Genomic DNA, 54,160 nt, shown 5'->3' with positions numbered 1-54,160 from the left:
TTTAGTTATTGTAGATTGTCTTCACAATACTAGGCGATACTTTTCATATCGCAACAGATCACACCATAATTGTAATATTATTTCACTTTAAAGTTAAACATCTATAAATTCAAAAACTTTAATAACACACTTTTTTTAAGATTTTTAACTATACCCTATACTCTATTATCTGAACTTAAAAAAACCCCTCCCTAATAGTATCTTGAATACTATCAGGGACGAGGTTTCCCGCGGTTCCACCCTGCTTAATCCTTAACCACTAAGGATCCACTTTATAATGATTACTCCCAAACGCCTTCATTAACTTACTATACTAGACTCCCACCTACTCTAGCTCGCTTTTATAGCAGTGGCTAATTACTAATTTTGTTCATCATAATCTATAATATTCAAATTTGTCTTAAATATATCAAACTCTCTTCTATTTGTCAATAAGAATTAGTGACTAGTGAATTGATATAAAGTAGCACTTTGCCACTTTATATCAGTGTACAGTTTACTATTTACAGTTAACAATTAAAACCCCAAATTCAAAATCACTCTAATCCTATAGATATAAGTCTATTTAAAGCACTTAAGCTCTTAAGGTTATAACTGTAAACTGTACACTGTCAACTGTAAACTATATTACTTAATCTTCTTTTTTTACTCGCTCCACTTCAATTGTACATTCAGTAGCTAAAGCTGTTACTGAACCTAGTAACAATAATGATGGATAAATAACTGCTCCAATAACCCCTGCAGTAGCAGGAATATCTATTAATATTTTACCATTTTTCTTAACTTTTATACGGGTTATATTTCCTTCTTTGACTAATTCCTTAACTTTATTAATTACTTCTTGCCCACGCACCTGAAATTCCTCTTTATAATGATTGTAATTATAATTTTGATTCTTACTTTCTCCTTCTAGCTGAATTATAGCCTGCAAAACATCACCATTACTATCTCTTAACGCAGTAATCGCCTCTTCATAGCTGACCCCTGTCCTATCTCTAATTACATCTATTTTTTCCAAATCTTCCATAGCTATTCTCCTCCTTAACTTAACTCCTTCAAGCTCCGTAAAAAAGCTACTGTTTCTAACTTGCTATCGGTTAAGGTTTGAATATAATAAGGAATTATTATTAACAACTCTTGGTTGATCTGAGTCGTTATCCGCAATCTAAACAATTTTTTATAATCTAATTTCAGCAACTGTTCCATAAACTTTACTGTTCCTAAGCTTATATTTTTACTACTAAAATTAGAACAACTAGCACAGACTACTCCTCCAGCTGAGGCATCAAATTTAAGATCTTGAGTTAATTTATTACCACACTTAATACAATCTTCTAAATGGAGACGATAGCCTAATATTTTAAGCAATTTCAGTTCAAAGGTTTTGACTATCAAATCTGGATCATCAAACTGATCCAATAACCTCAAAGTCAATAATAACAGACTAAAAACCAACCGATTTTCTTCTCTATCCACTGTTAATTTGATAATTAACTCAACTATATAGGAAGCATAAGCCATTTTAATTAAATCATCACGTAAAACACGAAAATTTTCTTTGATATCACATTGACTCAACTTAGCTAAATCAGACTTTCCTTGATAAGCAATAATCTGATTATAGACAAAAGGCTGCATCCCCGCTGCTAAAGTGCTTTTTGTTTTTCTAACTCCATTAGCAACAACTTTAATCTTACCCTTCGTTTTACTAAATAATAGGACAATTTTATCTGCCTCTCCCAATTCATAATCTCTTAGCACAATAGCATCTGTAGTAAACAGTGACATAATTCTCAATCCTTTTACTCAATAGTTTATGCTAAACCAACTTATAATAAACAATAATTAATTAAAAATATTAGGGCGTATTATAATACGCCCTTCATTCAAAAATTAATATTCATAAATACAAAATTATGATTCAACTATTCCTCTTCTCCTGTCACAATTGCTATTCCATGATTAGTTCCCATGCGATTGGCCCCAGCATCTAACATGTTCAATGCATCATCAAAACTATTAATTTCCCCTACAGCCTTAACTCCTATCGAACGTCCTACCGTCTTTCTAACTAAGCTAACATCTTCCATAGTAGCTCCTTTAGAAGCAAAACCGGTTGAGACCTTAATAAAATCAGCCCCATTCTTTTTGACAATTTCAGAAACTTTTTTAATCTCATCTTGACTCAAATAACAAGGTTCAATAACTACTTTTGTAATAATATCTTTTGTAACCCCTGCAATTTTAGTTGCATCTACAACAGCCTTAGTCTCTCTTTTAACAAATTCCCACTTATGTGTTTTAATAGCCTCAATATTGAGTACTACATCGATTTCTTGAGCACCATTATTGACAGCATCTTTAGTTTCATAAGCTTTGGTCTCAGGAGTACTAGCACCAAATGGAAAACCAATCACTGTACAAACCTTAACAGAAGTATTCTTCAATAATTGAGCAGCCAAAGGTACAAAACAAGGATTAACACAGACTGAAGTAAATTCATATTCCTTAGCCTCATCGCATTTTTCTTTAACATCATAAACAGTTACTGTAGGTTCTAAAATTGTATGATCAATCATCTTAGCCATATCTTTAGGTTTAATCGCCACGATTACAACACCTCTACTTCTTTTAGTTATTTAAAACTAATCAAATATATTATTTAGCTTATACTAACAAGATCCCTTCTTTTACTTCTTATACCCTAACATTTTTAATGCATCATCTTCATCACGCCAATCTTTTTCCACCTTAACCCATAGATCTAAAAACACCTTAGTACTTAATAAATCTTCTATATCCTGTCGTGCTTGAGTACCAATTTTCTTTAACATCTTTCCATTTTTACCAATTATAATCCCCTTTTGTGAGCTTCGCTCAACATAAATGTTGACCCTAATCTCAATTAAGCCCTTATCTTCCCGTTCTACAAAATCAATAACCTCAATTGCCACAGAATGTGGTACCTCCTGATGAGTATGTTTAAGAATCTTCTCTCTAATCAATTCTGCAATAATAAACTGTTCAATCTGATCTGTTATCATATTATCTGGATAATACTGTGGCCCTTCAGAAAGAAAATCAATCATAAGCTCTACCAATTGTTCCAAATTTGTTTCTTGCTTAGCTGAAATACTCAATAAATCATCAGGTTCTAATAACCTTTCATATTCCTTTATCCTACGGGCCAAATCGGATTTTTTAATGGCATCTACTTTATTTAAAACTAATAAAATAGGACTATCAAACTTCTCTAATTCACTAGCTATCCTTTTATCTTCAGCATTTGGTGGATAATTAACATCAACTACAAATAAGACTAAATCAATTCCTTTAAGTACATTATATGCCGTTTTATTTAAATATTTTCCCATCTTATCTTGGGGAGTATGAATTCCTGGTGTATCAATGAAAATTAATTGAGCCCCATCTAATGTTAAAATACACTGAATTTTATTCCGTGTTGTTTGAGCCTTACGAGAAGTTATTGCTATCTTCTCTCCAATTAAACTATTAATCAAAGTTGATTTACCTACATTAGGTTGTCCAACAACTGCAATAAAACCTGATTTAAACCCCTCTTTTACTCCCAATTGCTCCATTATTACTCGTCCCCTTTTCTATTTCTATAAGTTAAATTTAACTTCTTATTGATATAAAGTGGCACTTTGCCACTTTATATCAGTGTACAGTTTACGGTTTACAGTTGACAGTTAAAACCATTAAAATCTTAAAATCAAAACCACTCTAAACCTATAATTTTAAGTCTTTTCATGGGTTTTAAGATCTTAATATTTTGATCTTAACTGTAAACTGTTCACTGTACACTGTCAACTCAATTATGTGTCACAAAGTGACACATAATTGTAATAAAGCTTCACTTCAAACTCCTATAATACCAAAAATCATCTTAAGTTAACGCGGATGTTACACTATTATAAATTTAAATTTAGTGTTCCCTCACTAAATTTAGATATTCAATAATTAAATCCACTAATAAATTACCAATTATATAAACAAGATTATTATAAATCAACCTCCAAAACCAATCTATCTTCCCCCGGCCCATACTCATTTTTGCGAAACTCTTTCTTTCTAAAACCAAATTTATTTTGATAAAAATAAATTGCTTGCTCATGATCAGGAGCTACTGTTAATCCCACTCTTTTAATACCATATTTTTCAACGTCGGTCAGTGAATAATCCAACAATTGACTACCAAAACCCCTATTACGATACTCATCTGCAATTACTAAACTATATAAATAAGCACTATCTGCTTTACTCATCTCTCGCATATAATATACCAAACCAGCAGGATTACTATTAACATAAATAATATAAACCAATCCATAATGAAGCATCTGGACTAGTCCCCAATAATTAAGGGCACCTTCACCAAAGGCATCTCGTTCAATTGCCACTACTTGTTTAAGTAATGCTTGATCAGTATGATCTGTTAACTGTTTAATCTCAACTACCACTATTAAAGCTCCTCCTTTTCAGATTCAGGTACTATTGTTCCTCCAGAAATAACCCACTTTAGTCCTTCTTCAATTGTCATATCTAGATAAGTTAGATCTTCATCAGCTACTAAAATTAACATTCCCGATGTAGGGTTAGGAGTAGTAGGTATAAAGACATTAACTACATTCTTATTTGATTTATTTTGCACTTCTCCTTTACCTTCATAAGTCAAAAAACCCAGCTGATAAACCCCTTCTTTTGGATATTCAACCAGGACAACCTTACGAAAATCAGTCTTCTTCTTTAATAATAAAGCATCTAAGATTTGTTGTGTAGTTAAATAAATATTTCTGACAATAGGTATTTTAGTTAATAATCTTTCCCCTACACTAATCATCTTCTTTCCTAACACATTCGTTGCTACTATACCTACTCCTAAAATAATCACAAAAGTAATTATAAAACCTAACCCATAAATTTCTCGTCCAATTATTAATCTGATTAAAGGACTAAAAATACCATCTACTAAATTTACTATTGTCAAAATAATATAAACAGTTGTCAACAATGGTAATAAAATAATCAATCCTGTAATCAGATAATTACGTATCTCCTTTAACATCTTCATCCTCCTGTATTTCTTCCAATACAACTTGATTAAGCCTTTTTAATCTTACTTCCGAAATTCTGCGTCTCACAATCTTTTGGACAATGATCTTTAAATTTTGATATTCAATCTCTTCTGCTTCATCAGGAACATAACCTAATTTACTTAAAATAAAGCCACTAATTGTTTCATAATCTTCTTCCGGTAAATCAATTTCTAACAGTTCATTAATTTCATCAATATCAACCCGACCATCAACTAAGATCTCATCTTCATCAATCTCTTTAATTAACTTTCTTTCTTTATCATACTCATCTTGAATATCTCCTACAATTTCTTCTAATAAATCCTCAATTGTAACTAAACCATCTGTTCCTCCATATTCATCCAGCACAATTGCCATATGTATCTTCTCTTTTCTCAATTCACTTAATAAACTATCAACTTCTTTAATAGCTGGAATATAATAAGCAGGTCTCATAATTTCTTTAATATCTGCTTTAAATCTTTCTTTTTTCAATAATAGTAATAAATCTTTAGCATACACAACCCCAACTATATTATCAATAGTTTCATTATAGACTGGAATTCTAGAAAAACCGTTATCTATAATTATATCTATTAACTTTTCTGAAGTATCATTGATTTCAATACAGACCATATCTATTCTAGGAACCATAATCTCTTTTACCAAAGTATCATCAAATTCAAAGATACTATTAATCATCTTCTTTTCATCACTTTCAATAGTACCTTCCCTCTCCCCAACAGCTAAAAACTTCCTAATTTTATCTTCGTTCACAAATGAATTCTTGTCTACTGAATCATCCTTATTTCTTCTCATCATAAAATTAGTCAAGATAGTCAATGGTTTAATTAAAGGGGCCAACAGATAATAACAAACCTGAATATATCTAGCCACCTTCATTGAAAATAATGTTGCTTCCTTATTAGCAAAAGATTTAGGAGTAATCTCTCCAAAGATCAAAACAAACAAGGTAACTGCTCCAATTGCAATTCCTACTCCTTTATCTCCAAAAGCCTCTGTCGCCAATGCTGTCGCGATGGAAGAAGCAGCTATATTAACTAAATTATTTCCTATTAAAATTGTAATCAATAATTTATCTGGTCTATTTAATAATTCATCTACAATTTTAGCCTGCGAGTCACCTTCCTGCCTTAAATGCCTAATCTCAACTTTATTAACTGACATTAAAGCAGTTTCGGCTCCAGAGAAAAAAGCAGATAAAATTAATAATATAAATAATAAAACTAGCTCAATTGCTCCCATACACCTACGCCTCCTAATACTTCATACTGTTTGTGGAATGCTACAATAATTGAAAAATCAAAATTGCTACTATTAAACCAATAATTGCTCCACAAACAACTTCCCAGAAACTATGAATTTGACCTTCTATCCTACTTTGAGCTACTAACAAACCTAATAAAAGTGCCAAAGTAGCTACTAAAGCATCATTAGCTAATATAGAAATAATTATCACTAAACAGAAAGCAACTGCACTATGACCACTAGGCATCCCACCTTGTAATGGTGTCCCTTTATTAAATTTTGATTTAACTACTATAGTTATTAATAATACTAATACTAAAGCTATAAAGGTCAAATGAATTGGCGTCTGATGTATTCGATATAATAGATTCAATGTTAATGGTTTAAACCCCTTAAAGAAAATTATATATCCTACTATCAAAGCGTTTATAGCCGTTACCAATACAGCTCCTGCCGCAATATCCTTAATTAATTTTACCTTAGAATTAAATTCTTGGCAAACCAGATCACTTAATTCTTCAATAGCTGTATTTATCATCTCAGCAAAAATTACTAATGTTATCGTTAAAAAGAGGATCAATACTTCTACTTTAGCTAAATTAAATAAGACCCCACAGATTAAGACTAAGATTGCAAACATAAAATGAACTTTCATATTCAATTCATCTTTTAAAACTCTAATTATACCTGTTGCAGCATAATTAAAGCTATTAATCAAACTTTGAATAAATTTCATTACTCCCTAGTTAATCCTAGCTCAGCTAGAATTGCTTCCTCCTTTTTACGCATGCTCTCTTTCTCATCAGGCTGATAATGATCATGACCTAACAGATGCAGCATTCCATGAACTACTAAAAAACCAACTTCTCGTTGCACTGCATGATTATATTCTGTAGCTTGCTGGGCTGCTCTCTCTAAAGATATAATAACATCCCCCAATAATAATTCATCTTCTTGGGGAAACGATAAAACATCAGTAGCTTCATTTTTATCACGATAACGATGATTTAATTCTTTAATATATTTGTTATCCACTAGAGCAATACTAACCTCTTTATCTTGCTCACAATCTTCTAATAACACCTTTTTTACTATCTTTCTGATCAGGCTTTCTAATTTCTGATCTACTTCTAACTTATCCTGTAAATTATTAATCAGTATCTCCATTAGAAATCTCTTCCTCCTTTAAGTGTTGAGCAATATCATCAGGATATTCAACTCGACTATGAAAAACCCCTTGTAATATATTCACAAAAGAATTTGCTACCTTATCTAAATCTTTTAAAGTCAAATCACATTCATCTAATTGCCCACTATTTAATTTGTTTTTGATCAACTCTCTTACTAACCCTTCTAACTTCCCAGGATTATTCTGTACTGAAACATTTGATCTAACAGCTGCCTCTACTACATCTGCTAGCATAATTAATGCTGCTTCTTTAATCTGCGGTTTAGGGCCTTCATATCTAAAATCATCCTTATCCACATTTTTATATTTTTCATCATAAGCTGCTTCTTGGTAAAAGAAAGATACAAGACTGGTTCCATGGTGTTGAGTAATGATATCTATTACTACTTTAGGTAATTTATGTTCTTTAGCTAATTCAATCCCATCTTTAATATGTGAAGTAATAATTAAAGTACTCAAATTAGGTGATAATTTATCGTGAGGATTCTTATCACCAATTTGATTTTCAGTAAAGAAATAAGAACGTTTAATCTTACCAATATCATGATAATAAGCACCTACCCTGGTCAATAATGGATCAGCATTTACTAGATCAGCAGCTGATTCAGCTAAATTACCGACTATAATACTATGATGATAGGTTCCTGGTGCTTCTACTAATAATCTCTTCAATAATTGATGGTTAGGATTGGATAATTCTAACAACTTAACCGGTGAAGTAACCCCAAAAATATTTTCAACATACGGTAACAAACCATTAGTTACAATTGCTACTAATACACCATTTAAAATACCTAAAGGAACTATCTTTAAAAATCTAATCACTTCTAAAGAACTTTTAGTTAACAAAAAAGCAAAAATAGTAAAAGCACTAGTAGCACTAACAATAAAACCAGCTCTTACTAAGTCAGATCGTTGGCTCACTTTAGAAACACTATAAATTCCTGTTAAACCACTGATCATTGCTACCGCTACATCAATAATCCCTTCACCACTAACTATTGCCACTAAAAAAGATAATCCAATCGTAAAGATTACAGCTAACCTAGTATTGATTAAGATAGTAATAATAATCGAAGCAACAGCTACCGGAACAATGAAAGAAGGATATTCAATTGGTAAATAATTGGCTATCTTCGCTAATAACAAAATAATTATTGGTAACAATCCTAATAAAGCCATAACCCCTTCATCTTTTAGAACTTCAGCTTGGTACTGATAAATATAAAAAGTCACAATCAAAAAAAAGATTAATATAATTAACGTATACCCCACCAGACTAAAATAATTTAACCTATGATCTCTCAGCCCTAATGCTTCTAAAAGTTTGATATCTTCTTCGGTTACTACTTTACCATGCCGAATAATAACTTCACCTTTATGAACAATATGTTTAATCGGTTCAACCTTCTGACGGGCCAATTCTCTTCTTTGTTCAGTCTCTTCTTGATTAAAAATAAGATTAGGGCGAATAACTTGGCTACTAATTTGAGCAACTATTTCATTATATATAGTATCTTGCTCTAAATCGACCTCTTCTTGCTTTATTTCTTCTTTAACCTCTGCTAAAGAATCATCTCTAATCCCTCGATTTAGATAACTATTTACTAAGGCTAAAGCATCAACTCTTAGTTGGACCAACTTTTCCTCACTCAACTGTAATAAATATTTCAAATCTGAAAAAGATAAATCTATAGTAGTTTCTTCTGTTACAACTTCAACCTTTGACTCTAATTTTTTTTCTTCTAACCCTCTAATTTCTTCTATTAATTTAAAAAACTCTCTTATTTCAACCTCTATCTCAGTTCCTACTCTTATATCTTCTTCATATACTTTTGATACAGCCTCTGCAGCCTCTTGTCTTCTTTCTTCTGTCTCCTCTTGGTCGATATATTCTACAGTTCTAGGTGCTATAATATCTCTTTTACTAACTTGTCCTAGATCTACTCCCACTCTAGTTGGCAAAAAATTAATAATTACTATTGTTGCTAAGGCAACAAAAATAATTAACCCCCAACTCGATCTCTGAAATGTTTTGTTCTTATAAAAATCAATCTCATCTAATCTACTCAATAACTCCTTAAAAAATGCCATTATATTCACTCCTAAAAGCCTTACTCACTTTCATCATAAGCTTTAACAATCTCTCTAACTAGCTTGTGTCTAACAATATCTTGATTACTTAAATAAACAAAGCTAATGCCATTTATTTGCTGTAATATACTCTCAGCATGGGCCAACCCTGAGCCTTTTCTCGTTGGTAGATCAACTTGAGTAATATCTCCAGTAATTACTGCTTTAGAATTAGAACCCAATCTAGTTAACAGCATCTTCATCTGTTCTTTAGTAGTATTTTGTGCTTCATCAAGAATTACAAATGAACTTTTTAGAGTTCTTCCCCTCATATAAGCTAGTGGTGCAATTTCGATAACTTCCCTCTCCAATAATTTATTTACTTTTTCAACTCCTAAAATATCATATAATGAATCATATAACGGACGTAAATATGGATCAACCTTTTCTTGTAAATCACCTGGTAAAAACCCTAAATTTTCTCCGGCTTCAATTGCAGGACGAGTTAAAATAATTCTTTTCACTTGATTACTCATCAATGCATTAGTAGCCATTGCTACTGCTAAGTAGGTCTTTCCTGTACCTGCAGGACCAATTCCAAATACAATATCATCTTGGCGTAAAGCATCTAAGTACATCTTTTGACCTAAGGTCTTAGGTCTAATCTTCTTTCCAGAATTGGTAACTTGAACCACGTCAGAATAGACCTCATCCAAGGAAAACTTTCCTTCCTTAGCTACTTCAATCGCATATCCAACCTCTTTTTTAGTCAAATTATTTTCCCGTTGAGCTATCTTTTCTAACTCCTTAAATAATTTAGCTACTTTATTTATAACCTTTTCTTTACCCATGATCTTAATCAAAGTTCCTCTAGCAATAATCTCAATAGAAAAACTATCTTCAATTAACTTTAAATTTTGATCTTGTTTGCCAAATATAACTTGTGCTGAATGATTACTATTCAATTCAACTTCTTTAGTCAACTTCAATTAACTCTTCCCTCCTAGTCCCGATATCTTCTTCTACTTCTATTAAAGCTTTAATCCTGATTAAATTTTCTTGCTCTAATTTGATTAATTTCAATTCACTATTTAATATCTTAGCCTCTTGATTTATTTTCTCTAACACGTCATCTATTGCTCTTTCTTTAGCTATCTTCTTAGCAATCTCAACATCCTTAGTTGCTCTAAATTCTTTAAGCTCAATATATCTTCTTCTAATTAATTCGATAGGTAAATCAATATTCCTCCATTTCGGAAGAGATTTTACCTCTTCTTCAACCGCAAATTGACTATAGGGAGGTTCTTTTGGCCCAGTAATAATAACTTCTTTATTTTCAAATTTAATAATATTACTAAACTTACTATTAGCAGTAGCTTGTAAAAATGTATTATCTAACTTGGCTTCAGCATAACCTTCATACCATACATGTGCTTTAACAAGACCCTCTGCCCTAACTTCCTTGGTCTCTATCACAATCTTTTCTTCATTATCTTCAGCTTCTTCTAACTTCTCATCTCCTTCATCTTTTTCACTCTTCACTACTACTTCCTTACTAATTAATAAATCTCCTGCTTTAACTGTCATTCCTTCCTCAACAACAGGAGTTCCTTGCAATACAATCAACTCATTAATAACCCCAGACTTGTCAGCAACTACATCACTTGGAATAATATCCATATCTATCAACTCTTTTTCTGCCAGTTCAACTACTAACTTAGTACCTTGAAAATAAGCATTACTCCAAGCAAATTGTGATTTTTTCTGCAAAATTAAATCTTCTAACTGCTCCAAATCAATACTCGATTTTAACACCCCAGGACGGATTTTAAACTCAGTTAATAATTCTCTAACCTCTTCTTGGTTTTCTGCAGTTACTCCTTCAATCTCAATAAAAAAAACAAAAGAAGATAGAAGATGAATAATTACTACTAAAATAATAACCCCCACTACTAACATCCGTCTATTAATTAATCTATTTATTAAAAAAGGAGTTCCCTTTTTTTGCTGGATTTTAACTCTACAGCTTGAATTTCTAACATATTTTCTAATTTTTTTAAAATCTTTTAGTTTAATATTTACATAAATAATATCCTCTATACGAACAACATTCCACAATTCTATATCATTTCTAACTAAATAGTTAAGAAACTTTTCTAAATCTTTTCCTTGAATCTCCAATCTAACATACCCTTTAATTAAATCATAGAGCCGTCTCAAGATATCTTCCTCCTTAATCTAACTCAAAACTCAAATCATTTATCTCTCCATTAATTATAAGATCATCCTTCTGCAACTCTTCAATTATTAATCCTTTACCTGCAACCAACAATAGACCATGATAAATCCTAATCTTAATCAATTCGGGGGTATAGTAAATAATTCCTCTATGATTTTCAATTAATAACTCCAAATTGCCTACCAATACCAGCCTAGGAAAATTCAAAATAACATCTTTAGGAAGGTTAAACATTTCTGTGAGTTTAGTTTTGGTTTTTTCTTTCCTTCCCATATAAATTCCTCCTCGATTTACTTTATAAATATATGTAAAGAGGTGATTATTAATTACTGAATTCAATGTACAGTTTACAATATCCAATTTACAATTAAAAATCTTTAAAAGATTTAAACAAAAAAAGACCCGTTATGCCAAACAGCATAACAGATCCTTTTCTTCGCTATTCTATCCTAGACGCTCCCGTACTAATTTGTTGATTACATTTCCATCAGCTTTCCCTTTTACTTGAGGCATAATCGCTCCCATTACTTGGCCCATATCACTCATATCTTGAGCACCAACCTCAGCAATCACTTCATCTATCAACTCTTCTAACTCTTCTTCAGTCAACTGTTCAGGAAGATATTCTTGCAAAATATCAATCTCTCGCTTAATCTCTTCTACCCTTTCTTCCTGTTCAGCTTTTTCATACTCAACTAATGATTCTTTATTCTGTTTAACCAATTTAGCTAATACTTCAACTATCTCTTGGTCAGTCAATTCTTTGCGTTGATTAATCTCTTGATCTTTAATTGCTGCTCGGGCCATTCTGATTACAGACAATCTCTGCTTATCTTTATCTTTCATAGCAGATTTCATCTCTTCTACTAACCTTTCATGTAATGACATTTTAATTTCCTCCTAGTCAACTTGATTTTATCCTGGAGGCCATTGCAAATTACGCCCTCCTAATAGATGATAGTGAATATGATAAACTGTCTGTCCACCAGCTTCCTTACAATTAGAAACTATTCGAAATCCATCTTCTGCAATTCCTTCTTGTTGAGCAAGCTGAGCAGCTACTTGATAAATATGACCTACTAATTCTTTGTCCCCTTCTTGCAAATCCAATAAAGTAGGAATATGTTTTTTAGGTATAATTAAAAAATGGACTGGAGCTTGTGGCTCAATATCCTTGAAAGCAATTACTTCTTCATCCTCATAAACAATCTCACTATCCATTTCTCCAGCAATCATCTGACAAAAAATACAATCTTCCATCCTTCTACCTCCTTTCCAGTTTTTAATATTGTTATTCTAAACTACCAATCAATCTTCCTTCTTTTTCCTTCAACTTTACTTCAACTAATTGACCAGCTAAGTCATCTGTTCCATCAACAAAAACCCGTAAGTAATTATCAGTCAACCCTGTCAATAGTCCAGTCTTATAATCAGGACTCTCTTCTAATAAAACTTTTAATCTCTGATCAATAAATTGTTGTTGATAATTAAGGGCCAACTCTGCTGTCAATCCCCTCAACTTCTTGCTCCGTTTCTTCTTGACTTTAGAATGAACCTGCTCTTCAAAGCTGGCAGCAGGAGTACCTTCCCGCTTAGAGTACTTAAAGATATGAGCATCACTAAATTTAAGTTTTTTCATCAATTGATAGGTTTCTTCAAAGTCAGCTTCACTCTCTCCTGGAAATCCTACAATGACATCTGTTGTAATTGCAATCTCTGGTACCTGAGCTCTTATTCTAGCAACCATTTCCTTAAAATCAGTCACCTGATAAGGACGATTCATAGCTGTTAATATCTTATCAGAACCACTTTGTAACGGTAAATGAAGATGACGGCATAATTTATCCGCTTCAGCAATTAACTGAATCAACTCTTGGCTAACCTCAGTTCCTTCAATTGAACTGAGTCGAATCCGTTCCAGACCAGTTATCGGTAGTAGTTCTTTAATTAACTTGACCAAATCTAAATTCTCTTTATCAGCTCCGTATTCTCCTAAATGAATTCCTGTCAAGACAACTTCTTTAAAACCATGCTTAGCTAGCCGCTCAACTTCAGCCATTACATCTTCTAATTCTCTACTCCGTAATGAACCCCTAGCATAAGGAATAATACAATAAGAACAGAACTGATTACAACCTTCTTGAATCTTAATTGTCGCTCTAGTTCGTTCAGTAAAGTTTTGAATTGGAGCCTCTTCAAAATCTTCTCCCTCATTCATCTCTTGGACAAAGTTAAGTTGATCCTTCGAATTAATAGCTTGTTCAACAAACTCTAAAATCTTACTCCGACCTTTAGTACCTACTACTAAATCGACCTCTGCTATCTCCAATACTTGCTCAGGATCTACCTGAGGATAACAACCAACAACTGCAACTAAAGCATCAGGATTTCTACGCTTAGCTCGCCGAGTTATCTTACGTGATTTACTCGCTCCTTGCTTAGTTACAGTACATGTATTAATTATGTAAATAGCGGCCTGTTGCTCAAAATCAACAATCTGATAACCTGCTTCCTCAAACTGAGCAATCATCGCCTCGGTATCATAGCGATTGACCTTACATCCTAATGTATAAAAAGCAACCCGCTTCATAAAATACCTCCAATCAGTTACAATCAATTAACAATTTACAATGTACAGTGTACAATTAAGACCCTAAAATGCAAATTCAACTTCTATAAAAGCTAAATTCAACTTTTTTACCTAACCCTTTCGATTTTTAAATTATTAAAGTAGTTGACCTTATTTTTGATCTTTAATTGTAAATTATAAATTGTAAACTGTAAATTATAACTTATCCCAAATCTCCAGTTTGATATAATAACATTGATAAAGTAGCCAATCCTGCAGTTTCAGTCCTTAAGATACGTGACCCCAAACTGACAGACTTAATCCCTGCTTCTTTGGCCCGTTCTACCTCTTGTTTACTAAAACCACCTTCCGGGCCAATTACAATCATTACTTGCTCCACTTTATTATTGCCTACAATAACCTCTTTTAAACTTGCTTCTTCTTCTTCCCACGGTATTAGAGCAAGATCATATTCAACAGCTAAAGAAAGCATCTCTTCAAAATCAGTCAACTCTTTAACTTCTGGAATCTTAGCTCTACCAGATTGCTTAGCTGCTTCCTTAGCTATCTTCTGCCATCTTTTTTGCCGCCGCTTAGCTTTACTGGGCTTTAATTTAACGATACTTCGCTCTGTCTCGACAGGTATAATCTGCTCAATACCTAGCTCAGTCGTCTTTTGAGCAATCAAATCCATCTTTTTACTCTTGGGTAAACCTTGAACCAAAGTCACTTTAGTAGCAGGCTCTACATCAGCTACAAAATCTTGTTGTACCTTTCCTTTCACAAATTGTTCTGTCAATTCAGTTAACTCTACTATATATTTCTTCCCTGCCCCATCAGCAACACTTATCTTATCTCCGGAATCTAACCTTAAAGAACGAGTAATATGCCTAACATCCTGTCCAGTAATGGTCACTTGTCCATCAGTCATAGCACTAGGTTCTACAAAAAAATGATGCATTTTATCCTCTCCCGCGTATTACAGTGTACAGTTTACAGTTGACGGTTGACAGTTAAAGCCCTTAAAATTATAAGATCAAAACCACTCTAAAACCTTAGATATAAAGCATTTCAGAAGTCTTTGTCTTTAATGTTTTGAATTTTAACTGTAAACTGTACCTACGGGTCTTTATCAAGACCCTTCGTGAAAATCACAAAAACCGTATCCACCGTAAACTGTCAACTCAATATGTGGCACAAAAGTGCCACATTATTATAATAAACTTTTAATTTTTACCAGTTACTAGTTACTAATAACTAGTACTCCCAACAACCGTTACCCATTCATTCTTCTGCACTACTTGCTCAACTTTAAATTGATACTCTGCTAATCTTTCCTTGATTTCATCTAGTTTCTCTTCAACAATTCCAGACAAAATAAACTTTCCGCTGGACTTGAGTACCTGTTTTAAATCAGGAATCAAATCTAAGATTATATGAGGTAAAATATTACAAATTACCAAATCATAACTTCGATCCACGACTTTAACTAAATCACCTTCTAAAAACTCTATCTCATCTGCTACTTGATTCAACTCAGCATTTTCTTGAGCAGCTGTAATAGCTACTGGGGAAATATCAATTCCCACAGTAACATTAGCTTCTAACTTAGCAGCAGCAATAGCTAAAATCCCCGTTCCTGTTCCAACATCTAAACAACTCGCTCCAGTTTTAAGATGTTTTTCAATCATTTCTAAACAGGAAGTAGTCGTCTCATGTTGGCCCGTTCCAAAAGCCTGCCCAGGATCAACCTCAATTATGATCTCATCTGTACTGGCTTGATAGTCCTCCCAAGTTGGTTTAATTACAATCTGATCAGTCACCTTAAATGGCTTAAAGTTTTCTTTCCAGTTATTAGCCCAATCCTCTTCCTGCAATTCACTTACCCTTAGTTTACCACTACCAACATCTAAATCATACTCTTTTAAATTAGCAATCTTGGTTTTTAATTCAGCAAGCTGTTCGGTAGAAAAAGAGTCATCCTTACAATAAGCCTTAACCAAAATTTCATCTTCATCCTCTTGAGATAACACTTCCTTAAAGATGCTTTCAATCCCAAATTCATCTAACAGATTAATAATCGCTGCAAATGCTTGATAAGTCGTGCTGATCTCTAATTCTTTCCATTCCATCTTAATTACCTCACTTTACATGCCAAAAGCATCTTTAATTTTTTGCAAAAACCCCTTCTGTTCAGGATTTATCTCTTCCCCACTCATATCAGCAAATTTTTGCAATAATTCTTTCTGATCTCGATCTAACTGTTCAGGAATTACAACCTTAACTTTAATATGCTGATCTCCACGCCCTCTTCTATTTAAATGAGGGACTCCTTTACCTTTTAACCTAAAAGAAGTTTCAGGTTGGGTTCCTTCAGGAATTTCAAACTTAACCCGACCATCTAAAGTTGGAACTTTAATTTCATCTCCCAAAGTAGCTTGCACAAAGCTAATAGGAACTTCACAGATTATCTCATCACCTTTTCTTTCAAAGATTTTATGAGGTTTGACATTAATTACAATATATAAATCACCATTAGGTCCACCATTCTTACCTGACTCACCTTCTCCTGACATTCTCAGTCGAGAACCATCATTAACACCAGCCGGAATATTAACTGTTACTTTTCTTCGTTTCTTTACTTCACCTTGCCCATTACAATCAGAACATGGATTATTGATAAACTTCCCAGTTCCATTACAACGATCACAAGTACTTGTCTGAACCATCTGACCAAATGGAGTATTCTGCTTAAACTTAATTTCACCTGTCCCATTACACTTAGCACAACTTTCTACATCTTCACTACTTTGAGCTCCAGAACCATTACAACTAGAACACTCTTCTGTCCGAGGAATAGTTATCTCTTTTTCTGCTCCAAAAACAGCTTCTTCAAATTCAACAGTCAGATTATATTTCAAATCTGCTCCTTTGCGAGGAGCATTTTTACGACTACGTCCTCTACCGCCCCCAAAAAACATATCAAAGATATCATCAAAACCACCAAATCCACCTTGACCACTGAAGCCTCCTTGACCAAACCCTCCATCTTGATCTACACCTGCATGACCAAATTGATCATATCGAGCTCTCTTTTCTTTATCACTTAAAACTTCATATGCTTCTGCAACCTCTTTAAACTTTTCTTCAGCATTAGGATGATCACTTACATCTGGATGATATTTTTTAGCTAATTTCCGATATGCCTTCTTAATCTCTTTCTTATCAGCATTGCGATCGACACCCAATAGTTCATAGTAATCTTTCTTAGCCATTTCACTCACCGCCCTTCAAATAGTCAGTACTCTCAGCTAAATCTAAGCTTGCTATTACAATACTTCGCAAATAACTGAGTTTCTTCGCACCCTCGTCTTAGTGTACAATTTACAATTTACAATTTACAATTGAGTTCAAAATCATAAAAACACAAACACTTAAACCATCAATAGTTGCAAAGCATCCTACGACTAAATATTTTGTCTTACAATATTCTCTTTTAGCTGAGAGTATTCATAATTGGTCATAAAAACAGAGTCAAAGCCAAAATTTTTGGCTTTGACTCTACTCTACTACTTCTAAACTAATTTGCATTAGTTTTATTCTTGATCATCAACCTCTTCATAATCAACATCTACTACATCATCGCCATCATCCTGTTGTTGAGTTCCAGTAGTTTCTGCTCCTTGCTGAGCTTGCTCTGCTTGTTGATACATTTGAGTTGTTAACTCATGTAGCTTTTGACTTAATGCTTCTTGCTTTTCTTTAATCTGCTCAACATTAATTTCCTCCGGATCAATATCATGTAGATTAACATCCTCTAATACATCTTCCAATGCCTCCTTAGCCGTTTCAATCTCACCTACTACAGATTGATCGACTTGTTCACCAGCTTCTTCTAACGTCTTTTCAACCTGATGTACTAAGCTATCTGCACTGGTCACTGTTTCAACAGCTTCCTTCTTCTTCTGATCTTCCTCTGCATGCTCTTCTGCTTCTTTAACCATCTCTTCAATTTCTTCATCTGATAATCCTGTCTCAGATTTGATTGTAATATCCTGTTCATTTCCTGTTCCTTTATCTGTAGCAGAAACATGAACAATACCATTGTCATCTATCTTGAAGGCTACCTCAATTTGAGGTACTCCCCGTGGTGCAGGTGGAATATCTGTCAATTGGAATCTGCCAAGCGTTTTATTATCTTTGGCCATCTCTCTTTCTCCCTGTAAGACATGAATATCAACCGTTGTTTGATTATCAGCAGCAGTAGAGAAGATCTTACTCTTTTCAGTTGGGATTGTAGTATTACGAGCAATTAACTTAGTGAATACTCCTCCCATTGTTTCAATTCCTAAAGATAATGGAGTCACATCTAATAAGACTATATCATCAACTTCATCATTTAAAACTCCACCTTGAATAGCAGCACCCATCGCTACACATTCATCTGGATTAATTCCTTTATTAGGAACTTTACCGATCTTATTTTTAACTGCTTCTTGTACTGCTGGAACTCGAGTAGAACCACCAACTAATAAGACTTGGTCAATTTCAGACTTAGACAAGCCTGCATCGTTTAATGAACGCTGAGTTGCTTTTATTGTCTGGTCAATCAACCCCGAGATCATCTTTTCAAACTCCGATCTTGTAATATCTATATCTAAGTGCTTTGGTCCTTCTTCAGTCTGAGTAATATATGGTAAGTTGACATTTGTTGTCGCTACACCAGATAATTCTATCTTAGCTTTTTCTGCTGCATCCTTTAGACGTTGTAAAGACATCTCATCTTTCCTTAGATCAATTCCATGTTTCTTTTCAAACTCTTGAGCAAGATAATTAATAATCTTTTCGTCAAAATCATCTCCACCAAGTTTATTATCACCATGAGTAGCAACTACTTCAAATACGCCACCACCAAGTTCTAAAATAGAAACATCAAAAGTACCTCCACCAAGATCATAAACCAAAACTGTTTGATCTTTATCATCATCTAAACCATAAGCTAAAGAAGCTGCAGTCGGCTCATTAATAATTCGTGCTACTTCTAATCCTGCAATTTTTCCAGCATCCTTAGTAGCTTGTCGCTGAGCATCACTAAAGTAAGCAGGAACCGTAATTACAGCTTTCTCGACCTTTTCCCCTAAGTAATCTTCAGCATAACTTTTTAAATCCTGCAGAATCATAGCAGAAACTTCTTGCGGAGTTCGATCCTTACCATCTAATTCTACTGTATAATCTTCTCCCATATGCCTTTTAATAGATTGTACTGTTTGCTCAGGATTAGTAATTGCCTGCCGTTTAGCAGGTTCTCCAACCAATCTCTCACCTTTTTTAGAATAACCTACAACTGAAGGAGTCGTTCTTGCCCCTTGTTTATTAGGAATAACCTTTGGTTCTCCACCTTCTATAACTGCAACACAAGAGTTAGTTGTTCCTAAATCAATACCAATTATTTTTCCCATTTTCCATCATCCTCCTTATACTAACATCATATTATATATTTTTATCAATCTCTTGACACCTCAATTAACTTACAATTATTTAACCAAGGTTATATCTTGCTATATGTAATTGCTTTATTTTCATTTATTCTACTACTCTAACCCACCTAGGGTAAAAATCCACCCTAGTTGTGTTGGTTGTAATTTGATTACTATTATTAATATTCCTAGACCAAGCAATTGCATTATTTTTACTTTATTCTGCTACTCTAACCATTGCTGGTCTAAGTAACGCTCCTTTAAATAAGTAACCTTTCTGCATTTCATCTACAACTATTCCAGAATCATATTCTTCGCTCTCTACCCTACCCACCGCTTCGTGGTAATTAGGATCAAACTCTTCTCCGATTGCTTCAATCTCTTCAATATCATTAGTAGTTAGCACTTTAAGAAGTTGCTTATAGATCATTTCTACTCCCTGCAATACATCAGAAGAATCATCACTATTCTTAGAGCTTACTAAAGCGCGCTCAAAATTATCAATTACAGGTAACAAGTCTAAGATAAGCTCTTTGTTAGCGTTGCTGACTATCTTCTCTTGTTCCTTAGTCATTCTCTTTTTATAATTAGAAAAATCAGCCTTCAACCTTTTGACTCGTTTTAAATATTTTTCTTTTTCCTCCTTAGCAGAGGTTACCTCTTCTTCCAATTCTTTAATTTCTTCTTCTAAACTCTTAATTACATCTTTAGAGTCTACTTCCTCTTCAGCAGTTTCATCCTCTACTCCATCCTCTACTCCATCCTCCTCAACTTGCTCCTGCTGAAGTTCTTCCTTCTTTTCTTGCTCTCCCATCACTATCACCTACTTCCTCATTATTGATTTGTTAAAATATTACTCAAGATTTCAGCCACATACTTAACAGAACCTACTACTCTAGAATATTCCATCCTAGTTGGCCCTAACACTCCTATCTTTCCAATTGGTCTATTATTTAAATGATAAGTAGCAATTACCATACTACAATCTTTAATTTCCTCAAAATTATTTTCACTTCCTATTAGTATTTTAAGCTCTGAACTTCCTTCATAATTTGCTAAGACATCACGTAATAACTTCTTTTGTTCCAAAATCTCTAATACAGTACGCAACTTTTTAATATCACTAAATTCAGGCTGATCTAATATATAGGCAGTGCCTCCCAAATATATTTTCCCAGATGTAGAAAAATTATTCTCAAATATCTCCTTGTTCAGTAATTTTAATTTTTCAGCTACATCAAACCTACTAACAAGCTGCTTATTAATCTCCTCTAATAATTGATCATCAATCTGATGTAAAGATAAACCATACAACCTTTCATTTAAAAAACGTGATATCTTCTCTAACTCTTCTGGAGCAATGGCTACAGGAATGCCTATAACTTTATTTCTAATCACTCCTGTATCTGTAACTAATACTATTAGAATTTTCTTACTTGCAATCGGAATTAATTGCAAGTGACGAAAGATACTCTTTTTAATTTGAGGACTTAATACTAATGATGTATACTCTGTTAAATCGGACAACATCTGTGATGTATGTTGAATCAATTCTTGAATCCCATCTTTTCTAGATGAATATTTTTCCTCAATTAATTTCATTTTCTGCTTGGAAACCTTCTTTAAATTCATCAAAGCATCAACATAAAATCTGTATCCTTTATCCGATGGTACTCTCCCAGCAGAGCGATGGGGCTGCTCTAAATAACCTGCTTCTTCTAAGTCAGCCATTTCATTTCTGATTGTCGCCGAACTGACTCCAAAATCATACTTACGGGCCAATGTTCGAGAACCTATTGGCTCAGCTGTAGTCACATATTCATTAATGATGACCTTTAAAATCTTCTTTTTCCTCTCCGTCATCTCCAGCACAACCATCACCCCCTTTTGTATTAGCACTCGAAGCTATCGAGTGCTAATAGTATGTTATAATTAAAATATCATTTCCTTGATCATTTGTCAAACAGAATAATTTTTGATTACTTTAAGTTAGCTAGATTTTACTCCTAGAATCAGTACTATACTCCTATAGATAAAACCTATAATTAACTCAAAATAAAATTGGCTAATACCTGATTAGCTAACAAGAGACCTTGCTCAGTCAATGACATTCTATCAGCTTTAAATTTAATCAAACCTTGTACTAATAAATCATCAAGCTCTTTCTGATATAAATCAAAAACAGAAGTTTGATATTTTTCCTTAAATTCAATTAATGATATTCCTTCCTTCAACCTCAAACCTAAGATCATAGTCTCTTCTATCTTTTCTAACCGACTCAACTTCTGATGATCAGCCCATGGCAATTGATCTTCTTCAAGCTGTTGGCAATACTGCTCAATCTCTGCTAGATTATAACCACGCCCCCATCCATCACAAAAATGTGCTCCTGGGCCAAGAGCCAAATAAGGCTCATTCTTCCAGTAGATCTGATTGTGAACAGATTCTGCTCCTTGTCGGGCAAAATTAGAGATCTCATACTGTTGATATCCTTCTTCTGCTAATAATTGTAACGTCTTTTGATACATCGCTAAATCCAATTCTTGTTCACAATAATCTATCTTTCCTTGCTGTAATTGCTGAGCAAAGACTGTTCCCTCTTCAATCTTTAAATTATAAGTAGCTAAATGTTCAGGACCAAGCTGACAAGCTTGAACTAAGGTCTTCTCCCAATCTGTTAGAGATTGGTCAGGCAGAGCAAACATTAAATCAAAGTTAAGATTAGAAAATCCTATCTCTCGTGCTAAATTAAAGGCTGCAATTACTTCTTGAACCGTATGCCTTCTACCCAACTTTTTCAACAACTGATCATCAAAAGACTGCACCCCAAAACTCAACCTATTAACTCCACCTTTTTTCAATAATTTTAGTTTCTGAGCAGTTACTGTTTCAGGGTTAGCCTCAACAGTAATCTCAATTTCAGATTGACAGTCAAATTCTTGCTCACATTGATTTAAGATTCTAACTAACTGCTTCCCAGATAAAATACTGGGCGTCCCACCACCAATAAATATACTCCTGATTACAGGAGTATATTTATTGGCTATTAATTTTATTTCTTGCTGTAAAGCTTGTAAAAATTGTTCCACTAAACTTTCTTTAAATTTAACTGAATTAAAATCACAATAATAACATTTAAAACTACAAAAAGGTATATGAATATACAGAGCAAATTTGTTCATTACATAGACTCCTTAATCTATCTCTAGCACTGACATAAATGCTTCTTGTGGAATGTCAACACTACCGACCTGTTTCATTCTCTTCTTACCCTCTTTTTGCTTTTTAAGCAACTTCTTCTTTCGCGAAACATCTCCCCCATAACATTTTTGAAGTACGTCCTTACGCTTGGCCCTGATTGTCTGACGAGCAATAATATCATTACCAATAGCAGCCTGTACCGGTACCTTAAACATCTGCTCAGGAATATTCTCCTTTAACTTCTTAGTCAACTCACGTCCAATTTCATAAGCAAAGTCACGATGAACTATACAAGATAGAGCATCAACTGATTCCTTATTAACCAAAATATTTAATTTAACCAAATCTGCCTCTTGATAACCCTTAAATTCATAATCAAAAGTAGCATAACCTCTAGTATTAGACTTTAATTTATCAAAGAAATCAAGGACAATTTCACTTAGAGGAAGATCATAAGTTAATTTTACTCTAACCTGATCTAGATACTCCATATTCTTGAATTGTCCCCGTTTATCTTGGGCCAACTCCATTGCTGCTCCAACATACTCTTCTGGCAATAAGAGCTGAGCCTCCACAATCGGTTCCTCAATCTTTTCAATCTGATGCTTGTCAGGCATATTGGCTGGATTTTCAACTTTCAAAACTTCCCCATTCTCGTGATGTACCTTATAAATTACACTTGGAGCAGTAGTCACTAAATCTAGATCATATTCCCGCTCCAATCTCTCTTGGATAATCTCCATATGCAGTAGTCCTAAAAATCCAGTCCGATAACCAAAACCTAAAGCCTCAGAAGTCTCTGCTTCAAAAGTCAAAGAGGCATCATTAAGCTGTAACTTCTCTAAAGCATCCCGTAATAGATCATAGTCTTTCCCATCTACTGGATACAAACCACAAAAGACCATCGGCTTAGCAGGCTGATAACCTGGCAAAGGTTTTGCAGTAGGATTATTAGCATCAGTAATAGTATCTCCAACTTGAGCATTCTTGACATCCTTAATACTTGCTGCTACATACCCTACCTCTCCTGTTGATAATTGCTCTGCCTTCTTCATTTGAGGACTGAAAGTACCTACTTCACCAACCTCAAAAACTGTATCAGTAGCCATCATCTTAATCTCCATGCCTGGTTTAATCACTCCATCAACCACTCTATAATAAGAAATAACTCCTCGATAAGGATCATATAAAGAATCAAAGATCAATGCTTTTAATGGCTCGTCCTCTTCTCCAGAAGGTAGAGGTACTCTATCAACAACTGCTTCTAATACATCTTTAATACCTATTCCTTCAATAGCACTGGTTAGAATTGCTTCATCAGGATCAATTCCAATATCAATCAACTCTTCCTTAACCTTATCTGGATTAGCATTAGGCAGATCGATCTTATTAATGACAGGGATTAATTCCAAATCATTCTCTAACGCCATGTAAATATTGGCTAAAGTTTGAGCTTCAATCCCTTGGGCAGCATCTATAACTAATAAAGCTCCCTCACAAGCAGCTAAACTTCTAGATACTTCATACGAAAAGTCAACATGTCCAGGAGTATCTATTAAATTTAAAATATATTCCTCTCCATCATCAGCTTGATAGCTCATCCTCACTGCTTGTGCCTTAATAGTAATCCCTCGTTCCCTTTCTAAATCCATCGTATCTAATAACTGTTCTTCCATCTCCCGTTCCGATATAGTTCCTGTAAACTCCAATAATCTATCCGCTAAAGTAGATTTTCCATGATCAATATGTGCAATAATCGAAAAATTTCTGACATTCTCTTGGTTAACTGTACCCATCCTGACCCTCCTTATTTTCTAATCTCCAAACCCCTATAATAGCAAAAATCATCTTAAGTTAACGGGAATGAATTCATTATATAATTATAACACTCCACTTATTATTAATCAAGATAGCAAATTTTGTCCTAAATCCCTTATTCAATCATCTTGGCAATTACATCTGCAAATAAATCAATTGATCTTTTCGCTTCCCCAAGGGTATTTTGGGTTCCTCCTACCTCCAATAATAAAGCATGTGGATGGATATGTTGATTGTATCTACGATTATCGATCAACTTAACTTCCCTTAATAAGCCAGGATACTTCTTTTCCATCTGCTGGGCCAACCGTTTAGCAAAGTCAAAGTTTTTTTGCCACTCAGGATGAGAAAGACCATAATTATCATTGGTTACAACAATCATAATCTTAGCTACTTTCTCTCCATCAATTGTAGTTGTTGTTAAATCTTTAGTAGCATTAGGAATGGCATCACGATGAATATCAAATAACATCTTTAATTCAGGATTATCTTCTACCATCTCCTCTCCTGTTTCTAAAGCTCTGATATATGATCTAGCATAGGTTCGATCATGAACCTCAGTTGAATGGGCAACAGGAATATCATAATTATTCTCCAACACTTCAGTTAAACGCTTCCCTACTACTACAACATCCCCTCTTTCACCTGGTTGGGCCCGAAAATCATTGGCCGGTTCTTCATAATTTTCTGCTGTATGAGTATGATAAATTCCTACAACTGAAGTAGTAAATTCTTGTTCTTTATCAAAAGCAATATCTTCTTCTCTTTCATCTTCTAGCTCCTTTAAATATTCTAATAAATTTTGTGCTTTTGGCTCCTTATCTTGTGCTATTGGATCTTGATTGGAAAGTTTTATTTCAACTCGCTCATTCTGATGGCTACTTTCTGCTTCTAGCTTCTCTTGTTCATTATCTATCTCTGCTAAATTAGATGAGCTGACCTCTCTGTTCTCTTCTTGCTCCTCTCCTTTACTAAAAAAAGAAGGAGGCAACCCTACCATAAAATTAAAAGCAAGATCAGTTTTAGATACTGTACCTTCTTCTAAAACTAGATTTGAACTGACTCTAACGATTGGAAAACCTTTCTTTAAAACAAGCTTTGAATGCAAATCATCTAAATATACTAAATCAACCAAATAAGAGACTAAATTACTCTCCTTTAAAAAATCTTCTAATGGTATCCTCTTAACTGAAAAATTATATTTATTAATTATTAGTGTTCCAAAAATTAATAATAAAATAGCATAGAGTATAAGTATACTAATTAAAAAATTAGAACGATTCTTGAACATAAATACCACTTCCTATTTTGAATCATCACTAAAATAAAGTTGCTTTCTAGCAACTTTCAATCATCTAAAACATCTAGTAATAATTTCTTTAACTATAAAAAATTTATGTGCTTTAGAATAAATTTATAACCTTTAAACAAAGCATTTAATATTGAATACTTAATAATGAGTATTTAAAAATCGATTACAAAAAGATAGCTCTAACCTTAGCTAAGGTTAGAGCTATCTTAAATCTATAAGCTTTATTGTAAATATAATGATACATCCTCTGCTTTAACATCGGGATGTAAGGCTACATTGATACCTCCTGCTATCACTCTGCTAATATCACCGATCAGCTTATCAATTCCTTTAGGCGTAACTATCAAATCTCCTAAAAACGGCTGTAAAACCTGTTCGATTAATTGTTCAGAAACATTAGTTTGCTGAATCATCTGTTGCACTTCAGCAGCAACATTTTGATTATTTGCCAATTGATTAATAGTATCATTAACTATATTAACTGAATTAATTACTGTAGGCATCCCCATTGCAATTACTGGAACTCCCATATCTTGTTCAGTAATTCCAATTCTCTGCTTTCCTAATCCAGAACCAGGATAAATCCCTGTATCACTAATTTGAATTGTTGAAGCTAACCTCGAGCTTTCTCTAGCAGCTAACGAATCAATGGCAATTATTAATTGCGGATGAACTCGATCAACTACCCCTCGAATAATTTCAGCTGTTTCAATTCCTGTTAATCCTAAAACACCTGGAGCTAATGAACAGACAGACCTCATTCCTTCTCTCGACTCTTGGGGTGTATCATCATATAAGTGGCGAGTAACTAATAAGTGATGAGAGACCCTTGGCCCTAGAGCATCTGGTGTTGTATTCCAATTTCCTAAACCGATTACTAAAATTGATTCTCCGCCACTTTTTTGACCAAGTGAGGAAAAGTCTATAATATTATTGAGCTCATCAGCCACCACCCCACTAAGATACTCATGAATTTGGCGATCCCCAGATCGAAAATCTCCAGATTCTATTGTAATATAATTACCAGGAGACTTTCCTATCTGTTGACCAGCTTGTTCATTCAAAACTTCAACTCTGGTAATTTTAGCATGATCAATTTCAGTTTCATCAAGCGTAACTCCAGATATCTCTCCCCCTGTCCTCTCTATAGCTATATTCCTAGATTCAACTGCTAAATCTGTTAATGCTGCTAAATTCTCCATTTAATCAACTCCTTTTTAAGCTTCTTATCGTAATTGAGTTGGTACGAAAGCGTCGATAATTCCAATTGCTAGTGCTGCTAAAAGGGCTCCAATTACAGTCACTGACATACCTGCTACTAGATATTGAGTAGCATAAATTACAATAGCAGCTGTAATAAATCCAATTATTCCTCGACCTTGGGGAGATATATCTTCTCCCAACACACTTTCCAGTAAATATCCTATAAGAGCAATTACAACAGCAGCAATTAAGGCATTAGTAAACCCAATTACTTCTACTCCTGGCAGCAAAAATCCTATTCCTAATAATACAAAAGCAGATACAATTAATCTAACAATTGCTCCTACCCAGCCTACCATATTTTATCTCCTCCTTTTTAGTTATAGTTATCATAACCAGTTTTATTTTCTCTATTCATTAACAGTAATTGATGTTTAATACATGATTTGCTAATTATCTTATTTTTTATTGATATATAGATTAACTTCAATTGATAATTGATAGTTAAAAACCTTCAAAACCTTCGAATTTATGGACTTGATCTTCAACTCTCAATTATCAACTATAAACTGAAGATTTATTACCAAAAACTTGCTTAAATTAACGCGTATAACTTAATTATACAAATTAAATTCTTAAATTCTAATCTTAATCTTGCGTTTTAAATAATTGTATGATACAATTTATATGCTTAGCAAAGAGGATGATAATTAAATCAATATACATAGTTTAATAAGGAGGTGACCGAAATGCCAACTTCTAAATCTGCAAAGAAGAGAGTTAGAGTTACTGAAAAAAAGACTAAGCGTAACCGTCAGCGAAAAGAAAAAGTTAAAATTGATATTAAAGAATTTGAAGAAGCAGTAACAGCTGGTAATGTAGAATTGGCTGAAGAGAAACTGAAAGAAGCTAAAAAGACTATTGATAAATTTACTAATAAAGGTCTGTTCCATAAAAATACTGCTGCACGCAAAAAGTCTAAGTTAGATAGAAAATTCAATAAATTAACTGCCTAAGTTAGATTAATTAAGAGGTGTTATCTGATATCAGATGGCACCTCTTTTCTTATTTTAAATACTAAGGCTAAGTCTAAGTTTAAGTAAAAACTAAACCATTATATTATAAAATCAAAAATATTAAACAATCAGATTAAGATTAAAATAAACTTTTTTCTAAAATTTTAAATTAATTAGCTTTAATTTCATTAATCTCAGACTTTAATAATCATTCTAAAAGTTTCTAGTATGAATTAAATCCTAACGCAACAAACTAGAAGTACAAGATAAATAAGGAGGTGAAAGAGATGAGCATTCGCAACAATAATAATAGATTAGTTAATCCTATGGCTAAACAAGCACTTGACAAGTTCAAATTAGAGGCTGCACAAGAGTTAAATGTTTCTGATGAGTATAAATCTGGCTATTGGGGTAATATCACTTCTCGTGAGTGTGGATCTGTTGGTGGGCATATGGTTAAGGAAATGGTTGAGCAATATGAAAATCAATTGGCTAATGGTAATGGAGCTCCACAAGCTACAAATACAACTCAAGCTACTGATGGACAGAATCAAAATAATAATCAATAATTAAACTAATAATTATAAAAGGAGATGAAATAAATGAGTATTCGTAACAATAGCAATCGATTAGTTAATCCAATGGCTAGACAAGCACTTGATAAGTTTAAATTAGAGGCTGCACAAGAGTTGAATGTTTCTGATGAGTATAAATCTGGCTATTGGGGTAATATCACTTCTCGTGAGTGTGGATCTGTTGGGGGACAGATGGTTAAACAGATGGTTGAACAATATGAAAATCAATTGGCTAATGGTAATGGAAGTGCTCCACAAGCACAAGCTACTACTAATCAAAATGGAGCTACTGCAACAAATGGAGCTCAAGCTACTAATGGACAGAATCAAAACAATTATAACCTAAGTCAAAAAGCTGGTAAATTCGAACCACAAGGATAATTTAACAACTAAAAAAAATATAATAAGCGGTGCTTTAAAGCACCGCTTATTATAATTCAGGAGGCTAATAAATGAAAAAAAAGCTTATTGTTTTCAGTCTGATTTTATTTGGCTTACTTTCTTTTAATTTAGAATTTGCGACTGCAAGACAGGAGCATGAAGGGCAAAAGTTATGTATCGTCCAACGAGGAGATAGTTTATGGCAAATTTCAAGAAGACATCGAACTAATTTTAGGAGTTTATTACGAGAAAATGATCATTTTGAAGATCCCGATCTAGTTCATCCTGGCAATAGAGTCTACCTCCCACCAGACGCTGAAGATACTGAAGATGAAGCAGTAACTGAAGAAGAAGTGCTACCACCTGAAGAAGAAGTCGAAGAAGAACCAACCGAAAGAGAACCACCAGTAGAAGATGGTAATATTGCTGCTTATGAAGCAGAAGTGGTGGAATTAGTTAATGTTGAAAGAGAAAGAAAGGGACTAGAGCCTTATCAGCATAACCAACAAGTATCACAGGTAGCCCGTAGAAAATCTGAAGATATGAGGGATAATAATTATTTTAGCCATCAATCTCCAACTTATGGCTCCCCTTTTGATATGTTAGAACAATATAATGTTGAATTTAGAGCAGCAGGAGAAAATATTGCAAAGGGTCAAAGAAGTCCTGCACAAGTCGTTAGAAGTTGGATGGATTCACCAGGTCACAGAAGAAATATTTTAAGTCAGGAATTTACCGATATCGGTGTTGGCTATGCTCAAAATGGAGATGGAGAAACCTATTGGACGCAGATGTTTATTAGACCATAAATTGAGCTTAAGTCTAAGGATAAGTTTAAGTAAAACCTTAAAAGAATTAAACCCTGTCTATAGACAGGGTTTAATTGATTCAATCTAAAAAAGTTTGATAGTTATAGCGTTGACCATCTGTTTTAATAATAATCGCTCCATCTTGATCATTTCTTAGTACTTTAGTTCCTCTTTCTTCAAATCGCTCAATTACTGTTGGATGGGGATGACCATAATTATTATCTCCAACCTGAATAACTGCTAGTTCAGGCTTGACCTGTTCAATAAACTCTTCGATACTAGAGCTGATACTCCCATGATGAGCTACCTTCAATACAAGACTTTCCAAATCAGCACCTTGCTTGACTAACCTTCTTTCAGCTTCCTTTTCTATATCTCCAGTCAATAATAGCTCGAATTGATTATAGATCGCCTTTAAGACCAAAGAATTATTATTTGCTTCACTCTCTTCTAGCAACGGAAAGGTTGGCCCTAAAACCTCAACTTCTAAAGGCAACGCTCTAATCTCATCACCCGCAACTAATTGGGCATGTTTAATCTTATTTCGTTCTAACTTTTCTCTGACTCTAATCTCTAATTCATTCTTTTGAATATTAGGAGGATAAAAGACTTGATCGATAGCAAAATTTTTAATTAATGGTTTTACTCCACCAGCATGATCCCAATGAAAATGAGAGATCAAGATCAAATCTAAGCTCCTAATTCCTCTACTTCTCAAATAGTTTTTTATTTCTATTCCTTCCTCTCCTGCATCGACCAATATCCTCTTACCAGTCGGTAAGCTTAAATAAATGGCATCCCCTTGCCCAACATCAAAAAAAATAATCTTAAGCTGTTGATGATTATTAAAACCAAATTGAAAGAGCAAAATCAAGATCAAACTCAGACTGACAATTAACTTTCTTTTATTTCCAAATCGTTCAATAGAGAATGAAGTTGATTTTAAGCACTTAGCTAGATAATAGATCAAGAAATAATAAATAACAACTGTAATTAAAGCAGGTCTGCCAATTGAAACTGTCGTCCATAAATTATCAACTAACAACCCAACTAAAATCTGACTCAAATCCAATAAAACCTCAATAAGACTAGCTACTATAATTCCTCCAGTACTCCAAATAACTACTACCACTAAAAAAAAGAGACCAAGCCACAGTATACTTGTAATCAATGGCGTTAATAATAGGTTTGCTAATACACTTATTACCGAAATTTGATTGAAATAATAAACCAAAATAGGTAATAAACCAATCTGAGCCGCTATAGATGCTGCTAACAAATTGTTAACCTTTAAAAAGAAGGGAAGCTTAGAACTGATAAGAGGAGTCAAATAACTGATAGCTATTACTGCCCCAAAAGATAGTTGAAAACTGACTGTAAATAGACTCCAAGGATTGATTAATAAGATAATTAATGCTACTCCCGCCAATAAATTATAGATATCTATCTTGCGATTCAGGAGTTTACCCCATAAAACTAAACTAATCAAGATAACAGCACGCAAAGCTGGTAATTGCCAACCGGTAAGTAATAAATAACTACCTAATACTAGAAGATTTAAAATCAAAGTAATCTTTTCAGATAATTTCAATTTTTGACAGATAAAATAAATTATATAACTGAGTAATCCAATATGAAACCCAGAAATGACCAATAAATGGCTTAATCCTACTTCCCTAAAATCATTCTCAACCTCCGGTGGCAATAAAGACTTATTTCCTAATAACAACGCTTGTAAAATATAATTATTGGGGTTAGAAAAATGACTATCCAACAATTGAGTAATTTTTACTCTTAAATTAAAGACTTGTTCTAAAAAGAAATTTGCTCTTCTTCCAATCCGCTTCACTTGAGAACTAGAGTTAATATGACCTAAAGCATAAATTCCATTTCTTTTAAGATAATTTTGATAAGAAAAACCACCAGGATTTCTCTTGCGAGGGGCCAACTCCAATTCAGTATTAACCTTAACTAGATCCCCGTAATTCAATTGCTCTTCAGCAGCAGTCCAATCAAAGAGTAAGACTTTTTGCTGACTAGTTAAATCAAACTCAGCTACCTGCAAATCGGTTAAAAGATACCTCATTCCTTGATAGGTCTCTTCTACTTCTACAATTCGTCCTTCAATCTCTACTCTTTCTCCTACTACCTCTTCTAAAGCCTCATCCTGCCAAGCCAACTCAATACTTCCTAAATAAATTATCCCCATTAAAAAAATTAATAGCCAACCAATAATCTTTAACTTAACAGAACGCCGATGAGCTAAAATAACAAAGATAAAAAATAAAAAAACAACTAAAATTTTACTTAGCAATAATATCTCAGAATTGGTCCCCACATAATAAGCACAAACCAATCCACTAATCAAGGCACTACAGATTCCAACTAAAGGGCGCTTTACTTTACTCTTAATATGTAATCTGACTCTTTAAGTTATCAAAAGTCTTACTCCCAATTCCAGATACCTGCTTTAATTCAGCCAATTCGCTAAAACCCCCATTTTGACGTCGATACTCCATAATCTGCTCAGCCAAAGCAGGGCCAACTCCTTGTAAGGTTTCTAACTCTTTCTGATTAGCAGTATTAATATTGACCTTACTATTAGCATTATTAACTTCTGCTCCATTACCACTAGTACTACCTTGGGTTGGAATCATTACTCTAGTTCCATCTCTTAACTGATCTACAAGATTGATTGCATTCAAGTCAGCTTCAGCAGTTGGCCCGCCTGCCTCTTCGATAACTTGATACAATCTTGCTCCTGCTTCAATTTCATAAACTCCTGGTTCAACAACTGCTCCCCCTAAATGAACAAATATCTTCTCTTGTTCCTCTTGCTGCTTTAATAATTCTTCCTCTTCTTCAATCTTAATTTCTCTTTCTGTACTAGAATTAATTTCAACAGCTTCCTGAAAATTAAATTGATTATTTCTAACAATTAAGATTACAGAAACTACCATAAAAATAATGAGTAATCCAATTAAGACTAAATCATCCTTTTTTAATCTCATTAAACCTCACCTCATTGATATTTTTTCCTGTTATTAATTATTTATACAATTTTGAGCTACATTCAAATATCATATGCGTCAACTCAATTGATATAAAGTGGCACTTTGCCACTTTATATCAGTGTACAGTTTACGGTTTACAGTTGACAGTTAAAACCCCAAATTCAAAATCACTCTAATCTTCTAAAAATAAAGCTTTTAGGGTACTTAAGTTCTTAAAGTCTTGATCTTATAACTGTACACTGTACACTGTTAACTGTAAACTATATTGTGGCACTAAAAGTGCCACAATATTGTAATAAAGCTTCAAATTAAAAAGACCATGCACTTATAAAAAGCACATGGCCGCTCATAATTATTTACTTCACCACCAAGTTAACCAACTTCTGTGGCACAACAATCTCTTTAACAATCTCTTTTCCTTCTAAATATCGCTGCACATTGTCCTGTTGCTTGACAATTTCTTTTAACTTATCTTCCTTAATATCAGCAGCTACTTCTACCTTATCCCTTACCTTACCATTAACCTGAATTACAATTGTGATCTCATCCTTCTTAATTGCCTCTTCATCATACTCGGGCCAACTTTGCTGATGAACACTCTCTGCAAACCCTAATTGAGACCATAACTCTTCTGTCATATGAGGGGCAAATGGGGCTAAAACTAAGATAATATTCTTTACAACAGCTCTTAACAACTGATAATTAAGCTCTTGAGAGTCATTTAAGTATTTATAAGCACTATTTACCAGCTCCATAATTGCACTGATAGCTGTATTTAACTGCTTTCTTTCTCCAACATCGACTGTTACATCCTTGATCGTAACATGTAATTGGCGATGTAATTCTTTATCAGCTTGTGTTGTTATTTCAAACTCTCCAGCTACATCTTTAAGCTGGTCAATATTTTGAGCAACCAATCTCCAAACACGATTCAAGAACCTTTCTGCTCCCTCAACTCCTTCATCACTCCAATCTAAATCCCTTTCTGGAGGGGCAGCAAATAAGATAAATAAACGAGCTACATCAGCACCATAATTATCTAAAATCTCTAAAGGATCAACAATATTCCCTTTTGACTTGGACATCTTAGCTCCATCAAGTAACACCATTCCCTGAGTTAATAGATCATCAAAAGGCTCCTTATAATCAACATGTCCTTGATCATTTAAAAACTTCATAAAAAATCTTGAATAAAGCAAATGTAAAATAGCATGTTCAATTCCACCTATATACTGGTCAACATTCATCCAATAATTTGCTCTTTCGCTATCAAATGCTGACTCTGTAAAATCTGGGCTGGTATATCTTAAATAATACCATGATGAATCAACAAATGTATCCATTGTATCTACTTCTCTAGTAGCTTCTTGTCCACATTCAGGACAACTCGTCTTTACAAAATCATCCGCTTTAGCTAATGGGGATTGGCCCGTCCCTGTAAATTCAACATCAGTTGGCAATTCAACAGGTAGATCAGATTCAGGCACTGCTACAACACCACAGTCATCACAATAAATAATCGGAATTGGTGTCCCCCAGTATCTTTGCCTAGAGATCAACCAATCTCGCAACCTATAATTAACATCCTTCCGCCCTAGATCATGTTCCTCCAGATAAGCAATAATCTTATCGAAAGCTTCATCTACTGACAGACCATTTAAAATTTCTGAATTGACAACTACTCCATCCTCTGTATATGCTTCTTCTAATTGTTTAGCTGTCAATTCCTCATCTTCTGGTTCAATAACGACCCTAATTGGCAGTTGATACTTCTTAGCAAATTCAAAATCACGTTGATCATGGGCAGGTACCGCCATAATAGCACCAGTTCCATAATCCATTAAAACATAATTAGCAATCATTACTGGAACTTCTTCTTCAGTTACAGGATTAATTGCTTTAATCCCTGTATCAATCCCAATCTTGTCACTATCAGAACTCGTTCTCTCCTCTTCATCTTGCTCTTTAATCTGAGCAATAAATTCCTTAACTTCTTCTTCCTGCTCGGTTCCTGTTACTAACTCTTCAACCAAAGGGTGTTCAGGGGCCAACACCATATAGGTTGCACCATAAATTGTATCAGGACGAGTAGTAAAGACCTCTAAAACTTCTGTACTATCTTTAATTGCAAATTTAATTACTCCCCCTTCACTACGTCCAATCCAATTCTGCTGCATCGTCTTAACCCGCTGCGGCCAATTTTCTAATAAATGATGTTCATCCAATAATTGCTCAGCATAGTCAGTAATCTTAAAAAACCATTGTTCTAATTCCTTATCAATAACTTGACTATCACAACGCTCACACTCTTCATCAATCACCTGTTCATTGGCCAATACTGTCTGACAGCTTGGACACCAATTAACAACCGATTTTTCTTTATAGGCTAACCCTTCCTTATAAAGCTGTAAGAATAACCACTGTGTCCAGCGATAATAATCAGGATGACAAGTAGCTACCTCCCGCTCCCAATCATAACTGAGTCCTAACATCTTAAACTGTTCTTTCATATTCTCAATATTATCCCAAGTCCAATCATTAGGGTGAATATCCCGCTCAATTGCTGCATTTTCAGCCGGAAGTCCAAAAGCATCCCAGCCCATTGGATGCAAAACATTATATCCTTCCATCTTTCTAAACCGAGCAAATACATCACCTAATGAATAATTTCTAACATGTCCCATATGTAGATTTCCTGATGGATAAGGAAACATTTCTAACACATAATATTCATCTTTATGCTTGTCCAACTTGCTTTTATAGCTCTGATTCTCTTCCCAATACTGCTGCCATTGTGATTCTACTTCCTTAAAATTGTACTCTTCTTTCATCTTCATCCTCCTTCAATTCAATTGATTTACAACATTTAACTAGTTGTTCCCAAAAAAATAATTTATATTCTTTTACATCCTAAAGCAAGGGAAAACTGAATTATTTATAAATTACAAAAAAACCCTCACCCCCAATAAAGAAAGATCTTTAATAGGGGCGAGAGTTTCTCACGGTACCACCCTAAGTTGATATGAAGAGTAGCATGATAACTTCAAGAACCTAACTTTATATTTCTAGGCAAAGTTTTATTCTTCAAAGATTTGATGTGCCGGCCTCGATGATCTAACATCAAAAACTTCATTATGTCTTTATTAATCAAAGTTTTGGTGTGACGGCTTCGATAGCCCAATACCAAAACCAACATTGCTTTTTATTAATTGTAGGTTTTGGTGGAGATAAGCGGGCTCGAACCGCTGACCTCTTGTCTGCCAGACAAGCGCTCTCCCAACTGAGCTATATCCCCATTTCCATATCATCTCTAAAACAAAATAACAGTTGTCAACCGTATAAGCTACTATAAGTTCACTTATCTAGCTCCAAAGCAAATTCAGCTGCTGCTTACTACTCCTTATCATAGCTCTAAGACAATTATTCAACTATCAACATTATAAATTAAGAATTAATATTTGTCAAGATTAAACTAATAAATAATGCAATACAGTTAAATTATACTTGCCACTCTAACTCTTCAGCGTCACCCCATAATTTTTCTAGCTTATAATATTCTCTCTTTTTTTGATGGAATACATGCACAATTACATCTGCATAATCTAACACTACCCAATTTCCAGTCTCCATTCCTTCTTTATTTTTAACACAGATATCTTTTTCTTCTAAAACATGTTCAATTGAATTAGCAATAGCTTGCACTTGAGTATCCGAAGTACCACTACAGATTATAAAATAATCTGCTAAAATAGAAATCCCTTTAACATTTAAAACCCTTATATCTTCAGCTTTTTTATCATCAGCAGCTTGAGCAATTTCTTGCGCAATCTTCTCAATATCTCTTTCCATTAACCTTATAACCCCCCAATCTTAACTATATTATCTTAAACATCATTTTTAGTTATTCTAGATCAAGAATAAAAAACCTTGTTTTCAATGAAAATTTGTACTTTTCCCAACAATAACTTTTACAATCGAATTTCCATCTTCAACTAATACTTTACTATTTAAATAATTAGCTAACTCCTCTACTTCTTCTAATTCATCCTGAGGCGAAATAATAGTAGTTTGCGGATAATTAAAACGAGCTGCATTCCCAATACCTTGAATACTATAACCTTGAACTGATAATAAATCTGCTGCTTTTTGAGCTTGACCAGGTTCGCCACTTCCATTTAAAACAACTAAGTCTAACTCTTGATTGTTAAAATAATTTCTTTTATTAAACATAGCATCAACTAATGCTTCAATTTTTTGCTCTAAAGGAACCCAGTAACTAACTCCAGCAATATAATTAGGAATACCAGGCAATAGCTCCATCTGCACTTGCTCTAAACTAAATTGATTAATAATACTAGCTAACTGTAGCTTCTCAGTTAACTTCAAATCAGTCATTACAGCATTATTTACTTCTTTAATCAATCCTGGTAATCTAAGAATAGTCTGTGAACTCAGTACTTGATCAACCGCTGCTTTCAAAAATCCTTGCTGCCGTTGTACACGACCTATATCTCCTAGCTGGTTATCACGAAATCTAACATACTTTAAAGACTCTTCCCCATTTAACTTTCTAGTTCCAGCTTTTAAATCAATATATAGATCATCCGCTCGATCTACATAATAAAGATCTTGTTCAATCTCTAACTCTACTCCACCTAAAGCATCTACTACATCAATAAAACCTTGATAGTCAACCTTTAAATAATGATCGATCGAAACATCTAAGAATTCTTCAACAGTCTTCTTAGTTAAATCAACTCCACCATAAGCATATGCTGCATTAACTTTATGATAGCTATCTCGATCAGCTAATTTTACTCTGGTATCTCTTGGAATAGAAATTACTCCAACTTGATTAGTTGTTAAATCAAGACTAACTAATAATATCGTATCAGAACGCTTACTCTCCTCTGCTTCTGCATCAATACCTAATACCAGAATATTAAGCCTCTCTTCTAGTTCCTCATCATCAACTTCAACTTCTGCTTTCTCTTTCTGCCTTATATTATTTAAGCTACTCTCCGAATCAAGATAACGGAAAACAACTAAGTTAACCCCACCAATTAATAAAACTACAACTAATATTACAAGTAAATAACTTATCCACCTATTATTGAGGGGCATAATTCCACTCCTCTCTAGAGTAAAGAATTTCTGGTCTTAATAGTTTGGGGATGGACTATTTTCCCATTCTTCAAATTATACCTTATTGTATTTTCACAGGCTATCCTCACTAGCTGATCTAATTCTTTATCTTCTACTTGTTTTCTTAACTTTCTAATTGGTTGACAGGTTCGATTGGGCTCAATATAGTCGGCTAAGAAGACAATCTTAGCTAGTTGACCCATATCTTCACTTCCTAAAGTATGAAGGGAGATTGCATTTAAAATAGATTCATCTTCAATTCCAAACTCCCTTATGGCCAACTCCGCTCCTACAGGAGCATGCAACAACTCTGGTATCTGCCTAGAAACGCCATCTATCACTATATCAAATTGTTCTGCCTTTTTCAATAGGTTATTACTGGATAGCCCCTTGGCACAATCGTGAATTAACCCCGCCCACTTTGCTTGTTCAGAATTACAATTATAATTTTTAGCTAATTTCACAGCTGTATCTCTAACTCCCAAACTATGCTGCAAACGATCTTGATCAACCAGCGTAGCTAACTTATCTATTGCTTCTTCTTCTGTTAGCACTTTAAGTCCTCCTATTTTAGTAAATATCAATTAATATAAAGTGGCACTTTGCCACTTTATATTAGTGTACAGTTTACGGTTTACAGTTGACAGTTAAAACCCCAAATTCAAAATCACTCTAAACCTCTAAATATAAAGATTTTAGAGTGCTTAAGTTTTTAAGAGGTCTTGATCTTATAACTGTACACTGTACACTGTCAACTGTAAACTATAATGTGGCACAGAAGTGCCACATTATTGTAATAAAGCTTCAATATATAATCAAAAAGTGGGCATATGCCCACTTTAGTTATCAACTAACTACTAATGTTTCAGCAATTTACTTAGGATTAGCTGGTTCCATATTTATATTCTTTCCTTTAATCGTATTATTCTTCATAATTTGCAGCACCTCTTGAGCATTATCTCGTGGAACCTCTACAAAAGTATATCTGTCATAAATATCAATTAATCCAATTAAGTTTCCAGCAAGACCTGTCTCTCCAGCAATTGCTCCTACTATATCTCCAGGTCTTATATTCTGCTTCTTACCTATATTTACAAATAACCTAACCATACCTGGCTCTGCTCCTGTATTTCCAAATTGTTTTTCTAAACTTTTATCTTCTTGGGCCAGATCATCTTCTGACATTAACTTTAATAAGGCTGCTGCTATATCTAAAGATGTATAATCTTCTTCATTTATCTTTTCAATAGCTTTAACATACCTTGTTAGATTCTCTTGATCTAAAGTATCTATTACATCCTCTAGCATTAGATTCATCTTAATTTCTTCTACATCACTGGCAGAAGGAACTTTCTTCCTCTGAATCTTTGTTTTCGTATACTTCTCAATATCCTTTACTTTATAAATTTCTTTACCTACTACTAAGGTAAAAGCACGTCCTTTTCTACCTGCACGCCCTGTTCGACCAATCCTATGGACATAGTACTCTATATCTTGAGGCACATCATAATTAAATACCATCTCAATATCATCAATATCAATCCCTCGAGCTGCTACATCTGTAGCCACCAAAATTTCTACAGTACCATTCTTAAACTTATTCATCACCCGATCCCTTTGTGGTTGTTTCATTCCTCCATGTAAACCATCTACAAAATATCCTCTAGCTTGAAGTTGAATTACTAATTCATCTACTTGCCTTCTTGTATTACAGAAGACTAAGGATAATTTTGGATTATACATATCAATTAATCTAGATAAAACTTCTAACTTATTTCTTCTTTTAACCTCAAAATAAGCTTGTTCAATATTAGGTACTGTTAATTTTTGACGTACTACCTTAATTATCTCAGCATTCTTTTGGTATTTCTTACTCAAATTCAAGATAGATTTAGGCATGGTAGCAGAAAATAAGATTGTCTGCCTTTTTCCCTTTACTCCCTGCAAGATCTTCTCTATATCATCTCTGAATCCCATATTTAACATTTCATCAGCTTCATCCAAAATAACCATCTTTAAATTATGTAATCTTAAAGTTCCGCGTCTCATATGATCCATCAATCTTCCTGGAGTACCGATTATAACTTGCACCCCTTTATTTAAAGCTTTAATTTGTCGTTTAATGGGTTGTCCTCCATAGATAGGTAAAATATTAATCCTATTTTTATATCTTGAAAGTCGCTTTAATTCCTCAGCTACCTGTATAGCCAACTCTCTTGTTGGACATACAACCAATGATTGTACATCTTTATTTTTAGAATCTACCATTTCTAAAGTTGGAATTCCAAATGCAGCCGTCTTGCCTGTACCAGTCTGAGCTTGTCCGATCACATCTCTTCCTTGCAGTATATAAGGAATAGATTGGCTTTGAATTGGTGTAGCTTCTTCAAATCCCATATCCTCAACTGCTTTCTTGATTTCGGTTGATAAATTCAATTCTTCAAATTTCCTTGTTTTCATCTTAATTTTCACTCTCCCTAAACAAATTAATTCTTTTACTCCATAGTATGTATCTAATTTAGATAATAAATACTTTATTATTAAACAAGTAGATTATAATCCAACTTATTACATCACTAAAAAGAAATAAGACATCCTTAACACTTTGGTGTAATAAAGCTACGACACAGATCTACACCAAAAAAGATGTTAAAAATGCCACCAACATCTATATTATCAGATCATAACTTAATTTGCAAGTTTTCTAGGCTAATTGGAGTCATTTATATAAATTATACTTTCTAATATAACTTTCTATCTTTTCGGGCAACTGATATTTAATAGGACGACCCTCTTTGATTCTTTTTCTAATATTTGTTGAGGAAATAGCCAAACCTGGTATCTTTAGAATATGTATCCTATTACGATAATCATCATAGAATTCTTTTTCTAACTTTGCTAAAGAATAACCAGGACGACTAGCTGCAATAAAATCTGCTTCCCTTAAAAGCTTCTCTGGATTCTTCCAAGTAAATATCTCTAAAATTGCATCAGAGCCTGTAATAAAATAAATCTTTGTCTGAGGATATAATTCTTTAAAAGCCCTAATAGTATCTATTGTATAAGACAAACCTTCCCGAGCAATTTCAATTCTAGATACATTGAATTTAGGATTTCCAATAGTAGCTAATAATGACATAACATATCTCTTTTGAGCAACAGTAATTTTCTGATCAGTCTTATGAGGTGGATTTCCTGAAGGAACAAAAATTACTTCATCTAAATTATATTGAGCTGCTGCACATTCAGCAGTCAATAAATGTCCATAATGAATTGGATCAAAAGTCCCCCCCATAATGCCAATAGCTCGTCTAGTTTCAATCATTAATAAATTCAACTCCTACTTTTATTTTATAACCTAATTATTATCTTATAATATGAAACCTCTTCTCTCAAGTAAAATTAACTAATTTAATTCTAAAATTAATATTTTTTCATTAATTTGGTTAAAATTTAGTTAAGGGAGGTAATCACAATGGGCAAAAAAGAATTATCTTTAATTGAACAAGAACAGAAATTACTAGAATTAGAAAGCCTTTACTATCAACAACCCAACACAGAATTAGTTCCTACTGAATTATACCACTTTATTAAAGAAGAGCAACCAAAACTGATTACTGAAGCTTTAAATAAAATCAAACAAGAAGGGCTTAAAGTAGCCCGACCCCGCAATACAACTAAATTTATTGATCAAAAAGTACAACGTCCTGTAGGAATTTATTTTTGGAGCCAACCTATCCTTGAAGAAGTCTATATTACAGTTGATATCAATCGCTTAAACCCCACTAAGTTATATGCTTTCCCTCATTTAATTGCTGATACTATCTTAGAAATCAAGAAAAAATATATAGTTAACCACCAATTTTGGGCCAAACTAAAAGAGATTGCCTATACAATTCCTTTTGCAGAGTACCAAGGTCAATTTAGAGCAGAATTCATTTATACGGCTGATATCCCAGCAAAATTGTTGACGATTGATCAGACTTAATTACGTAAATCTTCTTGAATTAAAATATTATCGATCGTTAACTGACTTCCTTGCTTACCCAAAAGAGCAAGGTGCTTACTATTTTCTAAACTAACTGCAACCTCTGCTACTAAATCTCGATTGAGATAAACTAGTAATTTCTCAGAATCAGCTACTACTTCAACTTCCTTAACCTCTTCATAATCTAATAAATCACCCTGATATAAAATTTCATAATCCCTTACTAAATAAAGCTTTTCAGCTTCCAGATCAAAAAATAAAGTATAACCACTCTGCCCACCCATTAATAAGCCAAATCCAATTTGGTTATTATCCTCAATTTCCAATTGAATAGTAAAGTCCTTAAATTGATAAGGTGTTAACTTAACAAAGCTATCCTCCCTAAATTCCAATTGATATTTTTGATCCTTTCTTCTAGCAAGCAGTTGACTATTTTCACCTACTGAGAAGTAATTGGGATACTTTCCACTAAAATCTTCAGCAATCACTAAACTTTCCGCTCCAGCATCAGAACTTTCTGAGCCTAAGATATACTCCACAGCAGAACTAATATTTTCCCGCCAGTTGGCCCATTGATGACCATCAGCAAGAATTTGAACTTGATAATCAAGATCTTGCTCCTTTAAAGCCTGAACAAACTCTAAACCTAACGCTTGATTCTTAAGAAGATCAAACTCTCCCCAGTCCAAATATACCCTTAAATTTTCTGCTAATTGCTGATCTAAAGTTGCAAAGATCTCTGGTGCATAATACCCAGATTGACTGATCAAGTTCTTAATTATTCCTCTATCTACAGCTAACAGAGCAGCTGGCGTAGCTCCTTGGGCATAAGCGACAACAGTTCTAGCTGTTGGCTGGGCTATTGTCCGATAATTCTGATCGACATAAGGTATAACTTCTTCAGTGATTAAGTTCAAAAAATCATTTTGTCCCTCTCCTAAATAATCAAGGTGCTGATTAGAGGAGTCAATAAATACAGCAATAATCTGATCAATTTTATTTTGAGCAATCAAGTTATTTAAAGTATGTTCAACTTGGGCTAATTCTAAATAATGAGCTCCATCTATAAAATAAAGCACAGGATATTCTTCCTGTTCTTCGTAGTTCGGTGGTAAATAAATAGATAGTTCTCTACTTTCAGCAAAAAAATCACTTAGGATTTCCTGTTCTATTACCTCTCCTGCTTCAACATTCCCCTTATCCTGCCAATAATCAGTAGACTGATAGTCAGGCATCCTCACTTGACTGTTTAAACCAAATTGTGAACTAGATACCTGCTCTTGCTGTAAGGGATCAACTTTAGCTTGCTCATCAACTATAAATTGATAATCAAATCTAGCTTTAACAGGTGCCTTAATTTGATGATAAAACAGAGAGGTATCAGCTACTTGTTGCATCTTTTCTTCTTCCCAGGCAGTTAAATCACTTACAAAATAAACCTGTTCCTCACTAGCTCCTTGATAAATAAAGATTACTCTATCTTCCTTGATTAAAGGAAAATCTACCTCAGCTAATAATTCTCTAATTAACTCTTCTTCCTCTTCTTTACTTCCAACCGTCTTGAGCTCAGCTTTAAATTCTTCAAACTCAGTTATTAAATCAACAGCTTCCTCATAACTTTGTTCTGTCTTTAAGTCAGCTTCTTCTGCTCTACATCCCATTAATATTAACAACAAAACTAATACCCCAATATATCTTCTCAATTTCATCGCCTCCTAGATGACTAAATCCAGAAATCATTATCGACTCTAAATAACTAATTCTGCAAATTAATCCACTCTCCTTTAAAATAAATTAGATCATAGGAAAATCCCATGATCTATTACTGTGGCACTTTCGTGCCACAGTATATAGTTGACAGTTTACGGTGTACAGTTTACAGTTAAGATCAAAATCTTGAAAGCTTAAAAGCTATGAAAAGACTTAAAATTAAAAGCTTAGATTGGTTTTGATCTTAATTCCTTATTTGGTTTTAACTGTACATTGTCAACTGTAAACTGTACACTGATATTTAGTGGCATTTTGCCACTAAATATCAAAACCTCTTTATCTAATTTGAGTCAATGCTTTCGCAGCTTCTGTAATTCTATCAGCGGTCCCTACCAAAAACACTTGATTTAATTCATCAATCACCGTATAGCCATGTGGGATAATCAATCTATCTTCTTCTACATCAAATACTCCAGCAATTAAACAGCGATCAGGAAAATCATCCCCCTGAACAATTTCAGAAATACTCTCCCCTGCATGCTTGGCCCTTTCTGGTATTGTTAAGATAGAAATCTCTGCTTTTCCCCCACTCAAAGAGACCAACTTTCTTACATCTGGCTGCTCAATATCAAGCACAAACTCTTCAACCATTAAATCAATTATTCCTGCAATCGTTGTGGCTCCAGCTAATTTATAAGCACTTTCATATTCTGGTTCTCGCATTCTAACCATGATCTGTTCTACATCGAAATTTTTAGCCAGTAAACAAAAGGCTAAATTATCAGCATCACTTCTCATTACACTGATAGCTACATCACATTTTTCAATTCCTGCTTCTTTTAAGACATTTATATTAGTTGCATTACCCAGAATGCTGACTGCACCATACTCTGAATAGATCCGCTCACAAACCCCTTGATCCAGATCAATTACTACTACATCATGCTTCTCCACTAATTGTTTAGCTAGATTACGTCCAACTACGCCACCACCAGCAATAATTACATACATAACTATCTCCTCCATGCCTGTTTATTAAATAAAATAAATAGTGGTAAGATCTCTAATCTTCCTGCCAACATAGCAATAATATATGTAACTTTTATTATATCAGATAACTCCTGCATCTGCTTAACACTGAAATAAAAAGGACCAATATTTCCTAACGCCGAAAAAATACCTGAAAATGCATTCCAAGCAGGTAAATCAGAAAAGAAAGCCGTTATTCCGCCTCCAATAAATAATAAAAGCAACCAACCAAAAAAGAGAGCAACAACTCTAAAGACCTCTTTATCAGCAATTATACTATCATCTACTACTACAGGCAAGACAGCTCCTTGTGGATAGTAAACCTTCCTGATCTCACGTTTGAATAACTTATTTAAAATCACTATTCTAATTAATTTAAAACCACCGGATGTAGAACCAACACACGCCCCAGTCAACATCAAAATCAAGAATATCTGTCTAGCTACTGCCGGAAAGAAAGTAGATCCAATATCCTGGGTACCAAAGCCAGTCGTCGTTAAAAGAGCAATTACTTGAAAAAGAGTCTTTCTAATTGCTTCCTCTAAGCTAGTCCAAGAAAAGGGAAAATAAGAGTAATGATTAACCAAAATCAGAGAAACTGCTCCAGCAATAATCCCCCAAAAATACTTCATCTCTATGCCATCCCATAATTCCTTTAAATTACCTGTCAAAACCTTATAGTGAACTAAGAAGTTAATCCCACCTAAAGTCATAAAGAAGATGATTACATATTCAATGATCTTATAATTTTGATAACCTGCCTCCTTAAAATAACCAATACTGCTATCGTATGGAGAAAATCCTCCTGTAGATACTGTAGTTAAACTATGGGCTATAGCATCAAATAAAGAGACTCCTAATAAATAAAGAATAATCATTTCTACAATCGTAAACCCACCATAAATCAACCATAAAATTCTAATTGTTTTTAAGATGTTAGGAGTAGGACGTGATTGATTAATCTTATGACTCTCTGCTGTAAATAACTTAAATAAACCTCCTTGTCCTTTAAATGTAACGAATAAGAAGAAGGTCAAGATCCCTAAGCCACCCAACCATTGGATCAAACTCCGCCAAAATAAAATAGACCTTGGTAAATTTTCTAACCCACTAAAAACAGTAATTCCTGTCGTAGTAAAACCACTTACCGCCTCAAAGAAAGTATCTAAAAAAGAATAATCTAACGCTAAATAAAAAGGAAGTGCTCCTAGCAAAGAAACTACAATCCAAGCCAATCCACAGACTATCATTCCTGTCGTCAATGATACTCTTTGCTTACTAGTGGTAAATTTACCAAAAAAACCTATGATAAAAGAGAGCAGAGCTGGGATAATAAATACACTAGCTAATTGCTCCTGGTAAATAATACTGACCACAATTGGTATTAAAAGCACACAACCTAATACTAATAATAAGGAACCCAACAGATTAATTACAATTTTAAGTTTATCGATTGTTGCTTGCACGACTTCTTCTTCCTCCCCTTGTATCAGTGTACAGTTGATAATTAAAACCATCAAATTCAAAACCCATTCAATCCTAAGTAATATTTCGCAGTAATATCTAGATTTTTTCATTCAGCTTCTTAACAAAAGGTTGACTTAGCCTCAACCTTTAACATGAACAACATTGATATAAAGTGGCACTTTGCCACTTTATATCAGTGTACAGTTTACAGTGGACAGTGTACAATTAAGAACATTAAAACATTCAAATCAAAACCATTCTAAACCTTTAAGTATCAAGCTTTTTAGGGTTCTTAGGCTCTTAAACTTTTAAGGTTTTGATCTTAACTGTAAACTGTAAACCGTACACTGTCAACTCAATAATGTGGCACAAAAGTGCCACATTATTGTAATATAGAAATAAAGTGGCCTCTACGGCCACCAATTAAAAACTTAACTTTTTGATTTAATAAAGAACTCAACAGACCGATCATAGGTCTTTTCTGCCTCTTTTGAAAATAAACACCCTGGTATTTCATTCTTTTCCCTATGATACTTCACACAAACACAACAATTTCCTTTTCGAGGACAAGGTTCATAGGTACAACTACACTCTTTCTTGTTATCCTCTAATTCACTACATCCAGCCATTATAACCCCTCCTTTAAGAGATAGAAGTCTATTTAAAATTTCAAGACAAAATTTAATTCTCCTCCTTTTGATTAGCAGCTAGGATATCCTCTATCTCCTCTTTGCTAAATTGATAGCTTTGATTACAAAAATGGCACTTAATCTCCACTTGCCCATCCTCTTCTATAATCTCTCTTAAATCCTGTTCACTCAAACTACTTACTAACCTCTTCATCCTCTCTTGACCACAGATACATTTAAATTCAATCTCTCGTTCTGTCAAAATCTTAAACTCAAATCCTGTTAATAATTTCTCCAGTAACTCCTCTGGACTCAAACCCTGCTCGATTAACCTACTGACTGAATCAACCTGGGCCAAATTCTCCTCTAATTGATCAATCGTCTCTTCAGCAGCTTCAGGCATTAGCTGAATGATGAATCCACCTGCAGCTTTAACTGAACAGTCAGGGTTAACCAAAACACCTAACCCTACTGCTGATGGTGTCTGCTCTGATTTGGTAAAGTAATAAGTCAGATCATCACCAATCTCTCCTGAAACCAACGACACACTACCCTGATAAGGATCTTTTAAACCTAGATCCTTCTTAATAGTTAAACTACCTTGTCCAATCGCCTTAGCTACATCTAATTTACCTGATTCATTTTCCAAAAATTCAATCTGAGGGTTAGCTACATAACCTCTCACCTTTCCATACTGATTAGCATGAACAACTATCTTCCGTAATGACCCATCACCACTAAGCGTTAAACTGATCTCTTTACCAGATTTAAGCATTGAACCCATCAATGCACCAGCAGTCAATGTTCTACCTAAAGCTGCAGTAGCTACTGGTGTTGTTTGATGAGCTTGTTGAGCCTGCTTAACTAGCTCTGTACTTCTAGCTACTAAAACTCTAATCTCTTTATTAGTTGTCATTGCTCTGATTAAATAATCTTTTTCCATCTCTATCACCTCATAAGTTAAATATTAAATTTAGGTTGGGATTAAGTTAATAAAATTATTAGTACTGCTAAGACCCAGCAATAATAAGCAAAGATACTTAGCCGTTCTTGATTGATCAACTTAATTAATAATCTAATAGCAAAATAACCAGAAACTGCAGAAGTAGCAGTCCCTAATGTTAATTCTAACAGACCGATCTCTCCAAGTCCAATCCTTACTAAATCAACCGCCTTAATCAAACTGGCCCCTGCAATCACAGGAATCGATAGTAAGAATGAATAACGAGCTGCTAATTTCCGATCTAACCCCTTAAATAATCCAGTTACAATCGTCGCTCCAGAGCGGGAAATCCCAGGTAGAATAGCTACAGCCTGAGCAAATCCTACTAGCAGTGAATCACTTAGCTTCATCTCATCTAAGTTACGTCGCTTAAGTTCAATTCGATCAGATAACCATAACAACAACCCAGTAATCAATAACATAAAGCCCACAAATGTAACTGAAGAAAAGAGCTGTTCAAAATAATCTTCAAATAAAACTCCAATAACCCCTGCCGGTATTGTCCCTAACAAAAGATAAAAGGTCAACTTACGATACTTAGGCTTCAATTTAACTATTTCTATAATATCAGACCAAAAGACGATTACAACCGAAATTAATGTTCCAAAATGTAGAAAGACATTCAAAGTCAATCTCTCTTGCACTCCAAATAAATGTTGAAACAAGACCAAATGTCCTGAACTACTGACAGGGATAAACTCGGTCAATCCCTGCACAATCCCTAAAATTATAATTCTAACTAATTCCATCTAATCTCTCCCATACTTCTCATATGCTCAAAATCCTCGTAATTGGCACCCTTGTTAGTAGTATTCCTAAAACAATCTAACCTAAAATAACCATTCTTTCTAGTTGATACATGAGCAAAATATTGCCTTTTTTCTTACCTCGCTTTTAAAGTTAAGTTATCATTTTCCTAAAAATTATAGCCTACTATCTCAAAAAAATTTTCTTCTACGATTATCTATACTCATCTCTCGATTCAAATATTATACTTCTATCCTAGATAAAATTTTTCCTGCAACTTAATTGATATAAAGTGGCACTTTGCCACTTTATATCAGTGTACAATTTACAGTTGATATGGTTTCTATGTTTTTCACGAAAGGTCTTGACAAAGACCTTTAGGGACGGTTGACAGTGGATAGAAAAAATCTAAGAGCGGATTTTTTCATCACGAAGGGTTTAAAGAACCCGAAGGAAAACCATTAAAAACTTAAATCAAAATCACTCTAAACCTGCGAACATAAGGCATTTCAGAGGTCTTAATTTTTTAAGGTTTTGATCTTAACTGTAAACTGTTCACTGTACACTGTCAACTCAATTATGTGTCACAAAGTGACACATAATTGTAATACTTCCCCAATAAAAAAAGAGGGCCAACGCCCCCTTAACTTAGTTACTAGTCACTAATCTAATCTCTAATTTGCCCCTCTCCAAAGATAACAAACTTAGTTGTAGTCAATTGATTGACTCCCATTGGCCCGCGAGCATGAAGTTTTTGAGTACTGATCCCTATCTCAGCTCCTAAACCAAACTGCCCTCCATCTGTAAAGCGAGTTGAAGCGTTGACATAAACAGCAGCTGAATCAACCATATCTAAAAATTGATGTGCCTTAGTATAATTTTCTGTAATAATCGCTTCTGAATGATTAGTACTATATTTATCAATATGAGTAACTGCTTCTTCAAAATCAGTCACAACTTTGATCGCCAAGGTATAATCTAAAAACTCAGTTGCCCAATCTTCCTCAGTAGCTGGCTCAACATCTGCTACAAGATCTTGTACTTGCTGACATCCTTTAACCAGTGTATCTCGCTCTCTCAACTCTTCAACAATAGTTGGTAAAAAATCCTCAGCTACCTCTTGATGAACTAGCAAAGTTTCCATAGAATTACAGACACCTGTTCGCTGTGTTTTGGCATTAATTACAATCTGCTCTGCCATTTCTAAATCAGCTGCAACATCAATATATGTATGGCAATTACCTACCCCTGTCTCAATTACCGGTACAGTCGAATTATTGACAACTGCTTGAATTAGCCCTGCTCCACCACGTGGAATCAAGACATCAAGATAATCATTTAATTTAAACATCACCTGAACTGCTTCCCGATCAGTTGTTTCAACTAATTGAATTGAGCCTTCTGGCAACCCTGCCTGACAAGCTGCATTAGAAATAATCTCAACTAAAGCTTGATTAGAGTTGATTGCATTTGAACCTCCACGTAACAAGACTGTATTGCCTGCCTTCAAACATAAACCAGCTGCATCAACAGTCACGTTAGGTCGTGCCTCATAAATAATCCCAATTACACCTAATGGTACCTTAATCTTGCCAACCTTTAAGCCATTTGGTCGTTGTTTTATTTCTATCATTTCACCAATTGGATCATCAAATTGAGCAACCTCTCGTAATCCCTGTGCCATACTTGCAATTCTTTCCTCGGTCAACAACAACCGATCCAATAAAGAATCTGATAATCCATTTTCCCTTCCTCTTTGCATATCCTTTTTATTGGCAGCCAAAATCATATCTTGCTTATTCTCTAACGCATCAGCCATCTGTAATAATGCTTGGTTTTTATAAGCTGAACCTAAATTGGCCAACTCTTTTGCTGCTTTTTTAGCTTGCTTAGCCTTTTGAGTGACATTCTCTTTAATATTCATTTTATAATCCCCCTCCTTAAGTTCAGTTAATATTTAACATTTAATATTTAATAGTTTAAGAACAAAAGTTTAAGTTCAAAAATTATAATTCACTTAAATCAATTTATAATATAATGTTTTGATTTTTTAATTATTCAATATTCAATATTCATTATTCAATATTCAATATTCAATGTTTTTATAAGCGGACTAAATTATTACGATGGATTATCTCATCATAATCTTGATAACCCAACTTCTCTTTTATCTCACTAGAGTGTAAACCCTTTATCTTTTCAACCTCATTTTGAGAATAATTAACCAATCCACGGGCCAACCGATTCCCAGCCTCATCTATTAAATCAACTACATCTCCAGCCTTAAATCTACCTGTGACTCTAACTACCCCACAAGGTAATAAGCTACTTCCTTGCTTACTGATAGCCTTTACTGCTCCAGAATCGACAATAATATCTCCTTGTATATCTAAGTTAAAAGCAATCCACTTTTCTCGACTGCCCAAACCCTGTTGAGGTAAGAATAGAGTACCTTTTTCTTGTCCAGTGCTAATTTGAGATAAAATTTGATCCTCACTACCATTAGCTATCACCAGAGAAATGCCAGCTTTAGTTGCAATCTTAGCAGCTCTAATCTTAGTTACCATACCTCCCGTTCCCCGTTCAGTACCGGCTGTTCCTGCTAAATCCTCAATCTGTTTTGAAATCTTTTCAACCTTACTGATCATTTCAGCTTCAGGATTAGAACGGGGATCGGAAGTATATAAACCATCAATATCAGATAAAACAATCAACAAATCTGCATCAATCAAGCCGCTTACCAGTGCTGATAAAGTGTCATTGTCTCCAAACTTAATCTCATCAACAGCTGTTGTATCATTTTCGTTAACAATTGGAATCACATCATACTCTAGTAATTGATTTAACGTATTACGTGAATTCAAATACCTCTTTCTATCAGTCAGGTCTTTTTGGGTCAGTAAGACTTGAGCCACTCGCTGATCATATTCACTGAACAACTTTTGATAATTCTTCATTAATACCCCTTGACCAACAGCTGCTAAAGCCTGCTTTTGCGGAATTGTCTCGGGGGAATAATCAAGATTTAATCCTCCCATTCCAGCAGCAATTGCCCCTGAACTAACCAATATAACCTCTTTTCCTTGATGCTTGAGATCAACAACTTCTCTAATTAACTTTTCAATTCGACTCAAATTTAATTTAGAATTCTGATAAGTTAACGTACTACTACCTATCTTAACTACAATTCGACCGCTATCTGCAACCTCTTTTCTCATTTCTATCACCTAACCTTCAGTTAAGGTAAATCATAACTATTTTGTTCTTCATTCTTACGATATAAAACAAATACATTACCTATAATCTGTACAACATCAGCATTAGTTTGCTCAGCTAATTCATAAGCTGCTTCCTGTGAATTATACATAGAATTATTTAAGGTTCTTAACTTAATTAATTCCCTTGCTTCTAAAGCATCTTCAACCTGTTTAATTAAATTTTCAAAAATACCATCTTTGCCTATTTGGAATAGTGGATTCATTTCATTTGCTTCTCCTCGTAAATAACTTCGCTCTTTTCCTGTTAACATCTTTTCAACTCCTTATACTAAATTTTAATTATAACTTCTTTAATAAATTTCAGTAATAAAAACATCTTCATAAATTAGTTCGTCGCTGATCTAATATTATTGAGATTATTCCTCACGATATTCAAACTGTAAACCAGCTATATCAACAGTCATTCCTTCTTTTATTCCTGCTTCCTGTAAAGCATCCTCTATGCCCATCTTTTCAAAGGTCTTAATTAAATATCTTAACCCTTCCTCTGTACTTAAATCGGCCATTGCTACTTTACGTTCAACTTCATCACCAGTTACTTTAAAGATGTTATCAACTTTTTCCACCTCAAAATCTTGCTCGTTTTCACCTGGCTGAGGGCCACGAATAACAACTTCCTCTTCAGGTTCCTCAACTGCAAAGAAGTCAGGTGCTTCTTTAACTAATTTATTTATTTTAGTAATTAATTCATCAATCCCTGCTCCAGTAACTGCTGAAATTGAAAGAACTTGATAGCCATTTTCTTCTAATTTAGGTTTAATTTTGGTTAAATTCTCTTCTGCTTGAGGTAAATCCATCTTATTAGCTACTACTAACTGCTCTCTATCCAACAAATCAGGATTAAATTCCCTTAATTCATGATTTATCTTTTCAAAATCTTCTAACGGATCTCGCCCTTCTATCCCAGAAATATCTAAAACGTGAACTATTACTTTTGTTCGCTCAATATGTCGCAAAAAATCATCCCCTAAGCCAACACCTTGGTGAGCTCCCTCAATCAACCCGGGAATATCGGCCATCACAAAGGAGTCATAATCCCCAACTTTAACTACCCCTAAATTAGGCTTTAGCGTAGTAAAATGATAGGCTCCAATCTCTGGTTTAGCTGCCGACACTCTTGAAATCAAAGTAGACTTACCTACACTAGGATAACCTACCAAGCCCACATCTGCCAATAACTTAAGCTCTAGCTTTAACTCTTTACTCTCGCCTGGCTCTCCATTTTCAGAAAACCTAGGAGCTTGTTTAGTAGATGATTTAAATCTTGTATTTCCTCGTCCACCACGTCCACCATGAGCAACAACAACCTTTTGTCCATCATCTATTAAATCAGCAACTATTTCTCCAGTTTCAACATCAGTCACTGTAGTCCCAGGAGGCACAAAAATTACTAAGTCATCTCCATCTTTACCATGTTGCTTCTTACTTCCTCCTCGTTGACCACCTTCAGCTTCATATCTATTTCGTTCTCTAAAATCTAATAAAGTATTAAGTCCTTCATCTACCTTAAAGATAACATCTCCACCATGACCACCATCTCCACCATCTGGTCCTCCAGCTGCTACAAATTTTTCTCGACGGAAACTGGTCATTCCGTCTCCACCATCGCCACCTTTAACTTTAATTATAACTTCATCAACGAACATTATTACCAACCCCTATAAGTATCAAATCATAAAATAAACTTTTTATTCTTCTAATCACTAGTTACCAATTACTAATCATCAGTCATTATCATATTTTCCCCTAAATAAAGCAGTTTTATTAAATATTATAACATAAATTAAGCTAAAGATCATTACTTACTCACTAGCAATCCAGTTAACCCTCATCTTATTTAAAGCTGTTGTGTTATGTTAATAATAGGAAATTGTTAACTTGTACTTCACCTTGTTTTTTGGTATAATTTATTTTGACGAG

The 54,160-nt window shown here is 34.0% G+C and carries 50 protein-coding genes, 1 tRNA gene and 1 other annotated feature; of the genes, 5 read left to right on the top strand and 46 right to left on the bottom strand.

What is annotated here, in order from left to right:
* Positions 1 to 211: 211 nt before the first annotated feature.
* Positions 212 to 383: a binding site (T-box leader), on the bottom strand.
* 248 nt (positions 384 to 631) lie between these two features.
* The 27 genes from MWH25_RS04400 to MWH25_RS04270 form a co-directional block, all read right to left on the bottom strand.
* Positions 632 to 1,033 carry a DUF4342 domain-containing protein gene (locus MWH25_RS04400; protein WP_428832794.1) on the bottom strand — a complete coding sequence of 134 codons (402 nt, stop codon included), beginning with the start codon at positions 1,031 to 1,033 and terminating at the stop codon, positions 632 to 634.
* 8 nt (positions 1,034 to 1,041) lie between these two features.
* Complete coding sequence (recO, locus tag MWH25_RS04395; protein WP_248626265.1) at positions 1,042 to 1,788, bottom strand: DNA repair protein RecO; 747 nt, start codon at positions 1,786 to 1,788, stop codon at positions 1,042 to 1,044.
* A gap of 137 nt (positions 1,789 to 1,925) precedes the next feature.
* Positions 1,926 to 2,609, bottom strand: coding sequence for a deoxyribose-phosphate aldolase (deoC, locus tag MWH25_RS04390; protein WP_248626263.1), 684 nt, complete (start codon positions 2,607 to 2,609; stop codon positions 1,926 to 1,928).
* Positions 2,610 to 2,690: 81 nt separating this feature from the next.
* Positions 2,691 to 3,602 carry a GTPase Era gene (gene era, locus MWH25_RS04385; protein WP_248626261.1) on the bottom strand — a complete coding sequence of 304 codons (912 nt, stop codon included), beginning with the start codon at positions 3,600 to 3,602 and terminating at the stop codon, positions 2,691 to 2,693.
* A 423-nt stretch (positions 3,603 to 4,025) separates the two neighbouring features.
* Complete coding sequence (locus MWH25_RS04380; RefSeq protein WP_248626259.1) at positions 4,026 to 4,484, bottom strand: GNAT family N-acetyltransferase; 459 nt, start codon at positions 4,482 to 4,484, stop codon at positions 4,026 to 4,028.
* A 2-nt stretch (positions 4,485 to 4,486) separates the two neighbouring features.
* On the bottom strand, positions 4,487 to 5,089 hold the full coding sequence (locus tag MWH25_RS04375; protein WP_248626257.1) for a DUF502 domain-containing protein: 603 nt from the start codon (positions 5,087 to 5,089) through the stop codon (positions 4,487 to 4,489).
* On the bottom strand, positions 5,070 to 6,365 hold the full coding sequence (locus MWH25_RS04370) for a hemolysin family protein (protein WP_248626255.1): 1,296 nt from the start codon (positions 6,363 to 6,365) through the stop codon (positions 5,070 to 5,072). The genes MWH25_RS04375 and MWH25_RS04370 overlap by 20 nt, the downstream gene beginning before the upstream one ends.
* Before the next feature lie 40 nt (positions 6,366 to 6,405).
* Positions 6,406 to 7,104: a diacylglycerol kinase gene (locus MWH25_RS04365; protein ID WP_248626253.1), complete on the bottom strand. Its 699-nt coding sequence runs from the start codon at positions 7,102 to 7,104 to the stop codon at positions 6,406 to 6,408.
* The gene (gene ybeY / locus MWH25_RS04360; protein ID WP_248626251.1) at positions 7,104 to 7,535 is read right to left on the bottom strand and encodes an rRNA maturation RNase YbeY; all 432 of its coding nucleotides are present in this window, start codon (positions 7,533 to 7,535) and stop codon (positions 7,104 to 7,106) included. Before ybeY ends, MWH25_RS04365 begins: the two co-directional genes overlap by 1 nt.
* A complete protein-coding gene (locus MWH25_RS04355) occupies positions 7,519 to 9,651 on the bottom strand; it encodes an HD family phosphohydrolase (RefSeq protein WP_248626249.1) in 2,133 nt (710 codons plus the stop codon). The genes ybeY and MWH25_RS04355 overlap by 17 nt, the downstream gene beginning before the upstream one ends.
* 20 nt (positions 9,652 to 9,671) lie before the next feature.
* Positions 9,672 to 10,619, bottom strand: coding sequence for a PhoH family protein (locus tag MWH25_RS04350; protein WP_248626247.1), 948 nt, complete (start codon positions 10,617 to 10,619; stop codon positions 9,672 to 9,674).
* Positions 10,606 to 11,850: a sporulation protein YqfD gene (yqfD, locus tag MWH25_RS04345; RefSeq protein WP_248626245.1), complete on the bottom strand. Its 1,245-nt coding sequence runs from the start codon at positions 11,848 to 11,850 to the stop codon at positions 10,606 to 10,608. The genes MWH25_RS04350 and yqfD overlap by 14 nt, the downstream gene beginning before the upstream one ends.
* Positions 11,851 to 11,863: 13 nt before the next feature.
* Positions 11,864 to 12,142, bottom strand: a complete 279-nt coding sequence (gene yqfC / locus MWH25_RS04340) for a sporulation protein YqfC (protein ID WP_248626243.1) — start codon at positions 12,140 to 12,142, stop codon at positions 11,864 to 11,866.
* 171 nt (positions 12,143 to 12,313) lie between these two features.
* The gene (locus MWH25_RS04335) at positions 12,314 to 12,757 is read right to left on the bottom strand and encodes a GatB/YqeY domain-containing protein (RefSeq protein ID WP_248626241.1); all 444 of its coding nucleotides are present in this window, start codon (positions 12,755 to 12,757) and stop codon (positions 12,314 to 12,316) included.
* A 27-nt stretch (positions 12,758 to 12,784) separates the two neighbouring features.
* Positions 12,785 to 13,129 carry a histidine triad nucleotide-binding protein gene (locus MWH25_RS04330; RefSeq protein ID WP_248626239.1) on the bottom strand — a complete coding sequence of 115 codons (345 nt, stop codon included), beginning with the start codon at positions 13,127 to 13,129 and terminating at the stop codon, positions 12,785 to 12,787.
* Positions 13,130 to 13,160: 31 nt separating this feature from the next.
* The gene (gene mtaB / locus MWH25_RS04325) at positions 13,161 to 14,459 is read right to left on the bottom strand and encodes a tRNA (N(6)-L-threonylcarbamoyladenosine(37)-C(2))-methylthiotransferase MtaB (protein ID WP_248626237.1); all 1,299 of its coding nucleotides are present in this window, start codon (positions 14,457 to 14,459) and stop codon (positions 13,161 to 13,163) included.
* Between the two features lie 202 nt (positions 14,460 to 14,661).
* On the bottom strand, positions 14,662 to 15,399 hold the full coding sequence (locus MWH25_RS04320; protein WP_248626235.1) for a 16S rRNA (uracil(1498)-N(3))-methyltransferase: 738 nt from the start codon (positions 15,397 to 15,399) through the stop codon (positions 14,662 to 14,664).
* Positions 15,400 to 15,688: 289 nt separating this feature from the next.
* Entirely contained in the window at positions 15,689 to 16,570 is an 882-nt protein-coding gene (gene prmA / locus MWH25_RS04315; protein ID WP_248626233.1) for a 50S ribosomal protein L11 methyltransferase, read from the bottom strand.
* A 15-nt stretch (positions 16,571 to 16,585) separates the two neighbouring features.
* A complete protein-coding gene (dnaJ, locus tag MWH25_RS04310; protein ID WP_248626231.1) occupies positions 16,586 to 17,713 on the bottom strand; it encodes a molecular chaperone DnaJ in 1,128 nt (375 codons plus the stop codon).
* Positions 17,714 to 18,034: 321 nt separating this feature from the next.
* On the bottom strand, positions 18,035 to 19,897 hold the full coding sequence (dnaK, locus tag MWH25_RS04305) for a molecular chaperone DnaK (protein ID WP_248626229.1): 1,863 nt from the start codon (positions 19,895 to 19,897) through the stop codon (positions 18,035 to 18,037).
* A 235-nt stretch (positions 19,898 to 20,132) separates the two neighbouring features.
* On the bottom strand, positions 20,133 to 20,729 hold the full coding sequence (gene grpE / locus MWH25_RS04300; protein ID WP_248626271.1) for a nucleotide exchange factor GrpE: 597 nt from the start codon (positions 20,727 to 20,729) through the stop codon (positions 20,133 to 20,135).
* A gap of 20 nt (positions 20,730 to 20,749) precedes the next feature.
* Positions 20,750 to 21,778 (bottom strand): heat-inducible transcriptional repressor HrcA, encoded by a 1,029-nt coding sequence (gene hrcA / locus MWH25_RS04295; protein ID WP_248626269.1) that lies wholly within the window; start codon positions 21,776 to 21,778, stop codon positions 20,750 to 20,752.
* 182 nt (positions 21,779 to 21,960) lie between these two features.
* Positions 21,961 to 23,097 (bottom strand): radical SAM family heme chaperone HemW, encoded by a 1,137-nt coding sequence (hemW, locus tag MWH25_RS04290; RefSeq protein WP_248626227.1) that lies wholly within the window; start codon positions 23,095 to 23,097, stop codon positions 21,961 to 21,963.
* Between the two features lie 12 nt (positions 23,098 to 23,109).
* The gene (lepA, locus tag MWH25_RS04285) at positions 23,110 to 24,912 is read right to left on the bottom strand and encodes a translation elongation factor 4 (protein WP_248626225.1); all 1,803 of its coding nucleotides are present in this window, start codon (positions 24,910 to 24,912) and stop codon (positions 23,110 to 23,112) included.
* Positions 24,913 to 25,049: 137 nt separating this feature from the next.
* Positions 25,050 to 26,225: a stage II sporulation protein P gene (gene spoIIP / locus MWH25_RS04280; RefSeq protein WP_248626223.1), complete on the bottom strand. Its 1,176-nt coding sequence runs from the start codon at positions 26,223 to 26,225 to the stop codon at positions 25,050 to 25,052.
* Positions 26,226 to 26,467: 242 nt separating this feature from the next.
* The gene (gene gpr / locus MWH25_RS04275) at positions 26,468 to 27,448 is read right to left on the bottom strand and encodes a GPR endopeptidase (protein ID WP_248626221.1); all 981 of its coding nucleotides are present in this window, start codon (positions 27,446 to 27,448) and stop codon (positions 26,468 to 26,470) included.
* A 24-nt stretch (positions 27,449 to 27,472) separates the two neighbouring features.
* Entirely contained in the window at positions 27,473 to 27,808 is a 336-nt protein-coding gene (locus MWH25_RS04270) for a phage holin family protein (protein WP_248626219.1), read from the bottom strand.
* Between the two features lie 390 nt (positions 27,809 to 28,198).
* On the opposite strand from MWH25_RS04270, the gene rpsT reads away from it, so the two are divergent.
* From rpsT to MWH25_RS04250, 4 genes are all read left to right on the top strand, one after another.
* Positions 28,199 to 28,465 carry a 30S ribosomal protein S20 gene (rpsT, locus tag MWH25_RS04265; RefSeq protein WP_248626217.1) on the top strand — a complete coding sequence of 89 codons (267 nt, stop codon included), beginning with the start codon at positions 28,199 to 28,201 and terminating at the stop codon, positions 28,463 to 28,465.
* Between the two features lie 287 nt (positions 28,466 to 28,752).
* Positions 28,753 to 29,034 carry an alpha/beta-type small acid-soluble spore protein gene (locus MWH25_RS04260; protein ID WP_248626215.1) on the top strand — a complete coding sequence of 94 codons (282 nt, stop codon included), beginning with the start codon at positions 28,753 to 28,755 and terminating at the stop codon, positions 29,032 to 29,034.
* Positions 29,035 to 29,067: 33 nt separating this feature from the next.
* On the top strand, positions 29,068 to 29,421 hold the full coding sequence (locus MWH25_RS04255; protein WP_248626213.1) for an alpha/beta-type small acid-soluble spore protein: 354 nt from the start codon (positions 29,068 to 29,070) through the stop codon (positions 29,419 to 29,421).
* 71 nt (positions 29,422 to 29,492) lie between these two features.
* The gene (locus tag MWH25_RS04250) at positions 29,493 to 30,230 is read left to right on the top strand and encodes a CAP domain-containing protein (RefSeq protein ID WP_248626211.1); all 738 of its coding nucleotides are present in this window, start codon (positions 29,493 to 29,495) and stop codon (positions 30,228 to 30,230) included.
* Between the two features lie 79 nt (positions 30,231 to 30,309).
* Here the strand turns inward: MWH25_RS04250 and MWH25_RS04245 are convergent, their stop codons facing one another.
* From MWH25_RS04245 to nadD, 9 genes are all read right to left on the bottom strand, one after another.
* A complete protein-coding gene (locus tag MWH25_RS04245) occupies positions 30,310 to 32,544 on the bottom strand; it encodes a DNA internalization-related competence protein ComEC/Rec2 (RefSeq protein WP_248626209.1) in 2,235 nt (744 codons plus the stop codon).
* Between the two features lie 94 nt (positions 32,545 to 32,638).
* The gene (locus tag MWH25_RS04240; protein WP_248626207.1) at positions 32,639 to 33,241 is read right to left on the bottom strand and encodes a helix-hairpin-helix domain-containing protein; all 603 of its coding nucleotides are present in this window, start codon (positions 33,239 to 33,241) and stop codon (positions 32,639 to 32,641) included.
* Between the two features lie 359 nt (positions 33,242 to 33,600).
* Positions 33,601 to 36,075 carry a leucine--tRNA ligase gene (leuS, locus tag MWH25_RS04235; RefSeq protein WP_248626205.1) on the bottom strand — a complete coding sequence of 825 codons (2,475 nt, stop codon included), beginning with the start codon at positions 36,073 to 36,075 and terminating at the stop codon, positions 33,601 to 33,603.
* Positions 36,076 to 36,463: 388 nt separating this feature from the next.
* Positions 36,464 to 36,539: transfer RNA gene (locus MWH25_RS04230), tRNA-Ala, on the bottom strand.
* A 203-nt stretch (positions 36,540 to 36,742) separates the two neighbouring features.
* Positions 36,743 to 37,093, bottom strand: coding sequence for a ribosome silencing factor (gene rsfS, locus MWH25_RS04225; RefSeq protein WP_248626203.1), 351 nt, complete (start codon positions 37,091 to 37,093; stop codon positions 36,743 to 36,745).
* Positions 37,094 to 37,177: 84 nt separating this feature from the next.
* Complete coding sequence (locus MWH25_RS04220; protein ID WP_248626201.1) at positions 37,178 to 38,368, bottom strand: LCP family protein; 1,191 nt, start codon at positions 38,366 to 38,368, stop codon at positions 37,178 to 37,180.
* Positions 38,369 to 38,382: 14 nt separating this feature from the next.
* Complete coding sequence (gene yqeK, locus MWH25_RS04215) at positions 38,383 to 38,943, bottom strand: bis(5'-nucleosyl)-tetraphosphatase (symmetrical) YqeK (RefSeq protein WP_248626199.1); 561 nt, start codon at positions 38,941 to 38,943, stop codon at positions 38,383 to 38,385.
* Between the two features lie 319 nt (positions 38,944 to 39,262).
* Positions 39,263 to 40,849: a DEAD/DEAH box helicase gene (locus tag MWH25_RS04210; protein WP_248626197.1), complete on the bottom strand. Its 1,587-nt coding sequence runs from the start codon at positions 40,847 to 40,849 to the stop codon at positions 39,263 to 39,265.
* A gap of 259 nt (positions 40,850 to 41,108) precedes the next feature.
* Positions 41,109 to 41,711 carry a nicotinate-nucleotide adenylyltransferase gene (gene nadD / locus MWH25_RS04205; RefSeq protein ID WP_428832793.1) on the bottom strand — a complete coding sequence of 201 codons (603 nt, stop codon included), beginning with the start codon at positions 41,709 to 41,711 and terminating at the stop codon, positions 41,109 to 41,111.
* A 153-nt stretch (positions 41,712 to 41,864) separates the two neighbouring features.
* Here nadD and MWH25_RS04200 point away from each other — a divergent pair, with 153 nt between their 5' ends.
* Positions 41,865 to 42,377: a hypothetical protein gene (locus MWH25_RS04200; RefSeq protein ID WP_248626193.1), complete on the top strand. Its 513-nt coding sequence runs from the start codon at positions 41,865 to 41,867 to the stop codon at positions 42,375 to 42,377.
* On the opposite strand, the gene MWH25_RS04195 is transcribed toward MWH25_RS04200, so the two are convergent.
* The 10 genes from MWH25_RS04195 to obgE form a co-directional block, all read right to left on the bottom strand.
* Entirely contained in the window at positions 42,374 to 44,080 is a 1,707-nt protein-coding gene (locus tag MWH25_RS04195; RefSeq protein ID WP_248626191.1) for an alpha/beta hydrolase, read from the bottom strand. The two genes, MWH25_RS04200 and MWH25_RS04195, sit on opposite strands and share 4 nt — an antisense overlap.
* A gap of 343 nt (positions 44,081 to 44,423) precedes the next feature.
* Complete coding sequence (locus tag MWH25_RS04190) at positions 44,424 to 45,098, bottom strand: potassium channel family protein (protein ID WP_248626189.1); 675 nt, start codon at positions 45,096 to 45,098, stop codon at positions 44,424 to 44,426.
* Positions 45,099 to 45,100: 2 nt separating this feature from the next.
* Entirely contained in the window at positions 45,101 to 46,693 is a 1,593-nt protein-coding gene (locus tag MWH25_RS04185; RefSeq protein ID WP_248626187.1) for a TrkH family potassium uptake protein, read from the bottom strand.
* Positions 46,694 to 47,014: 321 nt separating this feature from the next.
* Positions 47,015 to 47,212, bottom strand: coding sequence for a DUF6485 family protein (locus MWH25_RS04180; protein WP_248626185.1), 198 nt, complete (start codon positions 47,210 to 47,212; stop codon positions 47,015 to 47,017).
* Between the two features lie 52 nt (positions 47,213 to 47,264).
* Positions 47,265 to 48,155 carry an Hsp33 family molecular chaperone HslO gene (gene hslO / locus MWH25_RS04175; RefSeq protein ID WP_248626183.1) on the bottom strand — a complete coding sequence of 297 codons (891 nt, stop codon included), beginning with the start codon at positions 48,153 to 48,155 and terminating at the stop codon, positions 47,265 to 47,267.
* Positions 48,156 to 48,196: 41 nt separating this feature from the next.
* The gene (locus tag MWH25_RS04170) at positions 48,197 to 48,964 is read right to left on the bottom strand and encodes an undecaprenyl-diphosphate phosphatase (RefSeq protein WP_248626181.1); all 768 of its coding nucleotides are present in this window, start codon (positions 48,962 to 48,964) and stop codon (positions 48,197 to 48,199) included.
* A gap of 665 nt (positions 48,965 to 49,629) precedes the next feature.
* Positions 49,630 to 50,886 carry a glutamate-5-semialdehyde dehydrogenase gene (locus MWH25_RS04165; protein ID WP_248626179.1) on the bottom strand — a complete coding sequence of 419 codons (1,257 nt, stop codon included), beginning with the start codon at positions 50,884 to 50,886 and terminating at the stop codon, positions 49,630 to 49,632.
* A gap of 178 nt (positions 50,887 to 51,064) precedes the next feature.
* The gene (proB, locus tag MWH25_RS04160) at positions 51,065 to 52,180 is read right to left on the bottom strand and encodes a glutamate 5-kinase (RefSeq protein WP_248626177.1); all 1,116 of its coding nucleotides are present in this window, start codon (positions 52,178 to 52,180) and stop codon (positions 51,065 to 51,067) included.
* 20 nt (positions 52,181 to 52,200) lie between these two features.
* The gene (yhbY, locus tag MWH25_RS04155) at positions 52,201 to 52,491 is read right to left on the bottom strand and encodes a ribosome assembly RNA-binding protein YhbY (RefSeq protein ID WP_248626175.1); all 291 of its coding nucleotides are present in this window, start codon (positions 52,489 to 52,491) and stop codon (positions 52,201 to 52,203) included.
* Positions 52,492 to 52,596: 105 nt separating this feature from the next.
* Positions 52,597 to 53,886: a GTPase ObgE gene (gene obgE, locus MWH25_RS04150; protein ID WP_248626173.1), complete on the bottom strand. Its 1,290-nt coding sequence runs from the start codon at positions 53,884 to 53,886 to the stop codon at positions 52,597 to 52,599.
* Positions 53,887 to 54,160: the final 274 nt, after the last annotated feature.

Source organism: Natroniella acetigena (genome assembly GCF_023227745.1).
GTDB lineage: Bacteria > Bacillota > Halanaerobiia > Halobacteroidales > Halobacteroidaceae > Natroniella > Natroniella acetigena.
The sequence above is the reverse complement of the archived record's forward strand: the minus strand, read 5'-3'. Positions and strand labels throughout refer to the sequence as shown.

Excerpts from the sequence above, each read along its gene's own strand:
- recO (WP_248626265.1), bottom strand. The coding sequence starts at position 1,788 with ATGTCACTGTTTACTACAGATGCTATTGTGCTAAGAGATTATGAATTG.
- era (WP_248626261.1), bottom strand. The coding sequence starts at position 3,602 with ATGGAGCAATTGGGAGTAAAAGAGGGGTTTAAATCAGGTTTTATTGCA.
- MWH25_RS04375 (WP_248626257.1), bottom strand. The coding sequence starts at position 5,089 with ATGTTAAAGGAGATACGTAATTATCTGATTACAGGATTGATTATTTTA.
- MWH25_RS04370 (WP_248626255.1), bottom strand. The coding sequence starts at position 6,365 with ATGGGAGCAATTGAGCTAGTTTTATTATTTATATTATTAATTTTATCT.
- MWH25_RS04365 (WP_248626253.1), bottom strand. The coding sequence starts at position 7,104 with ATGAAATTTATTCAAAGTTTGATTAATAGCTTTAATTATGCTGCAACA.
- ybeY (WP_248626251.1), bottom strand. The coding sequence starts at position 7,535 with ATGGAGATACTGATTAATAATTTACAGGATAAGTTAGAAGTAGATCAG.
- MWH25_RS04355 (WP_248626249.1), bottom strand. The coding sequence starts at position 9,651 with ATGGCATTTTTTAAGGAGTTATTGAGTAGATTAGATGAGATTGATTTT.
- yqfC (WP_248626243.1), bottom strand. The coding sequence starts at position 12,142 with ATGGGAAGGAAAGAAAAAACCAAAACTAAACTCACAGAAATGTTTAAC.
- MWH25_RS04335 (WP_248626241.1), bottom strand. The coding sequence starts at position 12,757 with ATGTCATTACATGAAAGGTTAGTAGAAGAGATGAAATCTGCTATGAAA.
- MWH25_RS04330 (WP_248626239.1), bottom strand. The coding sequence starts at position 13,129 with ATGGAAGATTGTATTTTTTGTCAGATGATTGCTGGAGAAATGGATAGT.
- mtaB (WP_248626237.1), bottom strand. The coding sequence starts at position 14,459 with ATGAAGCGGGTTGCTTTTTATACATTAGGATGTAAGGTCAATCGCTAT.
- MWH25_RS04320 (WP_248626235.1), bottom strand. The coding sequence starts at position 15,399 with ATGCATCATTTTTTTGTAGAACCTAGTGCTATGACTGATGGACAAGTG.
- prmA (WP_248626233.1), bottom strand. The coding sequence starts at position 16,570 with ATGGAATGGAAAGAATTAGAGATCAGCACGACTTATCAAGCATTTGCA.
- dnaJ (WP_248626231.1), bottom strand. The coding sequence starts at position 17,713 with ATGGCTAAGAAAGATTACTATGAACTATTGGGTGTCGATCGCAATGCT.
- dnaK (WP_248626229.1), bottom strand. The coding sequence starts at position 19,897 with ATGGGAAAAATAATTGGTATTGATTTAGGAACAACTAACTCTTGTGTT.
- grpE (WP_248626271.1), bottom strand. The coding sequence starts at position 20,729 with ATGGGAGAGCAAGAAAAGAAGGAAGAACTTCAGCAGGAGCAAGTTGAG.
- hrcA (WP_248626269.1), bottom strand. The coding sequence starts at position 21,778 with ATGACGGAGAGGAAAAAGAAGATTTTAAAGGTCATCATTAATGAATAT.
- hemW (WP_248626227.1), bottom strand. The coding sequence starts at position 23,097 with ATGAACAAATTTGCTCTGTATATTCATATACCTTTTTGTAGTTTTAAA.
- lepA (WP_248626225.1), bottom strand. The coding sequence starts at position 24,912 with ATGGGTACAGTTAACCAAGAGAATGTCAGAAATTTTTCGATTATTGCA.
- spoIIP (WP_248626223.1), bottom strand. The coding sequence starts at position 26,225 with ATGTTCAAGAATCGTTCTAATTTTTTAATTAGTATACTTATACTCTAT.
- gpr (WP_248626221.1), bottom strand. The coding sequence starts at position 27,448 with ATGGAGAATTTAGCAGCATTAACAGATTTAGCAGTTGAATCTAGGAAT.
- MWH25_RS04270 (WP_248626219.1), bottom strand. The coding sequence starts at position 27,808 with ATGGTAGGCTGGGTAGGAGCAATTGTTAGATTAATTGTATCTGCTTTT.
- rpsT (WP_248626217.1), top strand. The coding sequence starts at position 28,199 with ATGCCAACTTCTAAATCTGCAAAGAAGAGAGTTAGAGTTACTGAAAAA.
- MWH25_RS04260 (WP_248626215.1), top strand. The coding sequence starts at position 28,753 with ATGAGCATTCGCAACAATAATAATAGATTAGTTAATCCTATGGCTAAA.
- MWH25_RS04255 (WP_248626213.1), top strand. The coding sequence starts at position 29,068 with ATGAGTATTCGTAACAATAGCAATCGATTAGTTAATCCAATGGCTAGA.
- MWH25_RS04250 (WP_248626211.1), top strand. The coding sequence starts at position 29,493 with ATGAAAAAAAAGCTTATTGTTTTCAGTCTGATTTTATTTGGCTTACTT.
- MWH25_RS04240 (WP_248626207.1), bottom strand. The coding sequence starts at position 33,241 with ATGAGATTAAAAAAGGATGATTTAGTCTTAATTGGATTACTCATTATT.
- leuS (WP_248626205.1), bottom strand. The coding sequence starts at position 36,075 with ATGAAAGAAGAGTACAATTTTAAGGAAGTAGAATCACAATGGCAGCAG.
- rsfS (WP_248626203.1), bottom strand. The coding sequence starts at position 37,093 with ATGGAAAGAGATATTGAGAAGATTGCGCAAGAAATTGCTCAAGCTGCT.
- MWH25_RS04220 (WP_248626201.1), bottom strand. The coding sequence starts at position 38,368 with ATGCCCCTCAATAATAGGTGGATAAGTTATTTACTTGTAATATTAGTT.
- MWH25_RS04210 (WP_248626197.1), bottom strand. The coding sequence starts at position 40,849 with ATGAAAACAAGGAAATTTGAAGAATTGAATTTATCAACCGAAATCAAG.
- MWH25_RS04200 (WP_248626193.1), top strand. The coding sequence starts at position 41,865 with ATGGGCAAAAAAGAATTATCTTTAATTGAACAAGAACAGAAATTACTA.
- MWH25_RS04190 (WP_248626189.1), bottom strand. The coding sequence starts at position 45,098 with ATGTATGTAATTATTGCTGGTGGTGGCGTAGTTGGACGTAATCTAGCT.
- MWH25_RS04185 (WP_248626187.1), bottom strand. The coding sequence starts at position 46,693 with ATGAAAAAATCTAGATATTACTGCGAAATATTACTTAGGATTGAATGG.
- MWH25_RS04180 (WP_248626185.1), bottom strand. The coding sequence starts at position 47,212 with ATGGCTGGATGTAGTGAATTAGAGGATAACAAGAAAGAGTGTAGTTGT.
- hslO (WP_248626183.1), bottom strand. The coding sequence starts at position 48,155 with ATGGAAAAAGATTATTTAATCAGAGCAATGACAACTAATAAAGAGATT.
- MWH25_RS04170 (WP_248626181.1), bottom strand. The coding sequence starts at position 48,964 with ATGGAATTAGTTAGAATTATAATTTTAGGGATTGTGCAGGGATTGACC.
- MWH25_RS04165 (WP_248626179.1), bottom strand. The coding sequence starts at position 50,886 with ATGAATATTAAAGAGAATGTCACTCAAAAGGCTAAGCAAGCTAAAAAA.
- proB (WP_248626177.1), bottom strand. The coding sequence starts at position 52,180 with ATGAGAAAAGAGGTTGCAGATAGCGGTCGAATTGTAGTTAAGATAGGT.
- yhbY (WP_248626175.1), bottom strand. The coding sequence starts at position 52,491 with ATGTTAACAGGAAAAGAGCGAAGTTATTTACGAGGAGAAGCAAATGAA.
- obgE (WP_248626173.1), bottom strand. The coding sequence starts at position 53,886 with ATGTTCGTTGATGAAGTTATAATTAAAGTTAAAGGTGGCGATGGTGGA.